The sequence below is a fragment of the Oscillibacter sp. genome, from assembly GCF_032018205.1.
Taxonomy (GTDB): domain Bacteria; phylum Bacillota; class Clostridia; order Oscillospirales; family Oscillospiraceae; genus Oscillibacter.
This window is the reverse complement of sequence record NZ_DALZOY010000010.1, coordinates 43,294-100,964: the sequence shown is the minus strand read 5'-3', so window position 1 is coordinate 100,964 and position 57,671 is coordinate 43,294. Positions and strand designations below refer to the sequence as shown.

The window sequence follows — 57,671 nt, the reverse complement described above, 5'->3', positions numbered from 1 at the left end:
CCTTTTTTTACGTTTGCAACTGCCTGGAGTTGTTCCATTATATAATTCCTGCTCTTTCAAAATGCTTTTTCAGCATCTTGCGTCCAAGCAACGCGCCCAAAATACCGCCCACAAACAACAGCGCAAAGCCTGCATACAGCATCCAAGGTGGCATGAGTGACTGTAACATATTTGCATACTGGTCACCCATAGAGCTGTGGATGTTCTCCCAATATGACTCACCGGCAAACCAAAGATTTGCCGGGCAACCCATAATTCCCAGACAGAAGCACGCATAGCTCAATGTAGTAACCTTAAAGCTTTGATAGCCGCCGAATTTTAAAACAATATCGCCCAAAACGCCTCCTAAAATCCAACCAATCAGGCCAATCCAACCGTAACCAATCAGATAAAAGAAAATTCCACTTATGACACCAGTAATCGTCAGCATTCCAAATTTTTTAATTTTAGTATAGTACAGCATCATTGGAATCCCGCAAACAACCGGCCAAATAATAAATAGAAACGGATACACTACCGGGAGCGCTGTCAGCAGTCCAATGACAAAGAATATAACAAGCGTCATTGCTGTGTAAATTCCAACATTGATCAGGTCTTTGCCCGTGAGTTTGTTTATTTGCTTTTCCATTTTAATCTAATTCCTTCCATTTATAAATACGTAGTGTTTCTCCATGTAATATAGGATATTTATGGCTTGCTGTGAGTTTTGCAGGAGTTAGCATTAGCTAACCAAACAAGAAAAATTTGGGACATTATATCCCCAAAACTCTTTGCCAGCCAGAACTAAAAAACGCAGCAAGCGTGTGTGCATACTTTAACGCGGAGTCTTTCGGATAGTCATGAAAAACAATTTCCGCAATCGAAGCGAAGTAAGAGTGCACCAGCATATGCCACTCATCGTCCTCCAAATCCTTAACGGGAACGCCCCTCAATTTTAATTCATTGATCAGTGCCAATGTCTCGCGTACCTCTCGGCGAACGACATCGTCTAGAAAAGATGCATACTTTGTACCGTCTGAACACATAAGCAATAATTTAAAAGCATCAAAATTCTCGTAGACATATTCAATGATCTGCTGAATTGTTTCCTCAGAAAGGCTCCACAAATCTTTCAACTCATCCGTCTTAGCCAGTTCAAAATGTTTTAACACTGAGTCGGAATATATTTCTGAGACTTTCTGGAGAATGGGATCCACCAATGAGCCGAACAGGGCTTCCTTATCCTCAAAGTGATTGTAAAAGGCTCCGTTTGTCACGCTGGCGTCCTTGCAAATTTCCCTGATACTTGCGCGCTCAAAACCAAATTTCAAAAAATGCTTTTCTGCGCAAAGCAGTAAATTCTCATGCGTCTGTTGAAAGTCCCTTGACATTTTTACACCTCCTTTCCGAAATAAAATTACGCCGTAATATTACATCGTAATACAAATTTTAACACGGACTTTGCTGAAATGCAATATGAAACTTGCATTTTTGAAAGCGCTGGAGAATATCCGGTTCAACTCGACATGAGATTACTCGCTCCATTTGTTGCCACGGTACCGGTTATAGACCTTTGCGCGCCCCTGATGCAGTTCTATGTTCCTGCATTAAGGGGCTTCTTATCGACTGTCCGTTTTTTTCCGGTTCCGCTCAAACGCTCCATAGGAGACGCCCGGAACGAGTAAAGGAAAAGCCCTGCTGAAAAGCATCAGCAGGGCAATAGAAAACGTTTAGTGCATGAAGCTCCGTATTGACATAGGCTTAGAACAAGCCGGTCAACAAGAGCGTTTGTACGAAGTATCCAGGTGGAGAAGTATGCCAGAAGCACATGAAATCTTATATCATGTCATAGCTTCCATCCAATTGCCTCTTTTCGGCCAAGGACGAAGTCAGCATAGATGCCTTCCTGACTAATTAGCTGGTCGTGAGTGCCCCGCTGCACAAGCTCGCCATCATTCACCACCAAAATTTGATCCGCATTGCGAACCGTTTTTAAGCGGTGGGCAATCATAATAATTGTCTTGTTTCTGGTCAGCGCTTCAATGGCCTGTTGGAGGCGGTCCTCGTTTTCGGGATCTACATTTGCCGTCGCCTCATCCAGAATAACAATGGGGGAATCCTTGAGCATGGCGCGGGCAATGGAAAGGCGCTGTTTTTCGCCGCCTGAAAGAGAGGCCCCTCCCTCGCCGATGACGGTGTCATAGCCCGCGGGCAGCCCCAGAATGAAATCTTCGCAGCATGCCTTTTTTGCTGCCGCAGCCACCTCTTCGTGCGTGGCGTCAGGTCTTCCGAACTTAATGTTATTTTCAATGGTATCGGCAAACAAATAGACATTCTGAAAAACCATGCTGATTTGCTCCATCAAAGATTCCAGCGTATATTCCTTTACATCATGCCCTCCAACTTGGACACTGCCGCTGTCCACGTCCCAAAAACGGGCAATCAGATTGCACAGTGTGGTTTTGCCGGAGCCGCTGGGCCCGATAATTGCCGTGGTGGTTTTGTCCGGAATTGTTAAAGTAATATTGTTGAGAATTTTTTTGTTTTCATAAGAAAACGACACATTTTCAAATACAATATCATGTTCTTTGAGGATCAAGTCCTGTCCGTGCTCATCCAACTGGGGAATTTCATCCATTCTTTGCGCATGATCAATGGAGCTGCTTACAACCCGCAGGAGGGACAGTCCGCTTCCGGCGGACTGAATCTGCGCAAACACTAAGAAGGACATAATAACAGTCATCAGCGCATTGGCGACGCTCATGGTTCCGCCAAGCCAAAAAGCAATCGCCGCTGCCGTCATAATAACACTGAATATCTGAAGTATCATGCCCTGCGCCATTGTGTACGGTGTGAAAAGCTTCTCCAGCGCAAGATTGCTTTTTTTATTAAACTCCAGTGCATCCTGAACCTTTTTATCGCCTTTTCCAGTGAGATTAAAGGACTTAATGACACTCATTCCCTGTATGTATTCCAAAACAGCACCAACCATAACAGTTTCAGACTTTTGACGGTTGGGCGCGATGCTTCTGGATTTTTGATCCATCAGGGAGGTAACAAACAGATAAAGCGCCGTGCCTACCACAACAATACCGCCAATGCGCCAATCCCAAAACAGAATCATAACCGTAAATACAGCCGCATTGATGAGTCCGCCTAAGATATCAACTAGGACCATGGGCGCAACGGTTTCCACGTTGTCCAATATGGTGGTGGAAACGCCGGTGATTTCGCCCAGACTGTTTTCATTGAAATATCCCATAGGGACGCTTTTCAGTCGATTTGCAATATCAATGCGCTTGTTTGCCGCCATAAAATAACCGGCGTGGGTTTGCTGCAACTGCGAAAAGTACTTGGTCACAGCAACGCCCAAAATACTTGCCAGAATCAATCCAAGCGCAATCCAAGCGGGCGTGCTGTCCCCTTGCCCTGTAAGGAGCGCCTGCACCACCACATAAATAGCACCAATTTCAAGCATGCGGAAAATGGCATTTATCAGACCAACGAGAAGTGATTTATTGATATTTTTTCGTTCCGTCCCAGCAAACCACCATATTTTTTTAAGGGTTTCAATCATGCTGCATCACCGTCCTTCGTACCTAAATGCGCCTGCCACATGGAATGATAAAGCGAGCAATCAGCAAGCAGGTTCTCATGAACTCCCACAGCTTCAATCTGCCCGTTTTGCACCACGACAATCTGATCCGCATCCGTAATGGTTGATAATCTGTGGGCAATAATAATCACCGTTTTCCCTTTGATGAGTTTTGCGACTGCTTTTTGAATCACAGCCTCGTTTTCAGGGTCTATGTAGGCTGTGGCCTCATCAAGAATCACAATGGGCGCATCTTTCAGCATTGCACGGGCAATGGCAATACGTTGTCGTTCGCCGCCGGAAAGGTGTGCTCCGCCACCGCCTACCTTCGTTTCATAGCCATGCTCAAGCTCCCGAATGAAGCCGTCACAGCCGGCCGCTTTTGCCACAGCTTCTACCTCTTGATCGGAAGCGGCGCTTTTTCCCATGCGGATATTTTCCAGAATCGTATCATCAAACAGATAGTTATCCTGCGATACAAATGCCGTTTGCTCATAAAGCTGCTCCAGAGGGATTTCCTTTACATCTACACCGCCCAGACTAATCGCGCCGCCGGTTACATCCCAAAAGCCCGCAATCAATTTAGCAATGGTTGATTTGCCGCCGCCGGAAGGCCCAACCAATGCTGTCATACTGCCTGCCGGAATGTTGAGAGTGACTCCATGCAAAATTTCCTTGTCAGCATGATATCCAAAGGAAACATTTTGCAGTGAAATATCATAGGTGGCAAGCTTTGCCGGCGCCGCAGCGTGCCGCTGCTCCTCCCCCTCCAAGAACTCGTCAATGGAGGCTACGGTTGTGCCGATTTTGGCAAGGTTATCAATAAAGCTCATGGCTTTTAAAAGAGGCGTCACCAGCCCCAAGCATAAAATGATGCAGGTGAGAAAGGTTTCAACCGTTAAGCTGCCTGTGCGGTATAAAAGCCATCCGACAGGAAGCACCGTAACCAAGGTAGTGGGCGCAATGGAATATGCCAAAGACATGTTGAACTGACACCGCCTCATCCAGTTGTAGTAGTAGGAAGCATTTGCTTTCACTCTGTCTGAAAACTTGGCATAGGAGTGCTTGCCTTGATTAAATGCCTTAATTACCTCAATGCCGCTGATATACTCGACAATTGTTTCGTTCATTTCCTGCGTGGTTTTAACAGCACCTTCCCAGTCTTTGCTATAACCTTTCATAATCGCCATCATGAAGACCATCCCCACCGGCAAGGACACCAAGGAGAGCAGCGCCATGCGCCAATCTAAAACAAAAAGATAGATCAGGACACAAATGGGGCCGATAATATTTGATGTCATTTCCGGCAGCAGGTGTGCCAGGGTGGTTTCCATGCTTTCCACCTGATCCACAATTATTTGCTTGAGCCTGCCGCTTTTGGTATCCATCACGGTGCCAAGCGGGAGCTTCGGCAGCTTTTTTAAGACTCTTTGGCGAATCTCCTTTAAAATAGAAAACGCCGCCTGATGGGACAGTGCCAAAGCAAAATTATATAATAGGGTCCGTGCCAGATAACCCGCCAAGCCCACGCCACACCACATCAGATAATACGTCAGATTCTGATTTGCACTTACCATACCAATAATTATTTGTGCTGCCGCTATGTAAGGAATGACTCCACCCAGCACACCGATCAGCGCACTGATAATCGCGCCCGACAAGCGTTTATGCTCCGACTCACCCAACTCCCAAATTCGTAGTAAGGGACTTTTTTGCTTCATGTTGACTCCTCCTAAATTATTAGCCATAGCTAACTCATAATTTTATTTTTAGTTGGTTTTGTGCTTTCATGTATTAGGGGGTGAAAAAATCGTGCCAAACCCTGCCATATGATAGTCTCTTAGCATATGAATGTATTTTTTTGCTTCCTCATACTGCATATTGTGGCGCACAACTTCAAAAACGCCCTCAAAATAGGCTGTTGTAATAATATGCAGAAACTCTTCGGTGACGATGCCACGTTTTACATTTTCACAGCCAATCACCTCCATATACCGATAGGTGGATTCAACCTCAATGCGGACCATCTCATCAATAAAGTGATGATACTTCGTGCCATAGGAAGAATCGAGCAAGAGCCGGAACTCGTCAAAGCGTGCATACATATAATCCAACAGTTGTCCCATACTCTTAGATGAATATTCAGGCATAGTATCTATTTTCGTTTGCCTGTCAAGCGCATGAAATAACTCCTGAGTACGGCAAAAAGTCTTCAACATTTCCTGTACAACAGGTTCGACCAGCGCACTAAAAAGACCTTCCTTATCGCCAAAACGCGTATAGATAGAGCCGGTTGTTGTTCTCGCCGCAACAGCAATCGTCCTCATGGATGCATCCTTGTATCCACTTTTCAGGAATTCTTCTTTGGCACATACAAGAACACGCTCATAGACACCCTCAATTTGCTTAGCCACGAAACTGCCCCTTTCATAACGCCGTTACAAAACACTGTTATGAATTTATCACAGTAGAATAGATTTGTCAACTCCTTATCACACTTCGTTTTATCACCGCTACTAATTTTCAATAGAATCCATCAAAATTGTTCGGGATTAAGAACTTACCAGCAGGGAAAAAAATCAATTGCGATTGCTTATTTTTGCGGTGTCACAAGTAGCATGACAGCAAAAAATAAAGCAATAATCCGAACCCAGCCCCAATGGGGACAAGGTCCGGAATATTATTCCTTGCGAGCCACGTCGATTCTGAATTTAAAAGGAGGATTTGAACCCCCACGATTTGAAAATATGCTTTAGTAGGGGCTCTGGCAAGTGTACCTAATCATATAAATTGAAACGATAAACTTACCGCGCTCACTATCTTCTGTTTTCATTTTTAGCGTGTCAATATTGCTCATTATTTCAAGCAAATTAGTCCTTCAGTTTTCACTTCTTCGCTTTGATATTTTTCATAATGCTTTTTATCCTATAAATTCATGAAAACCAATTCATTGCCGGCCTGAGTAATTAAAAAATTGCGAATAGTATCGTTTTTGAATATTAGTCAAGTGAATTCCAAATGATTAGATCAGATGAAATTAAAAGCTACTCTTTGGTCAGCGAATCCCATACGTCTTTGGAAACCTTTTTAACCTCAAACATAAATACATCATAATAGGCGCTTTCAGTCGAACCACTCTTATCGGTGCTATGATATTCTAAAAAACAGAGTTGGGCTTCATGATGGCCTCCTAAGCTTTTACGGCAGTTTCAGTAAGAATTTTGACATTACTCGGCCTTTAGATATTCACGTATTGCGGCAATTGTAAGGTCCTTTTCCGCAATATTGTTTGTGATATCATCGATCAAGTCCGTTGCAAGGTCAAATTTTTGATGAAATCGTTGATTGTCCGCTAAGAATATTCTGGCTCTGGGACGCGGGGTCATACCTTGAGGCCCAGCTCCTGTGACATAATTAATTATGACAATTACATCTTTGAAATTATCATTGTTCACGTCATAAAAATCCACAGCAGCCACGCTATCAAACAGCCCCACATAATTCTCAGTACTATTATTTTCGCAGTAGTAAGGGAAAGAATAAATAACCTGATCCTCTACTGTTAAGAAAAATGAAACATCTTCAAAATCGACACTGTTATCTGGCTCATAGGAAACAAGCCTTACGCTTCCCCAATCATCCAGTTCTACATCAAATGATTGATCTTGAATAATTCGCTTGTCATCTAAAAATGCATTTAAATCATCTTTACCAGAGTCGGCAGCAGAAGAATCATCCGGACTTTCTGTTATGCCTTCATCGTCAGTTGACGAGGAATCTTTTCCCTGGTTCCCATTCACCTCGTTCACCTTTGCAGAGCATGCACATAGCCCTAAAACCGATAACAATACCACTACCATCACAAATACTTTTTTTATCACGTCTATTCCCTCTCACATTCGCTTTTATACCAAAATTTCCATAGGCTTGTTGTGTAGAAAATCGCACTGTACCTTTAGAATGTGATAGCCAATATAATGGCAGAAACTATCACAATTAAGAGTATAACCCATGAACCTTGCCAAAACCTTGCCGCAACCTTGCTTTTATCTTGCTTAGCAAAAAAACCTGTGCGGTTCTTATCAGCAGGCTTTCGGTTTTCTTCGTTTATTTTCCCACCACCTGAATATTTGTCAAGAGCAAAGATTCGGATTGAGTGCCCAAAAAATCAACGTTTTTTACAGAGCATTCCCTTTATTTTAAGATGGTTCTTTAAGTTACAATTCGGACAACACCTTTCTCTCCATCCACTACAACTTCCTGCCCATCATTCAACAGTTCAGTTGCGTTGCCACAGCCTAAAACAGCGGGAATGTTATACTCCCTTGCGACGATAGCGCTATGGGATAACGGTCCGCCTGTATCAGAGATAACCGCGGACGCTAGAATAAACAATGGCGTCCATGAAGGGTCGGTATATCGGCAAACTAAAATGTCACCTTGCTGCATTTTATCAAATTCCTGCAAGGTAAGAATCTTCTTAACTTTGCCTTGACAGATACCTCTATTGCCTGATACGCCTGTTAACGCATTCTCGTTATTAACCTCCCCCCCAATCGAAAGGCCGCTCCACAATTTTTCGTTTTGAGGACGGTTCGCTTTTCTAACCGCAACTCGCTCCCTATAATTTTGAGTCCCGGCAGGCAGTGCATATATCTCTTCCAGTGTAAGAAAAAGAATATCCTTTGGCTGCTCAAATATTTCAGGAAACCGAAGCTCCAGTTCAAAAACTGATCTGCGCGCCAATCCATAACACATTTCGATCAGGTAAAGGCTTTCTTCCCTGTTGATATGATACCCTCGTATTTCTTCAATCTTTTTACGCACCTTGGCTGCTTTTTTTGCAGAAAATCGCAAAGCGATTTTCTCAAGGATTGCCTGATATTTGTGATTTCCTAAATCCTTGTTATCCGACTGTAACAAAGCTTTTATCAAAGAAAAGAGCGGAATTATATCCTCAAACCATGATACGGAGCCAAATGCACAGTAGCTGCTGCTTGATTTCCATCCAAACTCATTGAGAAAATTTTGCAACCTGACGGAAAATTCAAGATAGTCGCCCCGAATGGTTTCTATGGCACTTCTATCCATAATTTTATAATTCGTAACAGCGCTGTTTAACTCTTTATGATCCTGAATATAAGCGGCCAGCTTTCTTAATGCGACGTTCAGTTCCCATGTTTTATAAGGCAAATCGCTTAGCAAATCGAATTCATCAATCTTTTTATCTACCCGTTGTAAAGTCGGATAAAGCAGCTTGGAAACAGCGACAGACGGGAAGATATTATAGCGAAAACGTACATAAGCAATTTCTTCCGATAAGTTCATCAAAGCCCTTACTTGCTGAAGCAGCGCAGGGACGGATAGCCGGGAAACATCCGTCGCAGATATTTCCTCCAGCTCTTTTTTTATCTTGGAAAATGCACCGTTTGTATTTGAAGAATTTACCGCATAATTTGTAAACTGCCCAAGCAGAAATGGAACCTTTGCAATCCGCGGAGAAATACGCATGGTGCCTGCCGAAAAGGATAGTATTCCGTTTTCGTCCATGCTAAGCTCACCCCCGATGGAAATACCCAATTCCTGAAAAACTTTGGATTTTGCCCGATCTATGATTTCACACGGTTCTATATCCAGCGGGTAAAGGGGCGTGGGGCAATGTTCAATCCAGTTATTGAGCAATGCTCTCTGCGATGCGGAAAGCTCCGGCTGTCTTTCATTTGCTTTTTCGCTTAAAGTGGTAATGGGGCGGGACTGCAATAAATATAGCTTGCCGCCTGAAATAGCCCATTCGATATCCTGGGGACTTCCATAATGCTGTTCCACCTTTTGACCCATTGCGAAAACTTCAAGTACCTGTTTGTCATTCAGGCAAAAGTGATTTTTTTGCTCCAAGGGTGTTTTTCTTTCCTCGATTCCTGTGGTACCATAACAGATCAGAATATCTTTATCCCCCAGTTTTTTATCGGCAATACGCTTGGCCTTTTTGCTGTAGATATAGATATCCGGTGTTACTTTCCCAGAAACAATCGCCTCGCCAAGCCCCCATGAGGCATTGAGCATCATTTGATCGGGATTCTGACTGACAGGATCGGCGGTAAAAAGAACGCCCGACACTTCGCTTTCCACCATCTTCTGAATCACAACTGCCAAAGATACTTTGACCGCATCAAAGTTTGCCTGTTTGCGATAAGCAACGGCGCGGGCAGAATACAGAGACGCGAAGCACTTTTTTATAGCGATCATAAGCGGCTCTATACCAACAACGTTAAGATAGGTTTCCTGCTGCCCGGCGAAGCTTGCTTCCGGCAAATCCTCAGCGGTAGCTGAGGAGCGGACAGCCACTCTTACATTTTCTCCAAGCACAGCATAACATCCAGCAATTTCCTGTTCCAACTCAGCCCAAAACTGTCCGGACGCAATTTCAGAGCGAAGCGTTTCACAACAAGCCGATGCCTGCTGGTCAAAGCCATTACGCTTCATGTATTCGTCAAACGCTTCTCCTGTAATGCAAAATCCATCGGGAACAGGCAACCCGGCGTTAAACATTTCCCCTAAATTTGCGCCTTTTCCTCCGACAGCGGAAATATCCTCTTTTCTTATTTCCTGAAAATTTCTGATGTATTTCATGACTAAACCCTCCTCCAGACCGAAGCTCACGCTTTCGGTTCGTTTAAAATATGCTTAAATCGAAAAGATACAGACGCTGCAATCACTCCCGATACGGCAAGAATCATAACACCGCCAATATAATATTGCTGGGGATGGCTGAGTGAAAACTGAAACAGTATGGTTCCGAAACTGCCACCAAAATTACGAATCAAATGGGCGGTGCTGTTTACTCCGGAAGCGTTATCCTTGGTTCGCGTGGCGGTATATCCCAATAATACGGACATCAATATCCCTGAGCCAAATCCCAGAAGCCCCACAGCCAGTATAAAGAAGAATGGCATGAAAATGTTCCCTGCCAAACCTGCCCACCATCCAATTAGTATGGCCAGCCGTTCAGAGATTTTAATGAGCGCTCCCAACACGCTTCCTATCCCCATGAGGACAACAAATACTGCCAACAGATTTCCCGCCGTATCTGCACTGAACCCCATAGAAAACTGCATCAAGCTTGGCAGATAAGCAAGACAAACATTATAAAATACTCCCAACAGAAATACCTGAAGGCACAGGTTTCTCAGCAAAGGGTCCGTTACAAATTCTTTTGGAAGCAGTATATTCCCGTTTTTAGTGTCCTTCCATACCACAAAGAAAAGTAATACGGCGCTAAAACTCAATAATAGATATTGCTGATGATAGGCTTGTTCAATCCCTAATGTTGTGAGAAGAATCGCAAGAATCATAAGTAAATGCCGGCGGAAGTGAAAAGGCTCTGAATGCATAACCGGAACGCTATCAGTGAGATTTTGGAACACCAACCAGAAGCTTAGCAGTTCAAGAGGAAGTAAGATATAAAAGATTGCCTGCCATGAAGCAATCTGGGGCAGATATCCGCCAGCCAGGCTGCCTAACCCATTGAACACGATTTGCACAACGGCAAAGGCGGCAAAAACAGACGAATACCGTTCCTTCTCAAACTGTTCACCTATTATCCCGTAGGTTGCCGGAACTACTACACCTGCGCCTATTCCCATAACGATTCTCACGATTACCAGTTGTAGCATAGAACTGCTGAATGGGGCTATTACAGTGCCTACACCAAATAGCAAAGAACCGATAATAAAGTTTTTCTTGTTGCCAAATCTCTGACACAGCCCACTGGACAATATAATGACGGCTGAAGAAGCAAGCATATAGCTGCCATGTATCCATGAATAAAAAGAAACGGATTTGAAGCTCCTGCTGATTGCGGGCAAAGCGCTGCTGAAATAGGTTTGCATAATGGTGGAAGCACCCATGCAAAGCAACAACCCGATGAGAATGGCAGTCCTTTTAGGCTTATTCAAACTGAACCACCTCCTTCAAGAACAGTATATCGCCACTCTGTGAAAAAATCAAACATTTTTCACAGAGTGGTCAAAAAATATCAAAGTTGCGCAAGAAGCGATTTTTCAATGATTGGATACCACGAATCAAAACCAACACCTATCTTTTCTTTATGAGTGCACAGTATGGCCAACGTTGCAACAGCGGCGGCCAGTTCTTCATCAGATGCTGCGATGACAATTCCTTTGTTTTCCCATATTTTCCTGATTTGCTTTATGAAATGCAGGTTATCCTCTGCGGTAATGGGATCATCATTCCAGACCAATGTTTCTAATAAACTGCTATATTCGTTAGTGTAAAATTTGTTTGTGGCTGTCTTATCTAAAAGAACATGGGCAATATCAGCAAAAAAATCTTTCGGTGCTTGGTTCTCTCCCGCTATTATTGTTAAGATTTTTTTTCGTATTCTGTTTTTTTCATCGCGCAGGATCTCTTCATAAAGCGCTTCTTTATCTTCGTAAAAGGTATAAAAACCACCTAATGATATGCCCACTTGCTTAGTTAACCGCTGTATTCTAAACTCTTTGAAACCTTGCTGCATAAACATTTTGGAAGCTGCTTCCTTGATTTTCATCTTCAGTTCTGCTCGTTCTTCCACAGTGTATGGACGTCCCAATAAATTCACCCCTTCCGAAACATTTCTGTGTATATCATAATACCTTTCCATTCAAGACTCGTCAATATAGCATCTCAGAAAATTATAAAAAGGACTTGTTATCGGAAAATGCATGAAAGAAACCGGTAATGAATTTACCATGGACATAGTTAATGAAGAGCTTATTGATTCCATTCGTTTATACGTATATAATAAAATTAACATACGTTACGGAGGAATGCAAATGCTTGATTATATATCCGTAGAGCAGGCGTCTGACAACTGGGGAATTTCTAACAGAAGAATCCAGAAGCTATGTGCGGAAAACAGAATTGATGGCGTTATCCGCTTTGGTCGCTCATGGGCAATTCCACGAGATGCGGAAAAGCCAGAGGACGCAAGAAAAAAGAGGATGGATAAGGCAGATGAAAATGAAAAATAGAGTTTTAATCGTAGACGACGACAAAGAGCTTTGCGCTCTTATGAAAAAGTGTATTGAGCAAGAGAACTTATCTGCTGTTATTGCGCATGGTGGTATAGAGGGGCTGCGTCTGGCTGACGAAAATAAAAATGCCAATTCTCTTTCTCTTGTAATCTTGGACGTAATGATGCCGGATATGGACGGTTTTCAAGTTCTAAAAAAAATCAGGGAAACAAGTAATGTCCCGGTACTCATGCTCACCGCCAGAAGTGATGAGGAAGATAAAGTTTCCGGGCTTCGGCTTGGTGCAGATGACTATTTAACAAAACCATTCAGCATTAACGAGTTGATGGCTCGTGTCAACTCCCTGATCCGACGCTACACTACTTTAAACCCTACGGCAGAAACAGATTCGGAGTATATTGAGCTAAGCGGCATGATGATTGATAAAACAAACCGTATTGTCAGCATGAATGATCATGTCGTAGAACTGACCGGAAAGGAATTTGACCTGCTTTTCTTTCTGGCAGCAAATAAAGGGCGTGTATTTACCAAAAAGCAGATTTACACGCAAGTATGGGAAGAAGAATATGCTTTTGACGACAATAACATTATGTCTTTCATCAGCAAATTGCGAAAAAAGATTGAACCAGACCCAGACTGTCCCTTTTATATTTTAACAATTCGGGGTGTAGGCTATCGCTTCAATCAAGAGGCGTGAGATAAATATGAATACTTATCTGTTTTTGGGCTTGGTTCTTGCCCTGTTTATGATGGCGTACCTTATTTCAGTTTTGCGGCGAGTCCGAACACAGCTTGCACTGATAAAAGACGTTTTAGAAGATATCAAAAATGGAAACTTGAATCGACGTGTTTTAGCAGGCGAGAGCGATATGGCACGACAAATCTGTTATGATATTAACGAAATTGCAGTTACAAGCCAATCACGGCTGATTCAGCAAAAACAATCGGAGCAGGCATACAAACGGCTCATGACAAGCCTTTCCCATGACGTAAAAACGCCGCTTTCCTCATTGGTTGGTTATTTGGAGGCCATTGAAAGTAACATAGTTGCAGGCGAAGAAAAGGACGAATATATTCATGTTGCATCCAATAAAACTCATCAATTAAAGCATTTTGTAGAAAATCTGTTTGAATGGGTTAAACTGGATTCTGGGGAACAAATTTTCCACTTTGAACTTTTTGATTTGAATGAGTTATCCCGTAATATTATAGCTGATTGGATTCCCATTTTAGAAAACAGTCATTTTGCATACGCATTCGATATACCGGAAACAGAGTATTCTATGCGCATAGATGTAAACGCATATACCCGTATTCTCAATAATCTATTACAGAATATAATTACCCACAGTGAGGGTAATCATATGACTCTGCATATTTTTGAAAATGAACAGCAAGCCAAAATTGTAATTACAGACAATGGAAAAGGGATTTCACCCGATGACCTTCCGCATATTTTTGAAAGAATGTATCAGTGCGATCACTCACGATCTGCCAAAGGAAACGGGCTTGGCCTTTCTATTACCAGAGAGCTTGTCAGTGCTCATAAAGGAACGATTACAGCGGCCAGCATTTCCGGCTCCGGAACGACATTCACAATTCTATTGCCGAAGGCCCTGTGACAGCACAGGGCTTTCTTGCTGCCAAAACAAGATAAAAACAAGGTTACGGCAAGGTTTTGGCAAGGTTTATGCCTTATACTTTTCATTGTGATGATTTCTGCCATTCTGTTGGCTATCACATTGCGAAAGAACAGTGATTGAAAGCGAGGAAATTGTATATGAGTGATTTCGTAATTGAAACGAAACAACTGACAAAGGTTTACGGAGATCAGAAAGCTGTCAATTCCGTCAACCTCCATGTAAAGAAAGGCCGAATTTACGGACTTTTAGGACGGAATGGAGCCGGGAAAACCACAATCATGAAAATGATTTTAGGGCTTGCTTCCATCACTTCCGGCGAGGTGGATGTATTTGGAAAGAATATCAAAGGCCGGGAAAAACGGGTATATCCCCGTATTGGTGCCATTATCGAAACGCCCGGGTTTTACCCAAACCTGACCGGGACGGAAAACTTGGAGATTTTCGCAAAGCTGCGAGGCACAGCCGCACCGCACGCAGTTGAAATCGCATTGAACGTAGTAGGCTTACCTTATAAAGACAAAAAGCTGTTCAGTAAGTATTCCCTCGGAATGAAGCAGCGCCTTGGTATTGCCAATGCTATTTTGCATGATCCAGAACTGCTGATTTTGGACGAGCCGACAAACGGCCTTGACCCCATCGGCATCGCAGAAGTCAGAGATTTTATTAAAAATTTGAGCATTGAGCACGGAAAGACGATTCTCATTTCCAGTCATATTCTTTCTGAAATCTCATTATTGGCCGATGATATTGGAATTATTGACCATGGTGTTTTGCTGGAAGAAAGCAGTATGGAGGATCTAAAACAAAAAAACGGAAGATATATTCTGCTGCAAGTTTCCGACGTCTCTAAGGCCGCCCTGATTATGGAACGCCAATTCGGTTTGACAGACTATTCTGTTCAAGACGACCATATTCTGCGGCTTTATGACACCGGTCTGGATATGGGTGAAATCAATAAAGCCCTTGTAATACAGGATATAACTGTTATCAGCTTTCAGCTTTGTAATGATACCTTAGAGGACTATTTCAAGAAAATCACAGGAGGAGAAGGCATTGCTTAAATTGATTCAAACAGAATTTCTGAAACTCCGCCGCAGGAAGCTCATTTGGGTTATGATGCTGGCTTCCCTCGTTATGCCGTTTTTTGCATTCTTATATTTTCATTATTTTAGGAAGGCAGGCGTTGAACCAGTACAGTTTTATAAATGGTCTGCATTCGGGTACACAGTTTTGATGATCCTGCCCTTCGTCTTGGGAATGCTTTGCACCATACTGATGCACGACGAAAATCAGAACGATATGCTCAAGCAACTTTGGATTGTGCCGATCAGCAAGATGGGATATTTTTTCAGTAAATTCTTTATCGTTTTGCTTTACTCTGTTTGTTTCATGCTGATTACAGCCATTGCTTCCGCACTGTTCAGTGTACTTCCCGGATATGTCAAATTTGAATGGGAAAGCGTACTGTTTCTGTTGAAAAAGTGTTTGGAGATTGGTGTTCTTACAGCCTTTGCCATGCTGCCGATTTTGGCAGTTGCAGCGTCGCAAAAGGGATATATTCTCCCGGTTTCTATCACCTTGATCTATAGCTTTCTCGGAATTTTCATCATATCAATCAATATGTACCTGCACCCTTTATCCAGTTTGTCAGTCATCATCGCAAGGAATGGAGATATTCCCGGTCTTGCATTTACACAAGCGATCAATGTCCCAATGGCGCTTTTTTGCATTTGCGTCTGGGATATTGCCGCAGTGCTTCTTGCTAATATCACATTGGGGAGAAGAAAGTGAGGAAAAGAATGGGGGCATACCTTTGGGCAGAACGTCAAAAGCTTCGCCGTTCAAATATTGTTTGGCTCGCCGTTTTTGCAACTGTTATGGTAGCGGTCATTGTTTTTTTAGGAGGGCAGGAAGTTTATGACGGCTCCCGGAATATAGACAATGCAGGCTGGTATATGACAACGACACAGCCATGGGCAACCTTTTTGGTTCTTCCGGCGGTTATAGCCCTCTTAGGCAGCTATATGATTTGCCGTGAAGATCAGGATGACACACTAAAATCTCTGCGGCTCATTCCCGTAAATGAGATAAAATTAACCGCCGCAAAGATGATGATTACTTTCTTGTTCAGCGTACTGATTTACTTGCTGCTCTTTGTTATCACATTTTCAGTTGAGGCCGTTTTACATTTCTCTGATTTGTCGACAGAAATGGTTCTAGGCTTTCTGAAAGCTTATTTTCTGGACGGTTTCGCTGTGTTTCTTGCGATCTCACCCATTGTCGCTTTGGTATCCCACATGAAAAAGAGCTATTGGTTAGGGCTGGTGATTACTGAAATGTTCTCTTTCGCCGGATTATTTATGAGTATGTCTAATACGGTGAAAGCCATTTATCCCATTACGGCTGTATTTACCATTTCCGGCTACTATGATGCATCAACAAGCCAAGTAATACTTAGCTCCATTAGTCTACTGCTTTGCGGCTGCATTTCTGTCCTTATACTGAAAAGCCTGAAGCATAGTAAAGAAAGTTGAAGTAGGTCATCTCAAAATGAAGAAAACAAAGAAATTGATCATACTGATCATATTTGTACTGCTCTTTGGTATGCTCCACTATTATACCGAATGGAGATTCAGCAATGCCCCGCCGAAAGGGGTAGTAGAACAGCTAGAGGAATGGGTTGGTAAGTTTGGGTAATCATTGAAGCTCCAGACGCAAAGGAGTATATCCAATAAACAATGGCAGAAAGGTAACTGTTCATGAAAAAAAGATTATATCGGATTCGAGACGGAAAAATAATTGCCGGTGTTTGCGGCGGTATTGCCAAATACATTGATGTAAAGCCTAAAGTGATAAGAATACTCTGGCTGGTATTTTTGCACTATACGGAAGCGGGCTTGTGGCCTATATTCTGTTTGCAATTTTTGTACCGAAAGAGCCATAAAACTTTATGGATTGAGCTATGCTCTTTTTTGTAGACGGTATGTCTATCATACTATTAACCAGCGTTACAGCTCTATTAACGCATCAATGCGCATATTACAAACTACATTTAAAAAGATGTGCTATGTTGCTGAAATAGTAGTTAATTAAGATCATCTCAGTGCGTGCGGTCAACTCCGTATCCCTGGGCTGTGCCGCATCCAGCTCTTTTTGCAGACTGTTCATCTCTTGCCGCAAATCCAAGGTATTTTTGCGGTTGATGTACTCTGCAAAGAGGGCTTCTTTTTGTCTGGTGAAGTGGGTGACCTTGAACAGATCGCCAAAGATGATGCGATAAGGTAGAATAAGTTGCGCAAATTGAAAAAGAGATAAAAAGAGACACAGTTTGCAGTCTTTGATAGAATGAAGTTGCGACACACCATTCTGAAAGGAGACAGCAAGCCATGTCCGAGAAAATTGTACAGTTAAATGAGGAAGTAATCAAGGGGCAAATCAAGGAGTTGGTCCGAGGCAGTGTGGATGAAACGCTAGGAGCTACAGTTAAAACCGGACACCCGGCTTTGCCCTTCATAGGTGGTCTTTCTCTTGTTGATTGCGTAGAGCATGGTTCCCAGCGGAGCCCCTTGGTCTGCTTCTGATTTTTGATTGGGGTAAAGGTGTCCATCACAGCACCTCCGTCAGCTTGCAAAGCTCGCTGTGGATGTCCGCGAGGGTTTCCTCAAACTCGCCCAGCTGAACGGCCTGTACCTTCCCATGTTGCATAGAATCATCAGCTGGATGAGGTTTCTGCCGAAGTCTTTCAGCTCGTGTACCATTTCCGGCAGACTGTCGATGACGATGCTTTTTCGGTTCAGCGCCGTATCGATCATGAACTCCGAGACTGTCCGGCCCGTCCGTTTTGCCCGGCCGAGAATCGCCGCCTTTTTCTGCGGCGTCATTCGGATGTTGAATCGTTCACTTTTCATGGCTTATGCGCTCCTTTCGTTCTACGGGGTGTGGGGCAGCGCCCTGCTTTTTATGCGGTCGGCGTACAGCCGAACGCTATGCTTCCCCCCCAACGGGAGGGTTTTGATACTATGCATCAAACTCACCTCCTGCGTGATAATGAATCGTAATTTGAAATCTTCAATTCACTGTGCTATCATTATTGTACAGACAAAATCCAAAGCACACAAGGAAGCGCAAATAATTGATTTTGCGGAAATTCGATTATTTTCAGAAAGAGGAAAAGCATGGCGTAGTATCCGCATGTTCGGGTCCTTTACGACAGCGACGGGCTGGTTCATTTCATGCCGTTTACCGACGCAACCCATAACGGGCAGTACGCAGAAAAGCATATCGGGCAGGGGTTAGTTGATTTTGTCGAGCTGGATTTGAGCAAGTACCGGCTGTGGCTGGCGGTGGCAAAGAGCATTCCGCTTACGATGGAGCATTATCAGGACGTCCGGGATGCTGTTTACGATGTGGCGGAAACGCTGAAGCATAAGCATAGCTATGCGTTCTTCTTCCTTGTAGGGCTACTCAACAACATTGTGAATACACCTATTTACTACAAGGCCGACATCGATTCCGAGAGGCTCAAGCAGCTTGCCGATTGTCTGGAGGAACTGGAGCGCGTCATCGAACTGCAGGAGATTTTTCGGGAAGCGGTTGATATGTGCCTGGACAAAGAAAACCGCCCGGACAGAATCATGTCCGAGTGGCTGTGCGAGTTTATGGCGGGGCATCCCGAGTTCGGGGATGCCCCGGTGAAAATGCAGTGTGCGCTGCTGCCAAAAAAGAAAAGCAAGGTGGATATCGATACGCTGCGGGATATTCATGACTGGAAGCTAACCGAACAGGATGATCTGCTGGAAATCATGCATCAGAACGGCGAGGGCGTGAGCCTGATGTCCTATTACCCGATTGAGTATCTGGATGAAATGCTGTTCTTTGAATTTACCAAGATGCTTTAAAAACGGACAGTATATGAAACAGTGCAAGCTCTGCGGGCGGTATTTCGTGCTGACGGATAAGCGCAAGCGGGATTTCTGCGACAGGCCGTACAAGGGAAAACGGACTTGCAAGCAGGTGGGGGCCAAACGAATTGAATCTGATACCTTTTTATTGCAATATCTCACCGGGTACAACAAGGTTTACTCCCGGCGGTACCGGGCGGCAGGGAAATATGCTGGGGATCACAGCGGCAAGGATTTGTCGGAAGAACAGTTTAAGGCTTGGTCTTCTGCCGCCAGTCAGGCCCGGCGGGATTATGTGGATGGCAAAATCTCCGGCGTGGAGATGCTGGCGAGGGCACGGGTGGATTAAATGCAGAGAAAACAGGTGCGTAAGGATTCGTTACACATCTGCCGCCTTAGCTTGCTAATTTGGATGGGAACGGAAATGATACAATACAGGACGGTGAGAACTTGGCTAAAATATTGATTGTTGAAGACGAAAAGAGCATAAGCGATGAGCTTGCCATTCTATTACAAAACACAGGATACGATACGGCAGTCATTGAAGATTTCGCGGATACAGCGGCACAGATTCAAAGGACCACGCCCGATCTTATTTTGCTGGATATTGGGCTGCCAGGACAAGATGGCTACCGTATTTGCATGGAACTTCGTAAAGTCTCTCAGGTTCCGGTTATCTTTGTCACTAGCAGGAATACCTCCATGGACGAGCTCAGAGCGCTGAGCCTCGGCGGCGACGATTTTATCTCCAAACCATATGACTTGCCGGTCCTGCTGGCCCGTATTCAGGCACTTCTTCGCAGGAGCGGCCAGACCGAAAAAGATGCCTATACAGCAAACGGGCTGACGCTTTCCTTGTCCAAGGGGGAGATTGAACACGACGGGCAGCGTGCGGATATCACGAAAAACGAGGAAAAAATCCTGTCCTGCCTGATGAAAGTACCCGGCAAAATAGTTTCCCGTCCCGACTTAATCGAATATCTGTGGAATAACCAGGTCTATATCGACGACAATACCCTCAGCGTCAATGTCACGCGCCTGCGCGGCAAGTTGAACAATATCGGCCTGCCGGACTATATCAAAACAAAGCGCGGATTGGGGTATAAGATATGAAAATTGGGGAGTTCCTGCAAGATCGGGTTATCTCCCTGCTGCTGCATCTATTTTGCATGTTGGTGCTCTCCACCTTCCTGCTCTTGACGGGGACCAGCTCGGGAGTTGTTGTCACTATCCTAATTGTATGGGTAATCGGCTTTTGCATATGGACTGCGGCTGATTATTTAAGGCAAAGAAATCAGTTCCACGAGCTGGAGGCAATTATGGACGGTCTGGAGCAAAAATATCTCTTTATGGAATGTGCTCCTAAGCCAAATGATTTTTTTTGGCGCAAAATCTTCGGCCTTTTCAGGCGTGCAGGAAAGTCTATGATCGAAACCGTGTCCGACGCAGAGGAAAAGCAGCGGAATTACCGGGAATATATTGAAAACTGGGTGCATGAAATTAAGGTCCCCATTACGGCGATTGAACTCATCTGCGAAAACAACAAATCTGAAACTAGTCGAAAAATCTGCTCACAGCTGGCTCTTATTGAAGGGCATGTAGAGCGCGCGCTTTACTATGCCAGACTGGATTGCGTAGAAAAGGATTTTATTATACGGGAGACCTCTCTTTTGGAATCCGTTAAAAGGGCGCTGTCGAAGTATCGCTTCTTACTGACGCAGAACAATGTGAGGATTGAAACAGAAAACCTGGGCAAATGCGTTTATACCGACGGCAAATGGGTGGAATTTATGCTGGGGCAGCTTTTATCAAACGCTGTTAAATACAGAAGTGCTTCACCTGTCATAAGTATCTGCGTGGAAGAAACTGATGGGAGAACAAGACTGACGGTCAAAGACAACGGTATCGGCATTCCCGCATCGGAGCTGCGGCGCATTTTTGACAAAGGCTTTACAGGAAGCAACGGCCGCACTCTGGGTGGATCTACAGGCATGGGGCTGTATCTTTGCCGAAAGCTTACCGAAGCACTGGGTGTATATCTGGAGGCTAATTCAAGAGAAAACGAATACACGGCGATTTCCATCTGTTTTCCGCGGCCGTTATCTTACGAAAATGAAAGATAGCGGAAAGAAATATCGCTACATCAAAAACTTCTTCTGTATTATCATAATGGAGGAAGGAGCGAATAGATTATGCTGAAAGTTTCACAGATCGAAAAATATTATGGCAGTAAAAATAACGTAACAAAAGCATTGGACCGGGTCAGCTTTGATGTGGAGGACGGCGAATTCATTGCCATCATGGGTGCGTCAGGCTCGGGAAAGACCACGCTACTCAATTGCATCTCCACAATTGACTCAGTAAGCGCGGGTAATGTATATCTGGACAGTGAGAACATCTCCGAAATACCGGAAGAAAAATTGGCGAAATTCCGCCGGGAAAAGCTTGGTTTTATCTTTCAGGACTTTAATTTGCTGGATACTTTGACAATTGAAGAGAATATCGCCATCACTCTGACGATAAACGAATATCCCCCTGAGCAAGTGAAGGAAAAAGTGAGAAGCGTTGCAAGGCAGCTTGGAATCGATGATATTCTTTCCAAATTTCCTTATCAGGTATCGGGAGGTCAAAAGCAGCGCTGCGCCTGCGCCCGTGCTATGGTGTTCGGTCAGAGCCTGATTTTGGCCGACGAACCCACGGGGGCGCTGGACTCGAAGTCCTCTAAAAACCTGCTGGAGCTGATGGGAAAAATTAACAGGGGAAACGGCGCCACTATTCTGATGGTGACCCATGATGCGTTCAGTGCCAGCTATGCCCACCGCATTCTCTTTTTGAAAGACGGGCGGCTTTTTAACGAATTGTATCAGGGCGACAAGCCGCGCAGGGAATTTTACCACGAGATTCTTGATGTGCTCTCCGTTCTGGGAGGTGACACAGACGATGCTCTCTAAACTTTCTCTGCGCAATGCAGCCCGACAGATGAAAGACTATCTTATTTACTTTATCACCATTGTCATTGCTGCCTCGCTGATCTTTGCCTTTAATGCTCTTGTTTTCTCACAGGAAATCAAAAGCCTTTCCAAACTTCTGGATACCCTACCGCTGATGATCGGCATCGCCAGCTTTGTGGTTGTGTGCATCATCGGCTGGCTTGTCTATTATACCATGCGCTTTATGATGAAACGCCGCAGCCGGGAATTCGGCACTTACCTCTTACTTGGCATTGAGCGAAAAAGAATTGTCAACCTGTTTTTCATGGAAAACCTAATCATCGGGGCAGTGGCTCTGCTAATTGGTTTGCTAACCGGGAATCTCCTGTATCAGGGGCTTCGAGCGATGCTGCTGCGTTTATATGAGATACAGTACCACCTCAGCTATGTGTTTTCCCTGTCCGCAACGCTGCTCACCTTTGTTTGTTTCGCGGTGATCTTCATAGTGGCACTTTTTCTAAATCAGAGAAAAATCAAGAAATCTAAAATTAGCGACCTGATTTATATGGATCAATATAATGAGAAAGCGCTTGCTCCCGACAGCAAAAAACGCAGGAAGCTTTTTATTGTTTCAATGATTAGCGGAGTTGCCGGAACCGGCTTGCTGCTCACCTACGATGCAACACTTAGCCTGATTGGGGCCTTCGTCATCATCTTTTTCCTGTTTACCTTTTATATCAGCTTTTCTTCTGGGATACCCGCCTATTTTGAAAAGCATGAGAAGAAGAAGTACGGCGGTAATACTCTTTACGCCTTTCGCTCTCTTACGTCCAAGGTCGGCAGCATGGGAATTACGCTGTCGGTCATATCCATCTTGCTGACCGCCACGCTGATTGCAGTGGGGACTGGCTTGTCCTTTAACCATCTTTTTATGCGAAATGCAGAGCTTGAAACCGCCCACAGCATCTATATAGGCTCGGAACAAGCAACGGGTTTTTCCGATTACAGGAAATATATTGATGGGAATCTTGATGTAAAAAGTGAATGGCAATACAATGTTTACAAGTTGGATAGCGACTTTTTAACCCAGTATGTCGATCCTTATCGGGATGACTTCCGTGCCTATGATTACGATACCGTAATGGCGTTTTCAGACTACACCAAGATTAGGGACATGCTTGGATATCAAAAAGTTACGCTGCCTGAGGGAGAATATATCATCCAGTGTCTGGATTATCTTACAAAGCCTTTAGAACAGTATAACGGCACTGTCCAAATCGGCGACAGAACGCTGGTCAGGGGCGCGGTATATCACGAAACTTTTACCCAGCAGAGCTGGAATGGAAACGGCAGCGGTTTTATCCTTGTGGTGCCCGATGAAATCGCAAAAACGCTGCCGGTATCTCACAGTGCCTATGCGGCTATGACTGGCATTCCCGTTACCGTGACGGACTATGCGGCACTGGACGCCATACGCATGGGCCGGCGCGAAAGCGGTAGTTCTGTCGGTTATGATATGATTTTTTCTAAGGAAATTGTGAAGGAGCAGAACGCATCGTTATACGCGCTCATCGTCTTTCCGCTGTTTTATGTGGCGCTGGTGCTGATGATCGTCTCTGCAACCGTTCTGGCGATCCAGATCCTCAGCGAAACGAAAAGCTATCAGAACCAATATGCCACTCTACATATGCTTGGAGCTGATAAGAAGTATTTGAGTAGCGCGCTTCTCAGGCAGTTTGCAGTATATTACGTACTGCCCGTATTTCCCGCTGTGGTAATTAGCAGTATCTTCATATTTTTTCTGTGCATGGCTTTCGACCCCGGCGTATTTCAGGGTATCGCGCAGATTTTCTTGGTTGTCGGCGCAACACTGGCAATATTCTTTGCAGTGTTTGCCATCTACATCGTAGCCTCGTATGAACACTTAAAAAGAAACGTTTTGCCGGGTGCATAAAGGTTCGGGGGGTGCGGTCAAGAAATTGGACTGGTCATGATCCCAACAGGAGGAAAGCATGTATACCGAGGAGCAGTACTACAAGGCACTTGCCCTATATGACGAGTGCGGCTCCGTCACCAAAGCAATCATACAACTGGGGTATCCGGCAAGGCGGCAAACCCCTTACAATTGGATCACGAGACGTGAGCATTTGCCAAAAAAACGCTCAATCTTTCATGGGGTCAATACCCCAGAGCATCCTGGAACTCAAATTAAATGCCCTTCACCGTTGCTTTGAGCTGGGCGAAAATGTACAATCAGTATCAGATGAGATTGGCTATAGCACAGCCAGTATCTATCAATGGAGAAGAAAGTACATTGAGAAAGGGCGTGCAGCACTGATGAGGCCATCAAAGGAAAGAGAGCGGGGGTCGCTTAAAGAAGGAACACCGGCTGCAAATGAGGAAATTTCAAGGCTCAAAGAGCAGATCCGGGATATGCAGCTGGAGGTTGATATTCTGAAGGAGACTCTTGACGTACTAAAAAAAGACCCAGGCGTCGACCGGAACTCTCTGAAAAACAGGGAAAAGGCAGCAATTATCGACGCCTTAAAGAATAAATATCCGCTGCCGACATTACTCAAAGCGCTGCACTATGCTCGCAGCAGCTATTTTCATCGAAAAAAGGCTAAGAAACAAAACGATTCATATGCTACGAAAAGGGAGCAAATCAAAGCAATTTTTGAGGAAAACTGTTCATGCTATGGGTATCGTCGAATTCATTTGGAACTGAGGAAACATGGCGTTCGACTATCGGAAAAAATCGTTCTTCGTCTTATGAATCAAGCGCATTTGCACCCAAGGATTCACAAAAAGCGAGTGTATAGCTCCTATCAGGGTGAAATAATGCCGGCAGTTCCCAATATCCTTGCGCGTAATTTTCATGCAAATCGCCCCAATGAGAAGTGGCTTACGGATATTACGGAGTTTGCCATTCCTGCGGGGAAGGTATATCTTTCACCTATGATTGACTGCTTTGATGGAATGCCTGTCTCATGGCGTGTTGGATGATCTCCCAATGCGGAACTGGTGAATGGAATGCTGGATGATGCGATTGAAAGACTGAAAGCTAGGGAAACTCCTACGATTCATACAGATCGTGGCTACCATTATCGCTGGCCAGGTTGGATTCACCGCACGGACCGGGCACAGTTGCAGCGATCCATGTCGAAGAAGGGATGTTCTCCCGACAATTCTGCCTGCGAAGGATTCTTTGGCCGCATGAAAAATGAAATGTTCTATGGAATTTCATGGGTAGATGTATCTGTTGAACAGTTTATTCAGATCATTGATGCGTATATGATTTGGTATAGGAACAAGCGAATCAAACAATCTCTCCGCGGAGCTAGTCCAATGGAATATCGACAAAATTTAGAACTCTGTGCTTAGTACAGGATTTTGTCCGCACCCCCCCCCCTTATCATCGTTATTTAACTTATTTTATCTTTGCAAAACAAAAAAGTCATATATGAACTCAAATCCTCATACATGACTTTAATTTGGTCGGAGTGAAATAATGAGACTTGAAAAATTCCAATAATTTCGATAATAAAGATTGGAAAGCTGAAAGAAAAAGTTGAATCTTTTGCACATCTCGTTATTTTTCATTTCTCCTACAAAGATAATTTATTTAATAGTGTATACGCTAATCCCGCAGATAAATTGAAACATGACTGCTTTGTATTTTGCTCATAATCTCACTGATAAATTGGAATCTTTCGTGATGAGTGTATGCTCACTCTGTTCTCTTTTTAAAGTGTACGTAAGACAAAATGCAAAGCGGAATGAAATAAGCGCACCAGAACTCTAAAACAATCACGCCCGTCCAGTATCCATCACTTGAAAAAATGCCGAGCATGGGCACAATCAGGCACGGAATAAAGAAAGCGCCGTGGAGAATCAGCAGCCACTTGAGCCACTTGTCTGCTTTGGTATTCGCTCTAATCGTCAACCCGATAAAAAAGGTTGACAGCGCCATTAGACCATATCCAAGCAGGTCGTAATTGAAATACAGACCCGATTTCGAATAATCAATGAGTTGTATGGCCTGTTCGTTCAGACTGTCGAGCCGAACTGAAGTGGTCTGTGCGAAATACACCAGCAAGATCATCACACAATACACCGCAGCAAAGATTAGCGCCACGTTCGCAGCAGCCTTTCTGTCTGGCTCACTTTCATGAGCAAACGTGCTTATCATCAAGACAAAGCCAAGCGCCAAAAATATGCAGACAAAAAAGCTGCCAAAATTAAATGCGATCAGCATAAAGACAGCAAACAAAGCTACGGATATTGAACTGATCAACGAACCTGCCATACCGATTTTTTGGTTCATTTCCGAATTCTCCTTACCAAATGTCAAAAATTCCATACTTCAAATTCCGATTTATCATTCATTGGTTAAATTATAGCAGATCAAGATGCGAAAGGAAATACATGCAAACAAAAACAGGCCGGTTCAGGGTGTCCTTAATAAGACAGTATTTGAACGAAGTATGGCGTAGCGTAAAAGTTACGCCATTTCTTCATTTACCGGGGTATTCAGTTCCGGCAGAATCCCCACCAAATCATAGCTGATGTGAATATTCTGCCTGCGTTTTCCGGGTAGTGTCAAGAGTTATGCGCAAATTGGTTTGCAGTCTCATGTGGAATGAGATTAACCAGCCAATGAGTCGTCGTCCATAGTCGCCTCCAGATGCTTCATATTCATGTACTTCTTGTTTCCCCACTGGGTACCGGCAACATGCCGCAGCCGCGCACAGACCAGCATAAGGGCGGAGTTCCCATCAGGGAAAGCCCCCACCACGCGGGTGCGGCGGCGGATCTCACGGTTGAGGCGCTCAATAGCGTTGTTGGTGCGGATACGCGTCCAATGCTCAAAGGGAAACGCCATGTAGCTGAGCGTCTCCTCCACGCTGTCCGCCACCTTTTTGGTGGCCTCCTTCAGTTTCAAGTCCTTCAGCGCGGCAACTACGTCTCTGGCCTTTGCCAGCGCCGCAGCCTTGCTCTCCTGGGCGTGGATGGCTTTGAGCATTTTGGCAACCAGCTTCCCCTTGGAACGGGGAACAACGGAGAAAACATTGCGGTAAAAGTGGACTGTGCAGCGCTGGTATTTTGCATCGGGAAAGACTTCATACACAGCCTCCAGCATTCCTTCCTGTCGGCTCGGTATATCCGGCAAATATTGTAGTGTTCCCGTTCAAGACTGCGCAGTGTCAGTGCCATTCCTCCCGGCAAAGGAAGCCGTCTCTTTCCGCGTCATACCGAAACTCCTCGCGCTTGAGCTCCACCTTGTAGGTCGCCCCGCCCGTTTCTCCGGGCGTGTGCAGCCGAACGCCCATATCCTCCATTGCCCGGTAAATCATGCTGATGCCGTAGGCACTGTCTGCACCGGCTATTTGAATATCCAGCCCCAGATGTTCCTTCATATATTCAATACGTTCAAGGTAGGGCTCCGAATTGTTTACGTTTCCCGGCGTCACCGCCACATCCACCACGATTCCGTGGGCGGCGTCCACGCTTTGATGATCCAGGTAATGCATCCCCTCCGGTTTCCCCAGCCGCCGCAGTATCCCGGCATCCGGATCGGTGGTGCTGACCGTCTTTTCCACTTTTGGGCTTTCCTTTTTCTCTCCTCCGGCACGCTGCGGCTTGATGGCGCCGGACGACTCCAGCCCCGCACGTTCCTCCGCCTCATACCGGTCCAGCCGTCCCGTGTAGTCTGTTGTCTCGCGCTGGGACAGCACTTTTGTATTTGCCTTAAAGGAAGCGTTCGCTTTCACGTGTGTGGAGTCGGTCAGAATGACCTTTCCGTCCACCAGTCCCTTTTCCAGGCACAGATGCAAAATATGTTCAAAGAGGTGACGGAATGTTGTATTATGTGTGATGCTATCTGTCAATAGTGTTTTTATTGGCTCACCAAAATAGAGACTTATCCGAACATATACGGGTTATCTTTGTCAACGGCCTTCTCGGTTGTGTGATAAGCCGCCAGTTACGGATAAGCCAAAACCACTCGCCCTTTGTAGGGCGAGTGGTTTTCTATATCCTTTTTTATGAATTGACCTTTTCTGCAAAAACGGGAGTGTTAATAATATTATACGTTAGCAGAACCAATTACCATATCATATGGGCCACCGTGGCGAACAAAATACAAGAGACGATGCCAACGGATGTTGGAATTGCAGCGGCCAGCGCCGTCCATTTCCAGCTTCCCGTTTCTTTCTTTATGGTCAGCAGAGCGGTGGAACAGGGCCAGTGTAAGAGAGAAAATAGCATTGTACTAATTGCTGTAATCCAGGTCCAGCCGTTTGATACAAACAATTCTTTCATTTGGGCGAGGCTGTCAAGCTCCAGAATACTGCCCTGTGCCATATAAGCCATTATAATAATGGGAATGACAATTTCATTAGCGGGGAAGCCCAGAATAAAAGCAATTAGAATCACACCGTCCAGTCCCATCAATCGCGCAAAGGGATCTAAAAAAGAGGCACAGTGATTCAGTATACTGGCGTCGCCGATTGAGATGTTTGCCATAAGCCAGATAACCAGTCCCGCAGGGGCTGCGACGCAAATGGCTCGGCCCAGCACAAACAGCGTCCGATCAAAGATGGAGCGGACAATTACCTTCCCAATCTGCGGCTTACGGTATGGCGGAAGCTCCAGAGTAAAGGAGGACGGAACCCCCTTGAGCAGCGTTTTGGAAAGAAGCTTGGTAACTGCAAAGGTAACTCCAACCCCGAGTACAATCACCGCCGTCAGCAGTACGGCGGAAAGCAAGGAAGAAAACACTCCTCCGGAGGTTCCCACAAAAAACATGGTGAGAATAGCGATTAGCGTGGGGAAGCGACCGTTGCAGGGGACAAAGTTGTTTGTCAGAATGGCCAGCAGCCGCTCTCGGGGGGAGTCAATGATCCGGCACCCGATAATCCCCGCAGCGTTGCATCCAAAGCCCATGCACATGCAAAGTGCTTGCTTGCCGCAGGCACAGCAGCGTTTAAAGGGCTTATCAAGGTTGTAGGCTACGCGGGGGAGATAGCCTGCATCTTCCAGCAAGGTAAACAGTGGAAAGAAAATGGCCATTGGCGGAAGCATAACGGATACAACCCAAGCCAAAACCCGGTAAACACCAAGGATAAGAATTCCATGAAGCCAATCGGGTGCATGGATGTATTGGAAAAAGTTCGTGAGCCGATCCTGCACCCAGAACAGGCCGTTTGAGAGGAGCTGCGAAGGATAATTCGCACCCGTAATAGTTAACCAGAAAACCAATGCCAACAGGACTAGCATCACTGGATATCCGGTGAGCTTGCTGGTAAGAATTTTATCCAATCTACGGTCTGAGGCGGCATAATTAGTCTTTTCATATATAATAGCGTCTCGGCATACATCCTCTGCGTTTTTTACCAAAGCGGAAACAATTAGATCCTTCAAACGATCCGTGTCAATTCCTTGCTCGTTTAGCTGCTTTTTAGCCAGAATAATCGCATCTTTTAATTCGTCATCCTGTAAAAACTCTTCTCCGAGATAAGCGTTGATTTCCCGGATAAGAGATTCATCCTGATCCAGAAGCTTTAAACTAAGCCACCTGCTGTTCAGTTTTTCACCGGATTTTTGCATCAGAATCAGTTGAATCTTGGAAATTGCGGCTTCTATGGCTTCCGGATAACGTACAGACAGAGGCGCTGTTTGACTAGCCCCATCTGTGACGCGGTCAACCGCTCCCATTAGGTCGGACAGGCTTTTCTTTTTTCTTGCGACAGCTCCGACGACCGGCACACCCAATCTTTTTGCGATCAGGGGCAGATCAATTTGAATATTTTTCCGCTTTGCTTCATCCATTAGATTGACACAGACAACGACGTTGGATGAAATTTCAAGAGTTTGTAAAACAAGATTGAGGTTGCGCTCCAGGCATGTGGCGTCGCAGACCACGACCACCGCGTCCGGCTCTCCAAAACAGATAAAGTTACGTGCAACCTCCTCCTCGGCGGAATGAGCCATTAAAGAATAAGTACCGGGAATATCCACCATGACGTAGGATTTCTTTTTTGTTTTGCAATAACCCTGTGCATTCGTGACGGTCTTTCCGGGCCAATTGCCGGTGTGCTGGTTCATGCCAGTCAGTCCGTTGAAGACAGTGCTCTTCCCCACATTTGGATTTCCGGCAAGAGCAACGACCTTGTCTTTGGGGGCTTGCTTTTGGATAACTAATCCGGAATCAACAGCTTTAATTCCAATGGAACTGTTTGTAAGGCCCATTCCTATTCCTCCAAATTATAATGCGTGGATTAAGATATTTTGGCAATCCTCGGAACGAATTGCAATCACGGCTCCTCGGATCAAAAAAGCTGCGGGGTCACCGCCCGGACTTCTGCCCAGACATTCCACATCTGTATTTTCAATCAACCCAATATCCAATAGGCGGCGACGCATGCTTCCTGTGGATTGCAGTGCGCTGACGGTAGCATGCTGGCCGGGCTTTATATCATTCAAACAAATTTGATTATTCATAACCGATACACCCTTCGAATAATTTAGGATAAGGAAACTTTCTATCAATATGTTATGCACGGTACCGTAAATGGTTACCGGTATTTGCGTAGCCATGAAGAGGTGCAAAAAATGAATTATTCAGACGAATTTTATACCATGAAGGGGTATGAGCTCAATGCTGACGGCGAACTAACCAGCGCCATGGAGGATTATCTGGAAATGATTTCACGCCTGACACGGCAAAATGAATCCGTCCGGGTAAGCGAGCTGTCTAAAATGCTGCATGTAAAAGCATCCTCAGTCACAAAAATGGTGCAGCAACTGGGGCAGTCTGGATTTATTCAGGCGGAAAAGTACGGAGATATTTATTTGACGGACAAAGGACGGAAAACTGGAAATTATTTACTTTATCGCCATGAAGTAATTTCCTGCTTTCTGTGCGCATTAAATCATTCAGACAATGAATTGGAGCAGGTGGAGAAAATAGAGCATTTTCTCGACCGTACTACCGTGAAAAATCTGGAGCTTTTGACTGCGTACCTTACTGAAAATTGTTCAGGAGATATTAAATAAGTGTGGGGCCAGCGCTTTTTAAGCGCTGGCCCCACACCCGTTTTAAAATTATTTAAGATTGCTGCTGATATACTCTGCGGCAACGCTGAGCACATAGTTCTGGCAGGCTGCACCGGTTTTCCAATCGAAGTTCTCTCCGTAAATACCGGTGTTGGACAAAATGCGCACACCCAGATACGGAACATGATAGGTCTTACAAATCTGCGCGGCGGCATCGGTTTCCATTTCTTCGCAGGAGGTTCCGACCGTCTTGTTCAGATAGAGCATTCGATCAATCTGGTTGTTCCATTCGTTGGAGGTACCGATGGTCCCTTCCACCACGGAGCCGTCGGTGTAGCTGTCTTTGACGGTGCTGGCGGCTTTCAGCAGGGCGGGGTCGGCATCATGATAGACAGACTGTGTAAAGGCAGCTTCCTCTCTGTCATAGGCATAGACGCCGTTCATTTCAAAGGCGGTGTAGTCAACACCCGCGCCCTTGGCGGAGGCAATGGTTTTCCATGCAGAGTAGTTCACAGTCCGCTTTCCCAGAACAATGTCATAGGTGTGCAGGGCCGGGTCGTGTCCGCCGGAGGTGCCCTGATCGATCACCGCAGAGGGATTGAAAAATTCCATGGCCAGCGCGGTGGAGGCGCCCGTATTGGCAAGGCCCTGTTCCGTACGGCAGACCACCACCGGATAGCCATTGTAGGTGCCGGCTACATAGTCCCACTGGCCCAGCTTATAGGCGGTGGGATTATTCAGGGCGCTGATCATCGTGGTCGTCTCAATGCCCATGGCGCCTTCCAGCAGGATAGGCCGCTGTGTTTTATCATAGCTCTGGGTATTCAAAGAGGTCTTTTGGTTGTTGGCGGTCACAGAACTGGGCGCGCTGCTGAGATAGGAGGTGATATACTGTTTTGCCACATTGAGAACGTAGCTTTGGCAGGCCGCGCCGGTTTTCCAGTCAAAGTTTTCGCCATAGATTCCGGTATTGGACAGGATGCGGATGCCTAAAAACGGAATGTCATAGGTCTTGCAGATCTGGGCAACGGCATTGGTTTCCATTTCCTCGCAGGAGGAGCCGAAGGTTTCGTAAAGGTACAGCATACGGTCAACCTGATTGTTCCAAGCGTCGCAGGAATCAATGATACCATTTACAACACTGCCCTGGGTATACGTGCCCTTGACGGTATTGGCGGCCGCCAGCAATGTGGCGTCGGCATCATAGTAGACCTGCTGCGTAAATTCCCCGGCAGTCTTGCCATAGGCATAGACGCCCTGCATTTCAATGTCTTTGTAGTCTACGCCGGTTCCCTTGGCAGATGCGCCCGATTTCCATGCACTGCCGTCAAAGGACTGCTTGCCGATTACGATGTCATAGGTGTGCAGAGCCGGGTCATGTCCGCCGGAGGTGCCCTGATTGATGACGGCAACAGGATTGAAAAACTCCATCGCCAGCGCCGTGGAGGCGGCTGCGTTGGCCTGCCCCTGCTCGGTTCGGCAGACCACCACGGGGTAGCTGTGGTATGTACCGGCCACATAGTCATACTGACCCAGTGTGTATTCCACCGGATTGGTCAGTGCCTCGATCATTGTGGTGGTTTCAATACCCATGGCGCCTTCCAGCAGTAGCGGGCGCTTGGCACTCGTATAGGCAGCTTCCGCTTTGCTGAAATAGTTGTAGAGAATCTGAGCCAGTTGTCCGCGGGTCACCGCACCGGCGGGATTCAGCTTGTCTCCGCTACCATTGATGATCCCGGAACCCACGGCCATTTTCATATAGGGCAGAGCATAGGAGGCCACTTGCTCCACATCCTTATAGGCGGACAAATCTCCGCCTTGCAAGGTTTCGCCGGTCAGCTCTGCATAAGCGCACATCACCTTGACAAGCTGCTGACGGTTAAGCTTCGTATTTGCAGAGAAGCCCGCCGACGTACCTTCTGTCAGACCAGTGCCTTTAGACCACGCGGCAGCAGAGGTGTACCATGCGTCTGGTGCGACATCCTGAAAAGGCGTTATGCCGGAGACGGAGGGCGTTTCCTGAATATTGTAAAGCGTTTGAAACAATTGGGCACGGGTCACTGTGTTTTCGGCACGAAAGGTTCCGTCTGCGTATCCGTTCATATATCCCCGTTCCCAGACAAACTGAACGGCCTTTGAAAACGCGGAATTTTCGGCCACATCGCCGGGGCCGGTTTTGCTTGCGGTCTTTGCGGAAACAGCTATGGTCATGATTGTCAGCATTGACATTGCCAGAACAAAAGACAGCATCTTTTTCGCTATTTTCATCTTTCAATAACCTCTCTTCTCCTCACGGCACTACTACAAGGTAGTACCTTTATCGGATTGTTATTTTACAGGACTTTCAAGTAAAATGCAAATAAATTCTGTATTTTCAGCAATTTAAAAAAAGAAGCGCCGTTTCCGGCGCTGGTTTCCGTGCTTTTTGCATCGAAAGCTTTACTTTTTTGGGGTTACATTATTTTTTATCAAATATGCTGTCTCTGTTTTTCAAATAGGTTGTCCGGCTACCTTTCTCGTCTCCATGCCCCGCGAACCAATGCATTGTTGGTGTTGATGCCCAGCCCCGCGCCCACCATGGAGCAGGTGGCGTAGCTGTCAGTGGAGGAAAAGCACTGGTGGGGTGTCAGCCCCAGTCGGGCAAACATTCGCGTGGCGTCTATGTCTTCTCCCGGATAAGTGGCGATGTAGGATGCGGAGGCAAATTCCTCCACGGGAAACACGTCCATTCCGGCCCAGATGCTGTCCGGCGGAACCCAGGCAACCATCGGGTCATTGAGAAGGGGAAGCCACTGAAAATTTCCTTCCCGGCGGCTGATGATGCAAAAGTCTGCCCGGTGATCTGCCAGAGCTGCGGCGAGACGGGTGCTGGTCCCTCAAGAATCTGGATTTCAATGCCGGGATGGCGCCGCCCAAAAGCTGCCACCAGGTCCGCAAGCCAGTGGTAACAGACGGGATAGGCGGTGCCCACTGTGAAGAATCGATTTCAAGGCTACGAATCTCGGCAGTCATCTGGGCGTACCGCTGTGCAGTTCGGTCCAATTCCTGCAAAAGAGGAAATAGGCGGAGGTAGTCCGCAGTGGGGGCCACGCCGTTTCGGCTGCGCTTCAACAGGGAAAATCCGGCTTCCTTTTCCAGTGAATCCACCATGCGGCTCATGCCGGAGGGCGCGTATCTCAGATGTTCCGCTGCGGCGGACAGACTGCCTTCTCTGATGGTGCACAAGATGGCGCCGCACTTTTCCGTATCCATGGGAGTCTCCTTACTTGCGGTTTTGTCAAATAAAATGTGATATATCTTCGCTTTACGCAAGCATACTCCCGCGCTATGATTCTGTCAAGAAAAGTGGAGAGGCGGTCTCAGAATGACGAAGAGCAAGGCGGAGGTGCTGTTGGCAGGCGTAATTCTGGCGCGCAGCACGTCGTATCTGTTTACCAAGATAGGACTAAAAACACTGGATACATTTAATCTAATGGGCGTCCGTTTTTCAGTGGGCTTTCTTCTGCTTTTCCTTTTGTTTCATAAGCGGCTGTTCCATTTAAAGAAAAAAACAATTCTTGGAGGGATGGCGCTTGGATTCTCGTTTTTTATGGTGATGACAGCGGAGTTGACCGGCCTGAAGACCACGCCCACGGCCACAGTTTCGTTTTTGGAGAATACCGCCGTGGTGTTTGTACCTTTGTTCGAGGCGGCTTTGCGCCGCCGTCTGCCGGGACGGTGGACTGTGCTTGGTGCGGCAACGGCTCTGGCGGGCGTGGCGTTTCTGACTTTACGGGAGTCGCACTCCATCGGTGCCGGAGAGTAGTTCTGCATTGCTGCCGCAATGCTTTACGCCGGCTCGATCATCCTGATGGATCGCCTCTCCCGTCAGGATGATCCGCTGACGCTGGGGATTCTGGAGGTGGGCTTTGTAAGTCTGTTTGCGCTGACGGCTTCGCTTATAACTGAGATGCCCCGGCTGCCTGCCGGGGGTGTGGAATGGGGCGTGATTCTGGTGCTGGCGGTGGTTTGCACCGGATTCGGGTTTACGCTTCAACCGGTGGCTCAGCGGTATACCGGCGTGGAGCGGGCGGGCCTGTTTTGCGCGCTGAATCCTGCATCCGCTGCTGTGCTGGGCGCAGTGTTCCTCCACGAGCGGCTGGGGTGGCGGGGGCTTTTGGAATGCGGGCTGGTTCTGGCATCGGTGGCGCTGTCCCGTCTGGGCGTGTCAAAGCAAGAGCTTGAGGAAATGCCAGCCGCCTAAAGGGTGAAGAGAACACGCGGAAGCGCCGACAGCGCTTCCGCGTGTTTTTTGTGGGGCAATCACAGGCGTGTTTTGTCTAATAGGTAGCGGCGCTTCTACGATTCTCGCCCCTGAAACGCCTCCCGCAGTTTAGCCAGCGCCTTTGTCTCCAAGCGTGATACGTAACTCCGGGAGATGCCGAAGGAGGAAGCCACCTCCCGCTGGGTCAGAGGGACGGTTCCGCCCAGACCGTACCGCAGGCGGATGATCTCCGCCTCCCGTCGGGTCAGCGTTTCCGCCACAAGGCGACGCAAGCGCAGCGCGTCATCCCGGTCCTGAATGTCGTCCAACATCGTGTCGTTTACGCCTACCACATCCATGAGCTGCAAGGCGTTGCCCTCTTTGTCCGTGTCGATGGAGTCCGCAAGAGACACATCACCTTGAAGCTTTTTCTGGCTGCGGAAATACATCAGAATCTCGTTTTCTATGCACCGCGCCGCATAGGTGGCAAGCCGCGCGCCCTTGGACGCGTCAAAGGTGGAAACGCCCTTGATCAGGCCGATGGTGCCGATGGAAAGCAGGTCTTCCTGATTGCTCTGGGCACAGTAGTATTTCTTCACCACATGGGCCACCAGCCGCAGGTTCCTCTCGATCAGCGCGTCCCGCGCCTTCATGTCCCCCTCGGCCATCTGCCGAAGATATTCCCGCTCCTCATCCGATGTCAGAGGTTTTGGAAAAGAGCCCCCCCCGTTAAGCCGCAGGGTAAAAAGCAGCGTATTGGCGAACAGCAGCAGTGCCGCAGTCAGCATAAGCCCTCCTTCTTGACGGCGCAGATTGCGCCGCGTCTGCCGCTTTTATGAAGCGAGCGGTCCGCCGATTCAAAGGCGCACCCACCGGCGCCCTCTTCGCTATCCTATGCGGCGGCGGCAGGTCCCTATGAACGCGAATTGCCGCCGGGCGAAAGCAAAAGGCCCGTCCAGAGGTGCACTTTTCTCCTGCGGTTTGGCTGGAGAGCGAAGGTCTGTCTCCCAGTAAAGCGGGCGGCGATAGAACGGACTCGCAGTGGGCAGCGTCGAGACTGGCGGGGAAGCGGAGACTGCTTAGCTGCCCGCGCTTTCGATGGAACTGGAAAAAGCGGGGCCGGACAAATGTCCGGCCCCGCAGGGGGTGATTTGCTTTTTAAGGGTTAGCCGGGGAAGCTGCCTTCGGTCATCTGGGTAATGTAGTTTCTGTAAGAGTCTTGGATGTCGGTGGAGACCAACGCATCGTTGAAGGTGCCGATAGCCAGGCAGTTGTTGTCAAAAGAGCCATAGATGGTCTTGTTGCCGAAGCTGCCGGCCTCCACGTCCTGCATGGCCAGTTTCAGCATACCGGCGTTGTCGGTGACAACGGAGCCGATCAGGCAGGGATTCTGGCTCTGCGCCACCAGATCGGCGGGCTGGCCAATGTCGAAGATGGCAATCTCGCCGCTGCCGTTGGCTGCGTCGATGGCCTGACGGGCGCCGGAGTCCACCGCGGAAGCGTCGCCAAAGAAGACGTCGGCCTTCTGAGAGATCATACCGTTGGCAAGCTCCATGCCCTTGGCCACGTCGTTGAAGGAGCCGGCATAGGCGGAGAGCACGGTGATGTCGGGATTAATGGCCTTGGCGGCCTTCTCAAACCCGGCCAGCTTCGCCTTGGTGGTGTCGATTTCCATGCCGCCGATAAAGCCCAAAACGTTGGTCTTGCTCATCAGGCCCGCCAGCGCACCGGCCATGTAGCCGATCTGGTCGGCGTCGGGCAGGATGCTGGTGATATTGTCGGTGGGCAGAGTGGTGGCGCCGTTGAGCACGGCAAACGCAATGTCGGGATAGTCCTTGGCGACCTGGACGGTGGCGTCGGAATACTGGTTGCCGGGCAGGAAAATCATGTCATAGCCCATGTCGCAAAAGCCCGTCATGGAGTTGGCATAGTCGGACTGAGCCACGCTGTCGGCATAGTTGGTTTCCCAGCCGAGATCGGCGGCGGCAGCTTCCATGGCGTTGTAGCAGGCGGCGCCCCATCCGCCGTCGGAGATGCTGGAGTCGCAGACCATGGCCACCTTATAGACCTTGTCGCTGCCACCGGAAGCGGCGGCGCTGCCCGCGGAGCCGCTTGCGGACGCAGGGGGGGTGGAACCGCCGCCACAGGCCGCAAGAGATACGGTCATGGCAAGCGCAAGAGCCAGTGCAAAGAACTTCTTCATTTTCATTTTCCTCCGTAATTCAGATTTTTGGTTGGTTACTTTATCAAAAGGCGGGAGCCTGATGAATGGAACTCAGCGCTCCTCGCGCATATACGGCTTTCCGTTGGATGCGGGCCCGGATTTCTTAATGCCCAGCACCGCCAGCGCCGCCAGCGTGAAGAGATAGGGGATCATCTGGAACAGCTGATAGGGTGTGGAGGTGTTGAAAATTTGCAGACGGAGCTGGAGCGCGTCGCAGAAACCGAAGAGCAGGCAGGCCATCAGCACGCCGCCCGCGCTCCACCGGCCGAAAATGACCGCAGACAGGGCGATGAAGCCGCGCCCGGCCACCACGCCGTCGGAATAGGTGTTGACATAGCAGGTGGTGAGATACGCGCCGCCAATGCCCGCCAGCGCACCGCAGATAATGCAGGCCACGTATTTCTGGCGGATGACGTTGATGCCCAGCGTTTCCGCCGCCTTGGGATACTCGCCCACGGACTTGTAGTTCAGGCCGGCCTTCGTGCGGTTGAAGAAGATGGCGGTGAAAATGACCATCAGATAGGCAAAGTAGACCATGGGAGTCTGGTCAAAGAGGAGCTTGCCAAAAAAGGGGATGTCCTTCAAGCCGGGGATTGCCACGGTGGGCATCAGGGTTGCCTGCGCCAGCGTGGAGCTGACGCCGAAGTAAACCCGGTAGATAAAAGACGCCACCGCAGGGGCGAAGATGTTGATGGCCATGCCGTAGACAATCTGCGGGGCACACAGAGAGATGGTGCAATAAGCGTAAATCATGTTGATCAGCACGCCGCCGCAGGCTCCCGCCACAATCCCAAGGAAGGGGCTGCCCGAGAGGAAGGAAACCATAAAGCCCGTCAGCGCGCCAAAGGACATGATGCCGTCCAGACCGATGTTGACGAGGCCCGCCCGCTCGGAGTAAAGCTCCGCGAGGGCCACCATCAGAATGGGGGTTGCCATGCGGACGGTGGAGAGAATCAGTTCACCGATATCCATATTACTTCACCTCTCCCTTCTTTTCCAGGCGGTTTGAAAGCCACTGGCGGATGTGCGGCAGCTTGACCAGCGCGGTGCCGGCCACGGCAAAGACAATCACCAGAGCCTGAATAATGCCGATAACGGAGGTGGGAACGCCGGTTCCGGCCTGCATGGTGTTGGCGCCGGTGCGAAGCACCGCGAAGAAATAGGCCACCACCACCGTAGCTACCGGGTTGAGCTGGGCAATCAGCGCCATGGCCACGCCGTCAAATCCGTATCCCACGGCATAGCCGCTGATCAGGCGATATTGGGTTCCCAGCAGTTCCACGCTGCCGCCAAGGCCCGCCAGAGCGCCGGAGACGATAAAGCTGTACAAAATGTACTTCTTGACGCTGAAGCCGTTAAATTCGGCCGCGGTCATGTTCAGGCCCACCGCCCGGAGTTGAAAGCCTTTGGAGGTGCTGAACAGGAAGTACTGCACCACTGCGGCCACCGCAAGCGCGATGACAACGCCCCAGGTGACCCGCAGGTCGGGAAAAATGCGCTGAAGCTGCGTGGCGTCCGGAACGGCGGCGGTCTGGGGGACGTTGCCCTCCCGCAGAACGCTGGTGTACAAAAGCCCCATGAACAAAGTTGCCACATAGTTGAGCATGATGGAGACAATCATCTCGTTCAGGCCCCGGGTGATTTTCAAAATGCCGGGAATTGCGCCCCACAGGCCGCCTGCCACCGCGCCGAAGAGCAGGCAGAGCAGCGTGGCCCCGGGCCCCTCGATACCCCAGGTGGTGGCCACCCAGCAGGTGGCGATGGAGCCCATGATAAACTGCCCCTCGCCGCCAAGGTTAAACACGCCGCAGCGATAGGCAAAGCAGGCGCAAAGGCCTGTGAAGATCAGGGGCGTTGCCTTTACCAGCGTGGAGGCAATGTTGTTGGCTTTGCCGAAGGCGCCTTGAAAAAGGTATCCTACGGCGCTGATGGGATTGCTCCCCAGAGAGGCGATAATAATGGCGCCAATGAGGAAAGCCAGCAGCACGGAGGCCAGCGGCACCAGAATGCTCACCAGATTCTTTCTGATTTTCATAACAATCCCGCCCCCTTATTTACCGGCCATGGCCAGGCCAATTTCCTCGATAGGAGGATTCTTGCCGGAGTAAACGCCCATAATCTGTCCCTCAAACATGACGATGATGCGGTCGGAAACCTCCAGCACCTCGTCAAAGTCCGCAGAGATCAGCAGCACGCCGCAGCCGTGGGCTCGTGCGTCGATCATGGAGTCATGCACATAGCGGGTGGCGCCGATGTCAAGGCCCCGGGTGGGGTGCACGGCCACCAGCAGATCGGGATCGCCTTCCAGCTCCCTGGCTAGAATGACCTTCTGCTGGTTTCCGCCGGAGAGATTGCGACACTCCTGATCCACGGACTCGCACCGGATGTCGTATTTCTCCTGCATGCCCAGCGCGTAGTCATGAATGGCCTTCTTTTTCAGGTGTAATCCGTGTCCATCGGAAAAGCGGTCCTCCTCCGTGCTTTTCAGCACCAGATTGTCCTGCACGGACATGTTGCCGATCAGGCCCATTTTATTGCGGTCCTCGGGAATGTGGGACACATTTTCCAGAATAAAGCCGTTCGGGGTAAAGCGGGCCACGGTGGAGCCCTTCAGGTCCACAACGCCCTCCTCCGGCGTGAGCACGCCGGTGACAATCTGGGCAAGCTGGCTCTGGCCGTTGCCGTCCACGCCTGCGATGCCCACGATTTCGCCCCGGCCCACGGTCAGGGACACGTCGTTCAGTCCGTTATGCTTGGAGGATTTATGAAAGCTCACATGGGTCAGCTCCATTACGGGCTCGCCCGGTTTTTCAATTTTTTCATAGCGGGAGGGAGCAAGGTCCCGGCCGATCATCAGGTTTGCGAGCTGGCAGCTATCCGTTCCTCGGCAGTCCAGCGTGCATACCGTCTGTCCCGCCCGCAACACCGTGACCCGGTCGGAAATCTTCATCACCTCGCGCATTTTGTGGCTGATAAAAATAACGCTCTTGTTCTCGCTTTTCAGCTTTTCGATGATGGCAAACAGGCCCTCGGTTTCAATGTCGGTGAGGGCTGCGGTGGGCTCGTCCAGCACCAGAAGCTCTGCGCCCCGGTACAACGCCTTGAGGATTTCCACCCGCTGCTGCGCGCCCACGGCGATTTCGGTGACGGGCTTGTCCAGTTCCACGTCCAGCCCATAGCGCTCCGCCAGCTCCAGAATTTCCTTGCGCCGGGCATCCTTGTCGATGAACAGGCCCGTTGTCCGCCGGTCGCCCAAAATGATGTTCTCAAGAACCGTCATTGCCTCCACCAGCATGAAGTGTTGGTGGACCATGCCGATGCCCTTTTTTACCGCCTCGGCGGGAGAGGCAATTTTCACCGACTCCCCATTCAAATAGATTTTTCCGGCGGTGGGCTGATAGAGGCCAAACAGCACGTTCATCAGCGTACTCTTCCCAGCGCCGTTTTCGCCCAGAAGCGTGTGGACTTCGCCGCGTCGAACATCCAAATTGATGTCCCGGTTGGCATAGACGCTGCCGAACTGCTTGGTGATGTGTTCCATGCGCAGAAGCTCTTCCATTGGCATCTCCCCCAATCATAAAAAGGGGGACGAAAGCGCAGATAAATTCTACTGGCTTTTCGTCCCCGTTGACACACCTGAATTATTTTTATACTACCTTAAAAATAGTAAAGTGTCAAGGCGAAATTCCGTCCTATCGAAGGGAATTATTGGGCTTGTCGCGGTCTTAACGGCTTGCCGGTCACTCCGCTTAATCACGGCCGGTGGGCGGCTTGGGCGGCGGTGGGGCTGAACTGTTTTCCACGGCGGCTTCTTCGCGCCTGAAAAAGCCGGACCAGATGGCGCCCGTGGGGCAGGCCGCCTTGCACGCGCCGCATCGAATGCACTCCGCCGAGTTGATGTTCCCGGTTACGTCCACGCCCATTTTGCAGGCCTTTTCACACCGCCCGCAATGAATACAGGCGCTCTCATTCACGCCCATCTGATAGACGCTGAAACGATTCAGCAGCCCGTAAATGGCCCCCAGAGGGCAAACATATTTGCAAAACGGGCGGTATATCAGAACTGAACCCGCGATGACCAGCACCAAAAGCACCAGCTTCCATGAGAATAGAAACCCGGCGGCGGCCCGCAGCGCCTCGTTGGTCGCCAGCAGGGGAAGGCCGCCCTCCAGCGTTCCGGCGGGGCAGACGTATTTGCAGAAAAACGGGTCGCCAATGCCAAAGGAGTCCTTAAGCAGCGCGGGAAGCAGCAGTACGGCAACAAGAGACACGTATTTGCCCCAGCGCAGCCCGTGGTCCAGCCGCCGGGGGGGGCTGGGCTTGGGAGAGGGGATTTTGTGCAGCAGGTCCTGCACAAAACCAAAGGGGCACAGAAAGCCGCAGATTAGCCGACCAAACAGCACCCCGAACAGCAAAACCGTTCCCGTCACGTAATAGGACACGCTCCGCGTCCGCCCGCCAATCACCGCCTGTAAGGAGCCAATGGGGCAGGCTCCGGCGGCGCCGGGGCAGGAATAGCAATTCAGCCCCGGCACGCACAGGCGCTTGGAAGGCCCCTGATGAATGCGCCCGACGACAAAATTGCCCAGATACGGGTTGTGGGCAAGGGCCGCCAGCGCCTGAATCAAATGTCGAATCCCCTGTTTCATCAGCCAATCCCGATGCACTCAAGGCAGATGTTCACGGCCTTTTGCAAAACCTCCGCCGGCTCGCCAACAGAAACGCCCGCGGCAATCAGGCCCACGGAAACGACAAAAATTGCCGCAGTGACGAGGCGCTTTCCTGCCAACCGACGGTGAGGCCGCGGGGCGTCCTTTGCCGTCATTCTGCCGTCTCCAACAGGGAGTCAATAATTTTAGACCACTCCTCGCCGCTGCGGGCGCCCACATAAGACTGGCCGACAAGCTCGCCCTTGTCGTTGACAAAAATCGTCTCCGGCACGGAGCTGACGCCAGACAGCTTGGCGGCAATCAAATCCGCCGAGGGAAGCAGATGGAGATAGTTTGCCCCAGTCTGCTCCACCAGATCCCGGGCAGTCTGCACCATATCCGGGGAAAAGGCTCCGCTGGTCTGGGGAACGTCCACCACAATACCCACCACCCGAACGCCACGGTCCGCATAGTCGGCGGACAACTGGCCCAAATCGGGCATTTCCCGCAGGCAGGGGCCACAGAAGGTGGCCCAGATGTTAATTAAGGTTAGCTTATAATCCGCAAAAATGCGCTGGTCCACCGGAACGCCGTTTAAATCCCACGCGGCGAAGGAGGACAGGGTTCCTGCCGTTTCGACAATCTGATAATCTCCGTTCTCCGTCTCATAGGGCCAGTCGATGATGCCGCCGAAATCACTGAGATTCGTATAGCCCATGTCTGAAAGCTTCGTCGCGGCCTGCGCGCTGCGGTTTCCGCTGCGGCAGTAAATCAAAATCTCCGCGTCCAGCACGGGGAGCTGGGCCGGTGGCTCTGCGCCGATCTCCTCGTTGGGAAGCAGGATGGCCCCGGGAATGTGGCCCTCCGCGTATTCTCCGGCAGTGCGCACGTCCACAACCACGGGCGTCCCGGTGGTCATGCGCTCATGGGCCTCCTCGGCGGTAATTTTAACCGGCTCCGGAAAAACGTCCTCGGAACCGCTTCCTGAAGCCGACGGCTCGCTTGGTGAGCAGGCGCTCAAAAGAAATAGAAGAGATAGGCTCAGTATCGCTGTTATTTTTTTCACAGTCGTTCCTCCTTTACGGCGACAGCGGCAATGCTTTATGCAGTCCGATGCGGGGTTGTGAGAGATGTAGTACCCTTCATATGTATCATATTAGGGGCAAAATTGCAAGAATATTTTCGGAATGATTACTATTTATTGGACTTATGGCTATCCTGTATTTGACTTATATGCCTTTTTTGAAGGGAAAAACCAGCCCTTGCGCGGCCAGAGTGATAAGGCCCGCAGCGGCGGCATAGGATGGTATTGTCGTCAGGAAAGCGTCTTTGCGTCCGCGTGCCGCCGGAGAAGCTGGGGCGGCAGGCGGACGCAAGGAGGCGCGCCGTCAGCAATCAAATCACATGCCGCAGGGAGGAGCGCTTAAAGTATGAATGGTGAAAACAACACCGCGCCGGTGCAAAATATTCAAGGTGGACTGGGACAATTACAGATCAACGCGTTTTTGGAGAACCAGCGCGTGCCGGCAGAAGACGTGTCCGTCCGGGTTGTCGACCCGGACTCCGGAAATGTTTTGGAAGAGGTCCGCACCAATGCACAGGGGAAAGCGCCGGAACTGACCTTTCCAACGCCACCGCTGGAATTTTCTATGGAGGCCGGACGGCCTCGGCCTTTCAATCAGTACAACGTGCTCGTCTCGCTTCCGGGCTATGGGCAGACGGTCATCGAAAACGTGCAGATGTTTCCCGAGGTCACGGCAGTGCAGAACGTGGCCCTGCGGCCGACGTTTTCGGGACTTCTGATTCCCTATCCCACGCTTTGGGGGGATTTTCCGCCCAAAATTCCAGAGGATGCGGTAAAAGAGCTGCCCTTTGCTCAAAATCTGGTGGTTCTGCCCGAGCCGGTGGTGCCGGAACTGATTGTGGTGCATCAGGGTCGTCCGGAAAATACCGACGCCGCCAACGTCACCGTGCCTTTTACGGATTACATCAAAAATGTGGCCAGCAGCGAAATCTACTCCACATGGCCCCGGGAGACAATTATGGCAAATGTTCTGGCCATCATCTCCTTCACCCTCAATCGGGTTTATACGGAGTGGTATCGAAACAAGGGATTTGACTTTACAGTCACCAATTCCACAGCTTACGATCAGGCGTTCACCTATGGGCGCACCATCTTCCGGGAGATTTCCGAGGTGGTGGACGAAATATTTACTACCTATATTACAAAGCCGGACATTGTTCAGCCCCTGTTCACCCAGTATTGCGACGGGGCGCGGCGGAACTGCCCGGGCTGGCTGAGCCAGTGGGGGTCTAAAGATTTGGGAGATCAGGGCTATCCCGCCCTGCAAATTCTGAAAAGCTTTTACGGCTATGATATCTTTTTAGAGCAGGCGGAAAAGGTGGCGGGCATTCCCATTTCCTTTCCCGGCTATGTGCTGGAGGAGGGCTCTACCGGCGCGCCGGTGCAGACGATCCAGCACCAGCTCAACGCCATTTCCAACAACTATCCCCTGATCCCCAAGGTGGCGGAGGACGGCGTGTACGGAGAGAGCACGGCAAATGCCGTCCGAGTATTTCAGGAGACGTTTGACCTGCCGGTGACGGGGCGAGTCAATTTCCCCACATGGTATCGCATCTCCGGCATTTATACCGCCGTGGCCAATCTGGCGTAGCTTCCGCAAAAGGGCCGAACCGCCCAGAAGTCGATGCAAGTTTGCGGGCGGGCCGGCCCGCCGCGAAATACCGCCAAAATAAAACAAACCGGGTCCCTGCGCCTATGGCGCAGGGACCCGGTTGCATAAATGCCGATCGAACGCCATCACAAAGGCGCGAAGGACGCGGACGGTTTTTTAAAAATCCTCCTGAAGCACGTAGACGCTGATGACCTCTTTGGACTCGGAGGTCGTATCGTAAACCACGGAGAGGAAAATGTCTCCATACGCAAAATGAGCATCTCCGTCCTTGTCGCTGAGAGGCTGGCCGAAAACCTCTGTAAAGTCGGACAGGCTGTCACCCAGATGCAGCCCGTTCAGATCAATGCTGTCGGTCATCACAAGAACCTGCGCTACCTTCGTGTAGGTGTCGGTGTCAAACCAGACGCGAATGCCTGCCTTTTCAAAGTCCAGACCGCCCTCGTCTACAGATTCGGGCGTTTCATCTCCCAAGGCGGAGAGCAGCTCTTCCTGCGTCATGCCCAGAAGCCCCGTCAGGTCGGAAAGCTCCAAGGCTCCGGTGTCTTCCGCCTGAGAAGACCCGGCGGAAGAGGTTCCCGACTGAGCGGACCCGGAAGAGGAAGCTTGCCCCGCGCTGCCGGAGGAACCGGCGGGCGGCTGCGCCGCGCAGGCGCTCAGCGCCACGAGAGACACCGCTGCCAATAGTGCCAGCATCCGCTTTTTAAAAAGAGTAAGCGGTTTCATTTTTCCTGTCATACAAAATACCTCCAAAAGTAATCCCTGCCGTTTTTGGCTGGGCTTGTAATAGCTTGACGTAAGCGCCTTCCAATAAGTTTCGATTTTTTAAAAAAATTTTTCTCGCCGCTGGAAAAAACGGGTCATTTGCCGCTTGACAAAGTCACCGGGCCCGGTATATGTTGAATTCAGATTTTATTCCTCCCGTTTTCGCGGGTGGCTGAGCGCTGCGGCCCATGGGCTTCGGAATATGGAGCGACGGCTTTGAAATTGTCGCAATTGCGGTTGGTTTTTAAAGGAAAAGTATGTTATAATGTTGGCAAAGCAGGCACTGTAATTGTTTTTGGCCGCGTTTCTGCCCGCCTGAGGGTGCTTGAAAAGAACGGTGAACCCGTTGATCACGCCGTATGGCGGTATGGAAACGCTGCGTTTTAGAAAGGTAAGGTGTTGACTATGCACTGTATTCGGAAGATAACGGAGGATTTGCTCTGGCTTGGCGTCAGCGACCGTCAGGCTCCTCGCTTTGAGGCGGCCCATCCCACGCCCCGGGGCATGTCCTACAACTCCTATCTGCTGCTGGATGAAAAAACCGTCCTGTTTGACACGGTGGACCGGGCGGTGCAGACCCAGTTTTTTGAAAATCTGGAGTATGCGCTGGGGGAGCGAACACTGGATTATGTGTTTGTCCACCATATGGAGCCGGATCACGCCGCCACGCTGGGCGATCTGATGCTTCGGCATCCTGAGGCCACGATTGTGTGCAACGGGAAGTCCGTCAACATGATTCACCAATTCCACTGCACGGACCCCAAGCGGGTGATTCTTGTAAACGAGGGGGATTCCCTTCCCACCGGGCGGCACAGCTTCACCTTTTACAACGCCCCCATGGTCCACTGGCCGGAGGTGATCGCCAGCTATGACTCCACCGACCGCATCCTGTTCACCGCCGATGCTTTCGGCAGTTTCGGCGCGCTGAACGGAATTCTTTTTGCCGACGAGGTGGACTTTGACCGGGACTGGCTGGACGAGTTCCGGCGGTACTATACCAACATTGTGGGGAAATACGGCCCGCAGGTGCTTTCACTGCTGAAGAAGGTTTCGGGGCTGGAGCTGGGGATGATCTGCCCGCTCCACGGTCCGGTGTGGCGGAAAAATCTGGACTATCCGCTGAGCAAATATGCCAAGTGGGCCGCCTACGAGCCGGAGGTGCAGGGCGTGCTCATCGCCTTTGCATCGGTTTACGGGGGGACGGAGGCCGCGGCCAACATCCTTGCCTGCCGTCTGGCGGAGCGGGGCATCGCCGTGGATATGTACGACGTGTCCGTGACCCACTATTCCTATGTATTGTCCGAGCTGTTTAAATACAGCCACATCGTGTTTGCCTCTACCACCTATAACAACGGTATTTTCGTCTCTATGGAAAATCTGCTTCATGACGTGGCCCACCACAACCTGCAAAACCGGAAGGTGGCCCTGATTGAAAACGGCTCCTGGGCTCCCGCCAGCGGAAAGCTGATGACCCAGATTCTGGGCGGGATGAAAAATATGGAGATTGTGACTGCTCCCGTCACGCTGAAATCCGCTCTGGCCATTGGGCAGGACGCGGAGTTGGAGGCTTTGGCCGACACACTGGCTGCCGATCTGCGGGGAGATGCGCCGGTTGCCCCCGGCGATAAAGAAGAGGACAAGCCCAAGGGCTTTGTATGTAAGGTGTGCGGTTTCATCTATCAGGGCGACGCCCTGCCGGACGGCTTTGAATGTCCGATCTGTCATCGCACCGCCGAAGTCTTTGAGCCTCTGCCCTGAAAACAGGAATAAATATATCGGAAAGGAGATTTTTTATGAAGTATGTGTGCGATATGTGCGGCTATGTCTATGACGAGGCCGAGGAAGGCCCCATGCCTGACGATTATGTCTGCCCTCTGTGCGGCGCGGACAAGAGCCATTTCCATCCCGAGGACTGATTGATAAAAACCGGGCGGGGCCGTCTTCTTTTAAAAGAGACGGTCCCGCCCGGTTTGTACAGCAAAGAGGGCAGGGACATAATCAGGCCGTCAGATCTGCGGGGGATAGAGGCGTCTGCTCAACAGTGCCCAGAGGTCCAACGGGACGATACTGGCAATCCCGCGGGATGCAAAGCCGCGCGCTTTTTCAAACCCGGGACGACGAATACTGCCTTTGCTTATTTTTTATCGAAATTATTATTTCCATATTTTTGAGAATCATAGTTGACACGCGAGCTATGGTTGCAGTAGAATACGGGTGCTGAGATTAAAATAATGAAGCGCAAAAAGGCGAAATGGTTTTTTTTATGAGCGTCGGTTAGTTAAAACTAACCGAAAAGAATTTGCAAAGTGATTTCGCCCGATTTCCAGGCTGTGGCGTACAGCAAGCGGCACATGTTGTCCGATGGTTAGTAATAACTAACTTAATAACAGGGAAAGGAGAAACATATCTCTGGCAGTACACTATTTTAAGAGGAGGAAGAAATGAAAATCAAACGGAAAAAAATAATGTCTGCGGTTTTGTCGGCAGTGATGGCTCTGTCCTTGCTGCCGTCGGCGGCACTGGCGGCGGAACTGAATGATGCTGATTCGGCAAAACAGGTCGTTTCGGCGCAAATCAGCGGCGAAATGCAGCGCAGCAGCGACGCACAGCTCGAAAGCTATTTGACCACTGCATCGCAGGGTACATCAGACTTTGCCGGCGGCACCGGTACGGTGGACGACCCCTATCAGATTCAAACTGCCGGACAGCTTTCCATGGTGGCGGAGAATCTGGGAGCATCCTATGTATTGGCAGAGAATATTACCCTGACTGGTGCATGGACGCCCATCGGTACGTTTCAGGCGTCGGCGGAGAATGCCGAGGAGCCCGATGGAGCCTATGCATTCCACGGAACCTTTGACGGCAACGGGAAGACAATTACCGGACTGAATGTCGGGGGAGAAAACGCCATGTGCGTGGGCCTCTTCGGTGTCACGGCCAATGCCACGGTAAAGAACTTGACCCTTGTAAACGCGCAGGTTGAAGGCTTTACAATGACCGCCGCGGCCATCGGCTATGCCTATAACACCACCGTGGACAACGTGGACTTGACCGGAACCACTACAATTCACGGAAAAACTTATGTGGGGACATCCGCCACGGGCAACGCTGCCAATATGGTGGCGGGCATTGTTGGCGCGGGCATGGATTCCACCATCCTGAACTGCGACGTTTCCGGGACCACCCTGACCATGGACGGAATTTCCGGCGCAACAGGTTCCGGTGAGAATGTCCATGACGCGGGCCTTGTGGCGGGCGGCATGGAAGGCTGCACGCTTGAAAACTGCACAGCCACCGGCGGCAGCGTGGAGGTCACCGATGCCGGAGCATTTGCCTTCGGCATCGGCGGTCTGGCGGGCTGCGCCATTGAAGCGGAATACGTGAAAAACTGCTCCGCGACCAATGTGACTGTCAGTATTGCTAACGGCGCGTCCGACCTGATCGGCGGCCTTATGGGCTATTCCGGGACAAGCGGCCTTGCGGCCCCTACGCAGATTGCAGACTGCGCCGTCGCAGGCTCGGCAATTTACGCCATCGGAGCAACCAGCCGTAGCCGTGTGGGCGGACTTCTGGGCGGCGGATTCTATTTCCCCGATTATGCCTCGTATTACCCGGTTCCCGCCCGAATCAATGTGACCAATAGCACCGCGGACGCAGGTTCCTATAAGCTGGTGGGCTATGCCACCGAGCTTGACAGCATCAATGGCGCACCCGGAAGTGTGCGTATTTTTGCGGAAGGAGACGGCTCCACCAATACGCCCTATCAGATTTCAAATGCCGCCGGGCTGTATGCGGTGAACTACGGTCTAGACAAAAACTATAAGCTGATAGACAATATTGACCTTGGGGCGACGTTCTACCATAGGTGGCAGCCCATCGGTGTGCTGCTCTATGGTGAGGACGTAAATATGACTACCGGAGCGATGGATCTGACCAAGGCGTTTTCCGGGACCCTTGACGGCGGCGGCAAGACCATTTCCAACGTCACGGTGGATGCCAGCGCCGACGAGACGATGATGGCTCCCGGCGGCATCTTCTCCTGCGTCACCGGTACGGTGAAGGACCTGAAAGTGAAAGATGTCACCGTCACCGCCAACGAAAACACGGCCATGACTGCCGGCGGCGTCATCGGCTACGCCATGACCGACGCGGAACTGATCGATGTCAATCTGACAGCGGATGACGGACATAGAAATACCGTCACCGGACGAAACTGCGTGGGCGGCATCACCGGCGGCAGCGAAAGTGCCACGCTGTCCGGCTGTAACGTCTCCAAGACCGATATTGTGGTGCTGGGCAGCAACGATTTCTCTAAGACTCCGGGCCGCATCATTCAGGTTGACGTGGCGGAATGCGGCGGTCCTGTGGTGGGCGGCGGCTTCGGCGGCTCCATCACAAGCAGCTCCGCCACCGACTGCACGGTGAGCGCTGCCGGCAACGAGCCTGTGGGCCTTGGCGGTTTGGCCGGCTGCCTGCAATGCATGACGGCCATCACCGATAACACGGTTGCCAACGTTACCATCACCACGCAGCAAGGCGGGCACGCCATTGGCGGACTGTGCGGCTATGCGGGTACCGGAAACGACGGGGAGGGCATTGGAACTGTTCCTGCCGCGCCTACCTCTGTCACGGGCAACACAGTTGACATTACCATTAATGCTCCCGGAGCCACCCATGTGGGTGGCCTGATTGGAACCGGCCTGTACTTCTATGGGATGGAAGACCGATACACCGCCAGCGGCAATACCGTCTCCGGTTCCATCACTGCCGGAACTGGCGCGGATTCTGTGTACGGTGCGACCACTCCCGGCGCAATTGCTGGACGGGCAGTGGGCAGCAGCATTGATGAGAGCAATACGTTCAGCGGTCTGACAATCAACAACGTGGCCGCCGTAAACGCCGTGGGTACCACCAACGGCATGTACGAGAGCGGGGATCAGTACGGCGAGGACGACACCGCAGGCTTTATCCAAGGCATCAGCAATACCTATCAGCAGCTTTTTGAGGGTGCGACCTTCCTGCCGAAATGCGATAACTACTGGCATGACTTCTCCGCTGCCGTTGTGGGCGCGGACAAGGCAGACGAAATGGTTGCCATGATGAAGGCTTCCATCGGTGCGGCAGAGGGCCAGCAGGGCGGAGATGCCTTCTTCTGCGGCTTTATGGGCGATGTAGCGACCCTCACCTTCAACGGCTTGCAGATTTCTGGCTATGACGCGCAGGGCGTTCAGCTATTCTCTCATCCCTATCGCTACGTGGGTACCGGAGCCCTGTATATGGAGGGGCAGGTGGTTATGTCCAGCTTCACCATCTTGCAAAGTCTGGATGCGAACTCCGGCGAGTACACCTACTTCCTGATGGCGTCCGATACGCCGGATGAAACCTACCACATTGAATTCCGCTATGGCAGCGATTTGACAGCGATTCAGCAATTTGCAAGCGGCAAGTATGCCAACTGGCTGGCTGCGGGCATTCCCACCAGTGCGATGGAGGAAACCACAGGGACAAAGGGCCAGATTGACAATGCCCTGCGTCAGGTGATCGCGTTGTTCTGCACCGAAAACCTGTCTGAAGGAGTGACGGCCCAGACTGCCGCACAGCGGTCTGATCTGGTGGGCATCTGGGATGCGAACGCGACCACACTGGCGCTGCTGCAAGCCGCAACGGGACTTTCAAACGTCAGGATGTATTGCGAGCTAAAGGCTGACGGCACCGGAGCGACTTATTTGGATATGGGCACCGGCAGTTATACGAAGACTGCGGATTATACCTTCTATGCCTACGATAACGACGGCAGCGCCAACACATTCTCCGGCGTGTACATTGCTGCAACCGAAGGCGGCACCACATCAACAAGCCCCTACACCATTGTCACCGATGGGGCGGGTAAGACGCTGTCCTTTTACGCGGAGGACGGCACGGCCGCCTATGTGAAGCGCGGAAGCGTCCCCAACAACAACTCTGGCAGCGGCTCCGGTGACGGCGGCTCTTCCGCTTCCGGAAACACGAATATCAGCGCCAGCGGCGGCAGTGTGACTGCCGCGCAGATGACCGCCGCCGTGAAAAGCGCGGCCAAGGGCGCTGCCATTTCCGTCAGCGCGTCCGGCACGTCTCAGGTTACGCTGCCCGTGTCGGGGCTGACCGCCGCGCAGGCCAACAGCAACAGCCTGAACATTACCACGAAAAACGGCGTGATTGCCGTGTCTGCCGAAGCTCTGGCGGGCGTGATCAGCGGAGCTTCCTCCAGCGCCGTCGTCAGTGTCGGCATCACGGCTGCTTCGGCCTCTGCCGCGGGGCTTTCTGATGGAACACCTGCATTTGACGTATCTCTTTCTGTCGGCGGTCAAGCCGTCCACAGTTTCGACGGGTCTTTGACAATCACGCTGACGGTTGCCAATCTGAGCAAGATTTCAAACCCCTATGTGCTGCACATTCTGGCCGACGGCACAAAGCAGTATCTGAAGCCCACAGTCAGCGGAAACAGCCTCACGGTCAGCGGCGTGCGGAATCTTTCCGTGTTTGCCGTGATTCCCGGCAGTGAAGTGCCTGCGGAGATTGCATTCACCGATGTGGCAAGCAGCGCATATTATGCGGACGCCGTGCGCTGGGCAGTTGCGAAGGGCGTGACTTCCGGGACAAACGCTACTACCTTCAGTCCCAACGCCGCGTGCACCCGCGCGCAGGCTGTGACCTTCCTGTGGAGAGCGGCGGGCTCTCCGGAGCCTGCCTCTACGGTAAATCCCTTTGCGGATGTGGACAGCGGAGCCTATTACTTCAAGGCGGTTCTGTGGGCGCTGGAAAAGGGAATCACCGGCGGCACCAGCGCCACGGCATTTAATCCCAATGGCGCTGTTACTCGGGCGCAGATTGTCACCTTCCAGTATCGCGCCGCGGGTTCCCCGGCTGTGACAACCGCCAATTCGTTTGGCGATGTGCCCTCCGGCGCGTACTATGCCAACGCAATTCTGTGGGCAGTGGAAAAAGCGGTTACCAACGGAACCACTGCCGCCACGTTCAGCCCAAATACCAATTGCACCAGAGGTCAGATTGTGACCTTCCTGTACCGGCAGTTTGGCGTATAACGCAAACCGCTGAAATTAGAACCGGGGAGAATCGGCGCACTGCGCCGATTCTCCCCGGTCTTTTTAGCGCTGCCAAATGCCCGAAACCGGCAATCCGGGGGAGTAATTATTTGCTGCCGTGGAGCAGAAATGTTTTCTTTGCTCCAGAAACGCATCGAGAGAGTTTTAAAGGCCCGCGATTTCAAGCGACGGGGAAAGACCCTGCGCAGATGCGCCGCCTGTCTCAATTGCCTTGTGGAATGTGCATAAAATATGAAAAGAAGTGGTTATTTTTTCGGGCGACCTGCGATTTAAGAGTCTGGATTTCAGTTTTAAAAAGTGCTGGAGTATATGACGGTTTCAAAAATTTCCTGACTAATCAAGGGGTTTTTAAGAAATGTAAGCAGATACAACTTTTGGCACGCAGGTGGCATCTGGTTAAAAAGACTGCAAAATAAAAAATGGCTTCAAAAACTTTGTATATTTTTTCAAAAACCATTGTTGACTGTTGAAAAGCTTTGCAGGATAATACTATTTAAATAGCTAAATCACTGCTTTGCCTGACAAAACCCTCGCTTGAGAGAATGAGCGGACAACGCATTCGGGCGACCCCATACTTGAGAGGGACTTTTGTGGTTGTTTTGCAAAAGCCCCTTAAATTTATAGAATTTTATCAAAAGAGCAAGGAGTATGATGGACATGAGCGCAATTCAAACCGGGACGGAAGCCTGCATTGACGAAATCGTCGCCATCCGAAGAGACATCCACCGACACCCGGAGATTGGCCGGTCGGAGGTGCGAACCTCCGCGCTGATTCGGGAAAAGCTGGCGGAGTATGGAGTGGACAGGATTGAACAGCCTGTTCCAACGGCTGTGGTTGCCCTGATTCAAGGGACTGCCGGACCTGGCAAGTGCGTTGCCTTGCGCGCCGATATTGACGCGCTGCCGGTGAGCGAGGACTCCGGGCTGCCTTTTGCCAGCGAGACGCCGGGAATGATGCACGCCTGCGGACACGATATGCACGCGTCCATGCTGCTGGGTGTGGCAAAGGTGCTGTGCGAGATGAGAGATCGGTTTCGGGGAACGGTGAAGCTGATTTTCCAACACAGTGAGGATACCCTCCCCGGAGGGGCCAAAGAGCTGGTGGAAAAGGGCGTTTTGGAGAACCCCCATGTGGATGCCATCTATGCCATTCACATGCTGCCGGATCAGGAGCGCGTGGGCAAAATCGGAATGCGGGCGGGGGCTGTCACCACGTCTGTGGACCTGTACGATGTGACGGTGACCGGTCGGGGCGGACATGGTTCCGAGCCGCAGAAAACGGACGATCCCATTCTGGCTGCTTGTCAGATGATTGTGGATATGCAGCAGATTGTTGCCCGCAGAATTGATCCGCTGGAGACGGGGATTCTCTCCATCGGCAGCATTCACAGCGGCGACGCGCCCAATGTGATCCCCGGCGAGGTGAAGTTTGGCGGGGTGTCCCGGGCTTTTTCCGAAGAGGTGCGGGAAACGATTCGCCGCCAGATGTTTGCCATCGGCAAGGGGATGGAGTCCATTTCCGGCTGCAAGGTGGATATCTACCATTATTACGGTTATCCCGCAGCATACAACGATGCGGATCTGGTGGACTGCGCCAGACGGGCGGTGGCGGACGAGTTGGGAGACGACGCCATCGTGGAGCTGGAGCGGCCTATGGGTTTCAGTGAGGATTTTGCCTATTTCTATCAGATGACGGGTACGCCGTCCGCCTATTTTATGCTTTTTGGCGGGCAGGGCGGGGAGGAACTGTATCCCCTTCACAGCCCCAAGCTGGTCCTGCGGGAGGAGGCCATGCCATATGGCATCCGGGCCATGGCGGGCATCGCCGTTGAATACCTCAACCGCTGAGGGCGGCATTCCCCATCGGAAAGAGGGGCCGCCTCTGACATGTATCGCCAAAGGACTTCCCAGCGGCGAGCCGCCGGGTTTTGAATAGAAATAAGCACGACAGGAGTAAGGAGAAAATATGTACAATTTTGCACTTGCATTTGCTATCTGCGCAGCCGCGTTCATCATCGGTGAAGTGGTTTCCACCCTGACCAAGGCATGGATTCCCTCGGTATTTGTCACGGCAGTGGTGATGCTGGTTGGGTACTGGACTGTGCTCCCCACCACTCTGGTCAGCGACAGTATGCTGATCCCCTTCGGCAGCACCATCGGCATTTACCTGCTGATTACCCACATGGGAACGGTAATCAGCCTCAAGCAGCTGAAAGAACAGTGGAAGACCATTGTGGTATGCCTGGTGGGCCTTGCCGGTATGTGTGGGCTTTCTCTGCTGGTGGCTCCGTTGATCATGGATCGCGAGCTGGTCATTGCCGGTCTGCCTCCGCTGACCGGCGGCATTGTGGCCGCCACGCTGATGCGTGACGCTGCTATGGCTGCTGGACTTGAGAAAGCCGCCGTGTTTGCCATCACCATGTACTGCATTCAGGGCTTTGCGGGGTATCCCATCACCGCCGTCTGCCTTCAGGCGGAGGGCAAGCGCCTGCTGAAAGAGTACCGCGGCGGCGAGACGTTCATGACTGATTCCGACAAAGCCGCCGTAAAGGCAGCGGAGGCCGCCACCTCTGCGTCTGCCGCAAAAAAGAAGCTGATTCCCCCCATCCCTCAGAAATTTGATTCCGCCGTTGTGGTTCTGATCAAGCTGGCCATCGTGGGCTGGCTGGCCACGCAGCTTGGCAGCATCGTCTTTCCCCACATCGGCAAAATCAGCGGCGCGATCTGGGCGCTGGTCTTGGGTATCCTTTTCACCACCATCGGCTTTCTGGACGCCAACTCGCTGAATAAAGCCAACTCTTACGGGATTATCATGTTTGCGTTGATGATGTACGTGTTTGACGGACTGAAGGACTGCACACCCGACATGTTGCTGGACATCATTTTCCCCATGGTCGCTCTGATCGTGGTGGGCGTGATCGGTATGGCGATTATGTCCTTTATTGTGGCTAAGATTTTGCGGATGTCCTTCCCCATGGCCTTTGCCAACGGCTTGACGGCGCTGTACGGCTTCCCCTGCGACGCGATCATCACCGAGTCCACCTGCACGGCGCTTGCGCAGACTCCGGAGGAGAAGGAGTATCTGATGAGCAAGATGTTCCCGTCTATGATTGTGGGCGGCTTTGTCACAGTTACCATTACATCAGTCTTTATTGCAGGTGCATTTGCAACTATGTTTTAATAAAAAAGGAGTGCTGAAAGTTGAACCTCAAAGAAGCTGCCGCAAAATACGGCGATTACCTCATTGAGATGCGGCGCTGTTTCCACGCGCATCCCGAAGTCAGCGGAAAAGAGTATGAAACCAGCAAGCGGATTAAGGCGGAACTGGACAAATTCGGGATTGCCTGGCGTCCCTGCGGCCTGGAGACTGGGATTCTGGCCACCATTCAAGGTGGGAAGCCCGGAAAGACCATCCTGCTTCGGGGCGACATGGATGCGCTGACCGTGCAGGAGGAAACCGAGCTGCCCTATGCCAGCGAGACTTCCGGCGTGATGCACGCCTGTGGTCATGATTGCCACATCTCAACGCTGCTGACAGCGGCCCGCGTGCTCAACGATGTGAAAGCGGACCTGTGCGGCACTGTTCGTCTGGCGTTTCAGCCGGCGGAGGAAACGGCGCAGGGCGCAAAATCCATGATTGAGAACGGTGCGCTGGACGGTGTGGATGGCTGCTTCGGCATTCATGTGTGGTCCAACGTGCCCGCCGGACAGGTGGCGCTGGCTCCGGGACCCCGGATGGCCGCTGCCGATCAGTTCAGCATTGATATCAAGGGCAAGGGCGGCCACGCCTCCGCGCCCCATCAGTGCGTGGACGCCGCCGTGGTGGCCAGCTCGATTGTGACCAATTTGCAGAGCATCGTCAGCCGGGAAGTGGATCCCGGCGACCCCGCTGTTTTGACCGTGGGACGCATAGAAGCGGGAACCCGCTGGAATGTGGTTGCGGAGTATGGAAGACTGGAGGGCACCACCCGCTATTTCTCCCGGGACCTGTATCAGCGCTTCCCTGAGATGATGGAGCGGGTCGTGACCCAGACCGCGCAGACCTTCCGCGCTGAGGCGAAGCTGAATTACGACCGCATTGTTCCTCCCACCATCAACGACGACCAAATGACAGAGGTGGCCATCGGTGCGGCCCGCAAAGCAATTTCTGCCGACGCAGTGATTGCCATTGACCGCATCACCGGGGGTGAGGACTTCGCCTATTTCATGGAGAAGGTCCCCGGCGCCATCGCGCTGATGGGTGTTGGCAATGAGTCCTGCGGCGCTGTGTGGCCCCAGCACTCCGGAAAATACCGGGTGGATGAAAGTGCGCTGATCAACAGCGTGCTGCTCTACGCGCAGGTCGCTGCCGATTTTAACGCGGGCTGACCCTGCGGTTTTATGAAACACAAAGGCCCTGATGCTTTGGCATCAGGGCCTTTGTGTTTCCGGTGTTTTTTAAATGGGGCTTTTCCCCTGCTGCTCTATCCTGAATCAGCGGCGCCCGCGGTTTGAATGGAATATCTGTAACGGAGCCGGGGGTTTTCAAACATCGCAGGGTATGATAGGATACTGTGTAAAAAAAGACAAGCTGCCGGGACGCAAGGGGGAAAACGGGCCATGAACAAGACTCTACTCTATCTCATCTATTTTGCGGCGTATTCCGCGATTTTGCTGGTAATCGGCAAAAGCAGTCTACGGGACAGCGACAGCGTTGGAAAGTTTTTTATGTGCGACCGGCGGCTGCCCTTGTGGCGGTGCGTCTGCACCTTTGTGGGAACGTGGGTTTCGGCGGCCAGCATTCTCAGTCTGACCGGTTCAGTGTATGAAAGCGGGCTGTCCGCGCTGATGTTCTCGGTGGTGCCGTGGTTT

General features: G+C 50.3%; 55 protein-coding genes and 2 pseudogenes (1 of these 57 running past the window's edge). 28 read left to right on the top strand and 29 right to left on the bottom strand.

Annotated elements, in window-relative coordinates; genetic code table 11:
• The 10 genes from RTU96_RS09490 to RTU96_RS09445 all read right to left on the bottom strand — a co-directional run.
• On the bottom strand, window positions 1-38 hold the 5' end (the start) of the coding sequence (locus tag RTU96_RS09490; protein WP_312636329.1) for an energy-coupling factor transporter transmembrane component T. 691 nt of this gene lie to the left of the window's left edge; the window shows 38 of its 729 coding nt (coding positions 1-38); the start codon lies at window positions 36-38; its stop codon lies off the left edge, out of view.
• On the bottom strand, window positions 38-628 hold the full coding sequence (locus tag RTU96_RS09485; RefSeq protein WP_312636328.1) for an MptD family putative ECF transporter S component: 591 nt from the start codon (window positions 626-628) through the stop codon (window positions 38-40). Before RTU96_RS09485 ends, RTU96_RS09490 begins: the two co-directional genes overlap by 1 nt.
• A gap of 124 nt (window positions 629-752) precedes the next feature.
• Window positions 753-1,370 carry a TetR/AcrR family transcriptional regulator gene (locus RTU96_RS09480; RefSeq protein ID WP_312636327.1) on the bottom strand — a complete coding sequence of 206 codons (618 nt, stop codon included), beginning with the start codon at window positions 1,368-1,370 and terminating at the stop codon, window positions 753-755.
• A gap of 455 nt (window positions 1,371-1,825) precedes the next feature.
• Window positions 1,826-3,556: an ABC transporter ATP-binding protein gene (locus RTU96_RS09475; RefSeq protein WP_312636326.1), complete on the bottom strand. Its 1,731-nt coding sequence runs from the start codon at window positions 3,554-3,556 to the stop codon at window positions 1,826-1,828.
• On the bottom strand, window positions 3,553-5,295 hold the full coding sequence (locus tag RTU96_RS09470) for an ABC transporter ATP-binding protein (protein ID WP_312636324.1): 1,743 nt from the start codon (window positions 5,293-5,295) through the stop codon (window positions 3,553-3,555). Before RTU96_RS09470 ends, RTU96_RS09475 begins: the two co-directional genes overlap by 4 nt.
• Before the next feature lie 66 nt (window positions 5,296-5,361).
• Window positions 5,362-5,988 (bottom strand): TetR/AcrR family transcriptional regulator, encoded by a 627-nt coding sequence (locus RTU96_RS09465; RefSeq protein WP_312636323.1) that lies wholly within the window; start codon window positions 5,986-5,988, stop codon window positions 5,362-5,364.
• 813 nt (window positions 5,989-6,801) lie between these two features.
• Window positions 6,802-7,455, bottom strand: coding sequence for a hypothetical protein (locus RTU96_RS09460; RefSeq protein ID WP_312636321.1), 654 nt, complete (start codon window positions 7,453-7,455; stop codon window positions 6,802-6,804).
• Window positions 7,456-7,786: 331 nt separating this feature from the next.
• On the bottom strand, window positions 7,787-10,204 hold the full coding sequence (locus RTU96_RS09455) for a PEP/pyruvate-binding domain-containing protein (RefSeq protein WP_312636319.1): 2,418 nt from the start codon (window positions 10,202-10,204) through the stop codon (window positions 7,787-7,789).
• Window positions 10,205-10,230: 26 nt separating this feature from the next.
• Window positions 10,231-11,529, bottom strand: a complete 1,299-nt coding sequence (locus RTU96_RS09450) for an MFS transporter (RefSeq protein ID WP_312636318.1) — start codon at window positions 11,527-11,529, stop codon at window positions 10,231-10,233.
• A gap of 80 nt (window positions 11,530-11,609) precedes the next feature.
• The gene (locus RTU96_RS09445; protein WP_312636317.1) at window positions 11,610-12,143 is read right to left on the bottom strand and encodes a TetR/AcrR family transcriptional regulator; all 534 of its coding nucleotides are present in this window, start codon (window positions 12,141-12,143) and stop codon (window positions 11,610-11,612) included.
• Window positions 12,144-12,408: 265 nt separating this feature from the next.
• On the opposite strand from RTU96_RS09445, the gene RTU96_RS09440 reads away from it, so the two are divergent.
• The 7 genes from RTU96_RS09440 (at window position 12,409) to RTU96_RS09410 (ending at window position 17,230) form a co-directional block, all read left to right on the top strand.
• Window positions 12,409-12,606, top strand: a complete 198-nt coding sequence (locus tag RTU96_RS09440; protein ID WP_312636363.1) for a DNA-binding protein — start codon at window positions 12,409-12,411, stop codon at window positions 12,604-12,606.
• Window positions 12,590-13,306, top strand: a complete 717-nt coding sequence (locus RTU96_RS09435) for a response regulator transcription factor (protein WP_312636316.1) — start codon at window positions 12,590-12,592, stop codon at window positions 13,304-13,306. Before RTU96_RS09440 ends, RTU96_RS09435 begins: the two co-directional genes overlap by 17 nt.
• Window positions 13,307-13,313: 7 nt before the next feature.
• Complete coding sequence (locus RTU96_RS09430) at window positions 13,314-14,231, top strand: sensor histidine kinase (RefSeq protein WP_397356774.1); 918 nt, start codon at window positions 13,314-13,316, stop codon at window positions 14,229-14,231.
• Window positions 14,232-14,389: 158 nt separating this feature from the next.
• Window positions 14,390-15,313 (top strand): ABC transporter ATP-binding protein, encoded by a 924-nt coding sequence (locus RTU96_RS09425; protein ID WP_312636315.1) that lies wholly within the window; start codon window positions 14,390-14,392, stop codon window positions 15,311-15,313.
• Window positions 15,306-16,043, top strand: a complete 738-nt coding sequence (locus RTU96_RS09420) for an ABC transporter permease (RefSeq protein ID WP_312636314.1) — start codon at window positions 15,306-15,308, stop codon at window positions 16,041-16,043. The genes RTU96_RS09425 and RTU96_RS09420 overlap by 8 nt, the downstream gene beginning before the upstream one ends.
• A gap of 8 nt (window positions 16,044-16,051) precedes the next feature.
• Window positions 16,052-16,786, top strand: a complete 735-nt coding sequence (locus RTU96_RS09415; RefSeq protein WP_312636359.1) for an ABC transporter permease — start codon at window positions 16,052-16,054, stop codon at window positions 16,784-16,786.
• Window positions 16,787-17,011: 225 nt separating this feature from the next.
• Window positions 17,012-17,230: a PspC domain-containing protein gene (locus RTU96_RS09410; RefSeq protein ID WP_312636313.1), complete on the top strand. Its 219-nt coding sequence runs from the start codon at window positions 17,012-17,014 to the stop codon at window positions 17,228-17,230.
• Between the two features lie 61 nt (window positions 17,231-17,291).
• Here RTU96_RS09410 and RTU96_RS09405 read toward each other — a convergent pair whose 3' ends face one another.
• Entirely contained in the window at window positions 17,292-17,612 is a 321-nt protein-coding gene (locus RTU96_RS09405; protein WP_312636312.1) for a hypothetical protein, read from the bottom strand.
• Window positions 17,613-17,638: 26 nt separating this feature from the next.
• Here RTU96_RS09405 and RTU96_RS09400 point away from each other — a divergent pair, with 26 nt between their 5' ends.
• A complete protein-coding gene (locus tag RTU96_RS09400) occupies window positions 17,639-17,833 on the top strand; it encodes a hypothetical protein (RefSeq protein WP_312636365.1) in 195 nt (64 codons plus the stop codon).
• A gap of 39 nt (window positions 17,834-17,872) precedes the next feature.
• Here the strand turns inward: RTU96_RS09400 and RTU96_RS09395 are convergent, their stop codons facing one another.
• Window positions 17,873-18,160: a plasmid mobilization protein gene (locus tag RTU96_RS09395; protein WP_312636311.1), complete on the bottom strand. Its 288-nt coding sequence runs from the start codon at window positions 18,158-18,160 to the stop codon at window positions 17,873-17,875.
• Between the two features lie 324 nt (window positions 18,161-18,484).
• On the opposite strand from RTU96_RS09395, the gene RTU96_RS09390 reads away from it, so the two are divergent.
• The 8 genes from RTU96_RS09390 to RTU96_RS09355 all read left to right on the top strand — a co-directional run bounded on the left by RTU96_RS09390 (window position 18,485) and on the right by RTU96_RS09355 (window position 25,467).
• Window positions 18,485-19,150: a hypothetical protein gene (locus RTU96_RS09390; RefSeq protein WP_312636310.1), complete on the top strand. Its 666-nt coding sequence runs from the start codon at window positions 18,485-18,487 to the stop codon at window positions 19,148-19,150.
• A gap of 13 nt (window positions 19,151-19,163) precedes the next feature.
• Window positions 19,164-19,502 carry a DUF6076 domain-containing protein gene (locus RTU96_RS09385; protein WP_312636308.1) on the top strand — a complete coding sequence of 113 codons (339 nt, stop codon included), beginning with the start codon at window positions 19,164-19,166 and terminating at the stop codon, window positions 19,500-19,502.
• Between the two features lie 101 nt (window positions 19,503-19,603).
• Window positions 19,604-20,266 (top strand): response regulator transcription factor, encoded by a 663-nt coding sequence (locus RTU96_RS09380; RefSeq protein WP_312636307.1) that lies wholly within the window; start codon window positions 19,604-19,606, stop codon window positions 20,264-20,266.
• A complete protein-coding gene (locus RTU96_RS09375) occupies window positions 20,263-21,276 on the top strand; it encodes a sensor histidine kinase (protein ID WP_312636306.1) in 1,014 nt (337 codons plus the stop codon). Before RTU96_RS09380 ends, RTU96_RS09375 begins: the two co-directional genes overlap by 4 nt.
• Window positions 21,277-21,345: 69 nt before the next feature.
• Complete coding sequence (locus RTU96_RS09370) at window positions 21,346-22,104, top strand: ABC transporter ATP-binding protein (protein WP_312636305.1); 759 nt, start codon at window positions 21,346-21,348, stop codon at window positions 22,102-22,104.
• Window positions 22,105-22,132: 28 nt separating this feature from the next.
• The gene (locus tag RTU96_RS09365; protein ID WP_312636303.1) at window positions 22,133-24,037 is read left to right on the top strand and encodes an ABC transporter permease; all 1,905 of its coding nucleotides are present in this window, start codon (window positions 22,133-22,135) and stop codon (window positions 24,035-24,037) included.
• 98 nt (window positions 24,038-24,135) lie between these two features.
• Window positions 24,136-25,089, top strand: coding sequence for an IS3 family transposase (locus RTU96_RS09360; RefSeq protein WP_312636301.1), 954 nt, complete (start codon window positions 24,136-24,138; stop codon window positions 25,087-25,089).
• A 27-nt stretch (window positions 25,090-25,116) separates the two neighbouring features.
• Window positions 25,117-25,467, top strand: coding sequence for an IS3 family transposase (locus tag RTU96_RS09355; protein WP_312636299.1), 351 nt, complete (start codon window positions 25,117-25,119; stop codon window positions 25,465-25,467).
• A 346-nt stretch (window positions 25,468-25,813) separates the two neighbouring features.
• Here the strand turns inward: RTU96_RS09355 and RTU96_RS09350 are convergent, their stop codons facing one another.
• The 5 genes and pseudogenes from RTU96_RS09350 to RTU96_RS09330 form a co-directional block, all read right to left on the bottom strand.
• Complete coding sequence (locus tag RTU96_RS09350) at window positions 25,814-26,410, bottom strand: hypothetical protein (RefSeq protein WP_312636297.1); 597 nt, start codon at window positions 26,408-26,410, stop codon at window positions 25,814-25,816.
• A gap of 321 nt (window positions 26,411-26,731) precedes the next feature.
• Window positions 26,732-27,229: pseudogene (locus tag RTU96_RS09345) on the bottom strand (transposase); the annotation flags it as partial.
• A gap of 61 nt (window positions 27,230-27,290) precedes the next feature.
• Entirely contained in the window at window positions 27,291-27,893 is a 603-nt protein-coding gene (locus RTU96_RS09340; RefSeq protein WP_312636296.1) for a hypothetical protein, read from the bottom strand.
• 298 nt (window positions 27,894-28,191) lie between these two features.
• Window positions 28,192-30,336 (bottom strand): ferrous iron transport protein B, encoded by a 2,145-nt coding sequence (feoB, locus tag RTU96_RS09335; RefSeq protein WP_312636294.1) that lies wholly within the window; start codon window positions 30,334-30,336, stop codon window positions 28,192-28,194.
• A gap of 15 nt (window positions 30,337-30,351) precedes the next feature.
• On the bottom strand, window positions 30,352-30,588 hold the full coding sequence (locus RTU96_RS09330) for a FeoA family protein (RefSeq protein ID WP_312636292.1): 237 nt from the start codon (window positions 30,586-30,588) through the stop codon (window positions 30,352-30,354).
• A gap of 54 nt (window positions 30,589-30,642) precedes the next feature.
• On the opposite strand from RTU96_RS09330, the gene RTU96_RS09325 reads away from it, so the two are divergent.
• A complete protein-coding gene (locus tag RTU96_RS09325) occupies window positions 30,643-31,143 on the top strand; it encodes a metal-dependent transcriptional regulator (RefSeq protein ID WP_397356766.1) in 501 nt (166 codons plus the stop codon).
• A 48-nt stretch (window positions 31,144-31,191) separates the two neighbouring features.
• Here the strand turns inward: RTU96_RS09325 and mtnN are convergent, their stop codons facing one another.
• The 3 genes from mtnN to RTU96_RS09310 form a co-directional block, all read right to left on the bottom strand.
• Complete coding sequence (gene mtnN, locus RTU96_RS09320; RefSeq protein ID WP_312636290.1) at window positions 31,192-33,372, bottom strand: 5'-methylthioadenosine/S-adenosylhomocysteine nucleosidase; 2,181 nt, start codon at window positions 33,370-33,372, stop codon at window positions 31,192-31,194.
• 278 nt (window positions 33,373-33,650) lie between these two features.
• Complete coding sequence (locus RTU96_RS09315; RefSeq protein ID WP_312636357.1) at window positions 33,651-33,962, bottom strand: LysR family transcriptional regulator substrate-binding protein; 312 nt, start codon at window positions 33,960-33,962, stop codon at window positions 33,651-33,653.
• A complete protein-coding gene (locus RTU96_RS09310; RefSeq protein ID WP_312636288.1) occupies window positions 33,916-34,395 on the bottom strand; it encodes a LysR family transcriptional regulator in 480 nt (159 codons plus the stop codon). Before RTU96_RS09310 ends, RTU96_RS09315 begins: the two co-directional genes overlap by 47 nt.
• 112 nt (window positions 34,396-34,507) lie before the next feature.
• On the opposite strand from RTU96_RS09310, the gene RTU96_RS09305 reads away from it, so the two are divergent.
• Window positions 34,508-34,948, top strand: coding sequence for a DMT family transporter (locus RTU96_RS09305; protein WP_312636286.1), 441 nt, complete (start codon window positions 34,508-34,510; stop codon window positions 34,946-34,948).
• A 6-nt stretch (window positions 34,949-34,954) separates the two neighbouring features.
• The gene (locus tag RTU96_RS09300; RefSeq protein WP_312636356.1) at window positions 34,955-35,386 is read left to right on the top strand and encodes a DMT family transporter; all 432 of its coding nucleotides are present in this window, start codon (window positions 34,955-34,957) and stop codon (window positions 35,384-35,386) included.
• A 95-nt stretch (window positions 35,387-35,481) separates the two neighbouring features.
• Here the strand turns inward: RTU96_RS09300 and sigK are convergent, their stop codons facing one another.
• The 8 genes from sigK to RTU96_RS09260 form a co-directional block, all read right to left on the bottom strand.
• Window positions 35,482-36,174, bottom strand: coding sequence for an RNA polymerase sporulation sigma factor SigK (gene sigK, locus RTU96_RS09295; RefSeq protein WP_293009598.1), 693 nt, complete (start codon window positions 36,172-36,174; stop codon window positions 35,482-35,484).
• Between the two features lie 377 nt (window positions 36,175-36,551).
• A complete protein-coding gene (locus RTU96_RS09290) occupies window positions 36,552-37,589 on the bottom strand; it encodes a BMP family protein (protein ID WP_312636283.1) in 1,038 nt (345 codons plus the stop codon).
• A 72-nt stretch (window positions 37,590-37,661) separates the two neighbouring features.
• The gene (locus RTU96_RS09285; protein WP_312636282.1) at window positions 37,662-38,582 is read right to left on the bottom strand and encodes an ABC transporter permease; all 921 of its coding nucleotides are present in this window, start codon (window positions 38,580-38,582) and stop codon (window positions 37,662-37,664) included.
• A 1-nt stretch (window position 38,583) separates the two neighbouring features.
• Window positions 38,584-39,645 (bottom strand): ABC transporter permease, encoded by a 1,062-nt coding sequence (locus RTU96_RS09280; protein WP_312636281.1) that lies wholly within the window; start codon window positions 39,643-39,645, stop codon window positions 38,584-38,586.
• A gap of 15 nt (window positions 39,646-39,660) precedes the next feature.
• The gene (locus RTU96_RS09275) at window positions 39,661-41,169 is read right to left on the bottom strand and encodes an ABC transporter ATP-binding protein (RefSeq protein ID WP_312636280.1); all 1,509 of its coding nucleotides are present in this window, start codon (window positions 41,167-41,169) and stop codon (window positions 39,661-39,663) included.
• A 190-nt stretch (window positions 41,170-41,359) separates the two neighbouring features.
• Window positions 41,360-42,259 (bottom strand): 4Fe-4S binding protein, encoded by a 900-nt coding sequence (locus RTU96_RS09270; RefSeq protein ID WP_312636279.1) that lies wholly within the window; start codon window positions 42,257-42,259, stop codon window positions 41,360-41,362.
• Window positions 42,259-42,435 (bottom strand): CD1871A family CXXC motif-containing protein, encoded by a 177-nt coding sequence (locus RTU96_RS09265; protein WP_312636278.1) that lies wholly within the window; start codon window positions 42,433-42,435, stop codon window positions 42,259-42,261. The genes RTU96_RS09270 and RTU96_RS09265 overlap by 1 nt, the downstream gene beginning before the upstream one ends.
• Entirely contained in the window at window positions 42,432-43,325 is an 894-nt protein-coding gene (locus RTU96_RS09260) for a rhodanese-like domain-containing protein (protein WP_312636277.1), read from the bottom strand. Before RTU96_RS09260 ends, RTU96_RS09265 begins: the two co-directional genes overlap by 4 nt.
• Window positions 43,326-43,689: 364 nt before the next feature.
• On the opposite strand from RTU96_RS09260, the gene RTU96_RS09255 reads away from it, so the two are divergent.
• Window positions 43,690-44,934 (top strand): peptidoglycan-binding protein, encoded by a 1,245-nt coding sequence (locus RTU96_RS09255; RefSeq protein WP_312636275.1) that lies wholly within the window; start codon window positions 43,690-43,692, stop codon window positions 44,932-44,934.
• Between the two features lie 177 nt (window positions 44,935-45,111).
• On the opposite strand, the gene RTU96_RS09250 is transcribed toward RTU96_RS09255, so the two are convergent.
• Window positions 45,112-45,690 carry a hypothetical protein gene (locus tag RTU96_RS09250; RefSeq protein WP_312636274.1) on the bottom strand — a complete coding sequence of 193 codons (579 nt, stop codon included), beginning with the start codon at window positions 45,688-45,690 and terminating at the stop codon, window positions 45,112-45,114.
• Window positions 45,691-46,122: 432 nt separating this feature from the next.
• On the opposite strand from RTU96_RS09250, the gene RTU96_RS09245 reads away from it, so the two are divergent.
• From RTU96_RS09245 to RTU96_RS09210, 8 genes and pseudogenes are all read left to right on the top strand, one after another.
• Window positions 46,123-47,475 (top strand): MBL fold metallo-hydrolase, encoded by a 1,353-nt coding sequence (locus tag RTU96_RS09245; RefSeq protein WP_312636272.1) that lies wholly within the window; start codon window positions 46,123-46,125, stop codon window positions 47,473-47,475.
• Between the two features lie 35 nt (window positions 47,476-47,510).
• Window positions 47,511-47,633, top strand: a complete 123-nt coding sequence (locus RTU96_RS09240) for a rubredoxin (protein WP_293009589.1) — start codon at window positions 47,511-47,513, stop codon at window positions 47,631-47,633.
• 525 nt (window positions 47,634-48,158) lie between these two features.
• Window positions 48,159-52,799 carry an S-layer homology domain-containing protein gene (locus tag RTU96_RS09235; protein WP_312636269.1) on the top strand — a complete coding sequence of 1,547 codons (4,641 nt, stop codon included), beginning with the start codon at window positions 48,159-48,161 and terminating at the stop codon, window positions 52,797-52,799.
• Window positions 52,800-52,909: 110 nt separating this feature from the next.
• On the top strand, window positions 52,910-53,236 hold the full coding sequence (locus RTU96_RS09230; RefSeq protein WP_312636267.1) for a hypothetical protein: 327 nt from the start codon (window positions 52,910-52,912) through the stop codon (window positions 53,234-53,236).
• Window positions 53,237-53,477: 241 nt separating this feature from the next.
• A complete protein-coding gene (locus RTU96_RS09225) occupies window positions 53,478-54,668 on the top strand; it encodes a M20 family metallopeptidase (protein WP_312636266.1) in 1,191 nt (396 codons plus the stop codon).
• A 118-nt stretch (window positions 54,669-54,786) separates the two neighbouring features.
• Window positions 54,787-56,001, top strand: a complete 1,215-nt coding sequence (locus tag RTU96_RS09220) for a hypothetical protein (RefSeq protein ID WP_312636264.1) — start codon at window positions 54,787-54,789, stop codon at window positions 55,999-56,001.
• Between the two features lie 20 nt (window positions 56,002-56,021).
• The gene (locus tag RTU96_RS09215; protein WP_312636262.1) at window positions 56,022-57,188 is read left to right on the top strand and encodes an amidohydrolase; all 1,167 of its coding nucleotides are present in this window, start codon (window positions 56,022-56,024) and stop codon (window positions 57,186-57,188) included.
• Window positions 57,189-57,419: 231 nt separating this feature from the next.
• Window positions 57,420-57,671 (top strand): annotated as a pseudogene (locus tag RTU96_RS09210) (sodium:solute symporter family protein); the annotation flags it as partial.

Excerpts from the sequence above, each read along its gene's own strand:
- RTU96_RS09485 (WP_312636328.1), bottom strand. The coding sequence starts at position 628 with ATGGAAAAGCAAATAAACAAACTCACGGGCAAAGACCTGATCAATGTT.
- RTU96_RS09480 (WP_312636327.1), bottom strand. The coding sequence starts at position 1,370 with ATGTCAAGGGACTTTCAACAGACGCATGAGAATTTACTGCTTTGCGCA.
- RTU96_RS09475 (WP_312636326.1), bottom strand. The coding sequence starts at position 3,556 with ATGATTGAAACCCTTAAAAAAATATGGTGGTTTGCTGGGACGGAACGA.
- RTU96_RS09470 (WP_312636324.1), bottom strand. The coding sequence starts at position 5,295 with ATGAAGCAAAAAAGTCCCTTACTACGAATTTGGGAGTTGGGTGAGTCG.
- RTU96_RS09455 (WP_312636319.1), bottom strand. The coding sequence starts at position 10,204 with ATGAAATACATCAGAAATTTTCAGGAAATAAGAAAAGAGGATATTTCC.
- RTU96_RS09445 (WP_312636317.1), bottom strand. The coding sequence starts at position 12,143 with ATGAAAATCAAGGAAGCAGCTTCCAAAATGTTTATGCAGCAAGGTTTC.
- RTU96_RS09440 (WP_312636363.1), top strand. The coding sequence starts at position 12,409 with ATGCTTGATTATATATCCGTAGAGCAGGCGTCTGACAACTGGGGAATT.
- RTU96_RS09435 (WP_312636316.1), top strand. The coding sequence starts at position 12,590 with ATGAAAATGAAAAATAGAGTTTTAATCGTAGACGACGACAAAGAGCTT.
- RTU96_RS09430 (WP_397356774.1), top strand. The coding sequence starts at position 13,314 with ATGAATACTTATCTGTTTTTGGGCTTGGTTCTTGCCCTGTTTATGATG.
- RTU96_RS09425 (WP_312636315.1), top strand. The coding sequence starts at position 14,390 with ATGAGTGATTTCGTAATTGAAACGAAACAACTGACAAAGGTTTACGGA.
- RTU96_RS09415 (WP_312636359.1), top strand. The coding sequence starts at position 16,052 with ATGGGGGCATACCTTTGGGCAGAACGTCAAAAGCTTCGCCGTTCAAAT.
- RTU96_RS09410 (WP_312636313.1), top strand. The coding sequence starts at position 17,012 with ATGAAAAAAAGATTATATCGGATTCGAGACGGAAAAATAATTGCCGGT.
- RTU96_RS09400 (WP_312636365.1), top strand. The coding sequence starts at position 17,639 with ATGTCCGAGAAAATTGTACAGTTAAATGAGGAAGTAATCAAGGGGCAA.
- RTU96_RS09395 (WP_312636311.1), bottom strand. The coding sequence starts at position 18,160 with ATGAAAAGTGAACGATTCAACATCCGAATGACGCCGCAGAAAAAGGCG.
- RTU96_RS09390 (WP_312636310.1), top strand. The coding sequence starts at position 18,485 with ATGCCGTTTACCGACGCAACCCATAACGGGCAGTACGCAGAAAAGCAT.
- RTU96_RS09385 (WP_312636308.1), top strand. The coding sequence starts at position 19,164 with ATGAAACAGTGCAAGCTCTGCGGGCGGTATTTCGTGCTGACGGATAAG.
- RTU96_RS09375 (WP_312636306.1), top strand. The coding sequence starts at position 20,263 with ATGAAAATTGGGGAGTTCCTGCAAGATCGGGTTATCTCCCTGCTGCTG.
- RTU96_RS09370 (WP_312636305.1), top strand. The coding sequence starts at position 21,346 with ATGCTGAAAGTTTCACAGATCGAAAAATATTATGGCAGTAAAAATAAC.
- RTU96_RS09365 (WP_312636303.1), top strand. The coding sequence starts at position 22,133 with ATGAAAGACTATCTTATTTACTTTATCACCATTGTCATTGCTGCCTCG.
- RTU96_RS09360 (WP_312636301.1), top strand. The coding sequence starts at position 24,136 with ATGACGAGTGCGGCTCCGTCACCAAAGCAATCATACAACTGGGGTATC.
- RTU96_RS09355 (WP_312636299.1), top strand. The coding sequence starts at position 25,117 with ATGCTGGATGATGCGATTGAAAGACTGAAAGCTAGGGAAACTCCTACG.
- RTU96_RS09350 (WP_312636297.1), bottom strand. The coding sequence starts at position 26,410 with ATGAACCAAAAAATCGGTATGGCAGGTTCGTTGATCAGTTCAATATCC.
- feoB (WP_312636294.1), bottom strand. The coding sequence starts at position 30,336 with ATGGGCCTTACAAACAGTTCCATTGGAATTAAAGCTGTTGATTCCGGA.
- RTU96_RS09330 (WP_312636292.1), bottom strand. The coding sequence starts at position 30,588 with ATGAATAATCAAATTTGTTTGAATGATATAAAGCCCGGCCAGCATGCT.
- RTU96_RS09325 (WP_397356766.1), top strand. The coding sequence starts at position 30,643 with ATGCACGGTACCGTAAATGGTTACCGGTATTTGCGTAGCCATGAAGAG.
- mtnN (WP_312636290.1), bottom strand. The coding sequence starts at position 33,372 with ATGTCAATGCTGACAATCATGACCATAGCTGTTTCCGCAAAGACCGCA.
- RTU96_RS09310 (WP_312636288.1), bottom strand. The coding sequence starts at position 34,395 with ATGGATACGGAAAAGTGCGGCGCCATCTTGTGCACCATCAGAGAAGGC.
- RTU96_RS09305 (WP_312636286.1), top strand. The coding sequence starts at position 34,508 with ATGACGAAGAGCAAGGCGGAGGTGCTGTTGGCAGGCGTAATTCTGGCG.
- sigK (WP_293009598.1), bottom strand. The coding sequence starts at position 36,174 with ATGCTGACTGCGGCACTGCTGCTGTTCGCCAATACGCTGCTTTTTACC.
- RTU96_RS09290 (WP_312636283.1), bottom strand. The coding sequence starts at position 37,589 with ATGAAGAAGTTCTTTGCACTGGCTCTTGCGCTTGCCATGACCGTATCT.
- RTU96_RS09285 (WP_312636282.1), bottom strand. The coding sequence starts at position 38,582 with ATGGATATCGGTGAACTGATTCTCTCCACCGTCCGCATGGCAACCCCC.
- RTU96_RS09280 (WP_312636281.1), bottom strand. The coding sequence starts at position 39,645 with ATGAAAATCAGAAAGAATCTGGTGAGCATTCTGGTGCCGCTGGCCTCC.
- RTU96_RS09275 (WP_312636280.1), bottom strand. The coding sequence starts at position 41,169 with ATGGAAGAGCTTCTGCGCATGGAACACATCACCAAGCAGTTCGGCAGC.
- RTU96_RS09270 (WP_312636279.1), bottom strand. The coding sequence starts at position 42,259 with ATGAAACAGGGGATTCGACATTTGATTCAGGCGCTGGCGGCCCTTGCC.
- RTU96_RS09265 (WP_312636278.1), bottom strand. The coding sequence starts at position 42,435 with ATGACGGCAAAGGACGCCCCGCGGCCTCACCGTCGGTTGGCAGGAAAG.
- RTU96_RS09255 (WP_312636275.1), top strand. The coding sequence starts at position 43,690 with ATGAATGGTGAAAACAACACCGCGCCGGTGCAAAATATTCAAGGTGGA.
- RTU96_RS09250 (WP_312636274.1), bottom strand. The coding sequence starts at position 45,690 with ATGACAGGAAAAATGAAACCGCTTACTCTTTTTAAAAAGCGGATGCTG.
- RTU96_RS09245 (WP_312636272.1), top strand. The coding sequence starts at position 46,123 with ATGCACTGTATTCGGAAGATAACGGAGGATTTGCTCTGGCTTGGCGTC.
- RTU96_RS09240 (WP_293009589.1), top strand. The coding sequence starts at position 47,511 with ATGAAGTATGTGTGCGATATGTGCGGCTATGTCTATGACGAGGCCGAG.
- RTU96_RS09235 (WP_312636269.1), top strand. The coding sequence starts at position 48,159 with ATGAAAATCAAACGGAAAAAAATAATGTCTGCGGTTTTGTCGGCAGTG.
- RTU96_RS09225 (WP_312636266.1), top strand. The coding sequence starts at position 53,478 with ATGAGCGCAATTCAAACCGGGACGGAAGCCTGCATTGACGAAATCGTC.
- RTU96_RS09220 (WP_312636264.1), top strand. The coding sequence starts at position 54,787 with ATGTACAATTTTGCACTTGCATTTGCTATCTGCGCAGCCGCGTTCATC.